This window comes from Persicobacter sp. CCB-QB2 (genome assembly GCF_001274635.1).
Classification (GTDB): Bacteria; Bacteroidota; Bacteroidia; order Cytophagales; family Cyclobacteriaceae; genus Persicobacter; species Persicobacter diffluens.
Map to the genome: position 1 here is coordinate 2479876 of NZ_LBGV01000001.1, position 57671 is coordinate 2537546.

54 protein-coding genes and 1 tRNA gene (2 of these 55 only partly in view) are annotated in these 57671 nt (G+C 42.4%); 20 read left to right on the forward strand and 35 right to left on the reverse strand.

The window, feature by feature from the left end; translation table 11 throughout:
- Both NG22_RS11000 and NG22_RS11005 read left to right on the forward strand, forming a co-directional pair.
- Positions 1-559 carry the 3' end of a sodium ion-translocating decarboxylase subunit beta gene (locus tag NG22_RS11000; RefSeq protein WP_053405772.1) on the forward strand. The gene continues 638 nt to the left of window position 1, outside the view, so only the last 559 of its 1197 coding nucleotides appear in the window; its start codon lies off the left edge, out of view; the stop codon is at positions 557-559.
- A gap of 733 nt (positions 560-1292) precedes the next feature.
- Positions 1293-1727 (forward strand): hypothetical protein, encoded by a 435-nt coding sequence (locus NG22_RS11005; RefSeq protein WP_157601016.1) that lies wholly within the window; start codon positions 1293-1295, stop codon positions 1725-1727.
- 317 nt (positions 1728-2044) lie between these two features.
- Here the strand turns inward: NG22_RS11005 and NG22_RS11010 are convergent, their stop codons facing one another.
- The 4 genes from NG22_RS11010 to NG22_RS17825 form a co-directional block, all read right to left on the reverse strand.
- Positions 2045-3634, reverse strand: coding sequence for a GAF domain-containing protein (locus tag NG22_RS11010; protein WP_082305061.1), 1590 nt, complete (start codon positions 3632-3634; stop codon positions 2045-2047).
- 249 nt (positions 3635-3883) lie between these two features.
- Positions 3884-4759, reverse strand: a complete 876-nt coding sequence (locus tag NG22_RS11015) for a hypothetical protein (protein WP_053405775.1) — start codon at positions 4757-4759, stop codon at positions 3884-3886.
- Between the two features lie 213 nt (positions 4760-4972).
- Positions 4973-5046, reverse strand: a tRNA-Ala gene (locus NG22_RS11020).
- An 840-nt stretch (positions 5047-5886) separates the two neighbouring features.
- Positions 5887-6078, reverse strand: a complete 192-nt coding sequence (locus NG22_RS17825; protein WP_157601018.1) for a hypothetical protein — start codon at positions 6076-6078, stop codon at positions 5887-5889.
- A 1188-nt stretch (positions 6079-7266) separates the two neighbouring features.
- On the opposite strand from NG22_RS17825, the gene NG22_RS11030 reads away from it, so the two are divergent.
- Positions 7267-8145 carry an RDD family protein gene (locus NG22_RS11030; RefSeq protein ID WP_053405777.1) on the forward strand — a complete coding sequence of 293 codons (879 nt, stop codon included), beginning with the start codon at positions 7267-7269 and terminating at the stop codon, positions 8143-8145.
- Positions 8146-8320: 175 nt separating this feature from the next.
- On the opposite strand, the gene NG22_RS11035 is transcribed toward NG22_RS11030, so the two are convergent.
- The 13 genes from NG22_RS11035 to NG22_RS11095 all read right to left on the reverse strand — a co-directional run bounded on the left by NG22_RS11035 (position 8321) and on the right by NG22_RS11095 (position 17941).
- On the reverse strand, positions 8321-9592 hold the full coding sequence (locus tag NG22_RS11035) for a HAMP domain-containing sensor histidine kinase (protein WP_053405778.1): 1272 nt from the start codon (positions 9590-9592) through the stop codon (positions 8321-8323).
- Positions 9589-10266, reverse strand: coding sequence for a response regulator transcription factor (locus NG22_RS11040; RefSeq protein ID WP_053405779.1), 678 nt, complete (start codon positions 10264-10266; stop codon positions 9589-9591). Before NG22_RS11040 ends, NG22_RS11035 begins: the two co-directional genes overlap by 4 nt.
- 1409 nt (positions 10267-11675) lie before the next feature.
- Positions 11676-11990, reverse strand: a complete 315-nt coding sequence (locus tag NG22_RS11045) for a co-chaperone YbbN (RefSeq protein WP_053405780.1) — start codon at positions 11988-11990, stop codon at positions 11676-11678.
- A gap of 90 nt (positions 11991-12080) precedes the next feature.
- On the reverse strand, positions 12081-12719 hold the full coding sequence (locus NG22_RS11050; protein ID WP_053405781.1) for a peroxiredoxin: 639 nt from the start codon (positions 12717-12719) through the stop codon (positions 12081-12083).
- 457 nt (positions 12720-13176) lie between these two features.
- A complete protein-coding gene (locus NG22_RS11055) occupies positions 13177-13431 on the reverse strand; it encodes a hypothetical protein (protein ID WP_053405782.1) in 255 nt (84 codons plus the stop codon).
- Entirely contained in the window at positions 13412-13726 is a 315-nt protein-coding gene (locus NG22_RS11060; protein WP_053405783.1) for a co-chaperone YbbN, read from the reverse strand. Before NG22_RS11060 ends, NG22_RS11055 begins: the two co-directional genes overlap by 20 nt.
- 90 nt (positions 13727-13816) lie before the next feature.
- The gene (locus NG22_RS11065) at positions 13817-14455 is read right to left on the reverse strand and encodes a peroxiredoxin (protein ID WP_053405784.1); all 639 of its coding nucleotides are present in this window, start codon (positions 14453-14455) and stop codon (positions 13817-13819) included.
- Positions 14456-14912: 457 nt separating this feature from the next.
- Positions 14913-15167 (reverse strand): hypothetical protein, encoded by a 255-nt coding sequence (locus NG22_RS11070; RefSeq protein ID WP_053405782.1) that lies wholly within the window; start codon positions 15165-15167, stop codon positions 14913-14915.
- Positions 15148-15462, reverse strand: coding sequence for a co-chaperone YbbN (locus tag NG22_RS11075; protein ID WP_053405783.1), 315 nt, complete (start codon positions 15460-15462; stop codon positions 15148-15150). The genes NG22_RS11070 and NG22_RS11075 overlap by 20 nt, the downstream gene beginning before the upstream one ends.
- Positions 15463-15552: 90 nt before the next feature.
- Positions 15553-16191 (reverse strand): peroxiredoxin, encoded by a 639-nt coding sequence (locus NG22_RS11080; RefSeq protein ID WP_053405785.1) that lies wholly within the window; start codon positions 16189-16191, stop codon positions 15553-15555.
- Positions 16192-16662: 471 nt separating this feature from the next.
- Positions 16663-16917 carry a hypothetical protein gene (locus NG22_RS11085; protein WP_053405786.1) on the reverse strand — a complete coding sequence of 85 codons (255 nt, stop codon included), beginning with the start codon at positions 16915-16917 and terminating at the stop codon, positions 16663-16665.
- On the reverse strand, positions 16898-17212 hold the full coding sequence (locus NG22_RS11090; RefSeq protein WP_053405787.1) for a co-chaperone YbbN: 315 nt from the start codon (positions 17210-17212) through the stop codon (positions 16898-16900). Before NG22_RS11090 ends, NG22_RS11085 begins: the two co-directional genes overlap by 20 nt.
- 90 nt (positions 17213-17302) lie before the next feature.
- Positions 17303-17941 carry a peroxiredoxin gene (locus tag NG22_RS11095; protein ID WP_053405788.1) on the reverse strand — a complete coding sequence of 213 codons (639 nt, stop codon included), beginning with the start codon at positions 17939-17941 and terminating at the stop codon, positions 17303-17305.
- A 191-nt stretch (positions 17942-18132) separates the two neighbouring features.
- Between NG22_RS11095 and NG22_RS11100 the strand changes: the two genes are divergently transcribed.
- The 3 genes from NG22_RS11100 (at position 18133) to NG22_RS11110 (ending at position 22161) form a co-directional block, all read left to right on the forward strand.
- The gene (locus NG22_RS11100; protein ID WP_053405789.1) at positions 18133-19071 is read left to right on the forward strand and encodes a hydrogen peroxide-inducible genes activator; all 939 of its coding nucleotides are present in this window, start codon (positions 18133-18135) and stop codon (positions 19069-19071) included.
- A gap of 479 nt (positions 19072-19550) precedes the next feature.
- Positions 19551-19766 carry a hypothetical protein gene (locus tag NG22_RS11105; RefSeq protein ID WP_053405790.1) on the forward strand — a complete coding sequence of 72 codons (216 nt, stop codon included), beginning with the start codon at positions 19551-19553 and terminating at the stop codon, positions 19764-19766.
- An 868-nt stretch (positions 19767-20634) separates the two neighbouring features.
- Positions 20635-22161 carry a Dabb family protein gene (locus NG22_RS11110; RefSeq protein WP_082305062.1) on the forward strand — a complete coding sequence of 509 codons (1527 nt, stop codon included), beginning with the start codon at positions 20635-20637 and terminating at the stop codon, positions 22159-22161.
- A 427-nt stretch (positions 22162-22588) separates the two neighbouring features.
- Here NG22_RS11110 and NG22_RS11115 read toward each other — a convergent pair whose 3' ends face one another.
- The 3 genes from NG22_RS11115 to NG22_RS11130 form a co-directional block, all read right to left on the reverse strand.
- Positions 22589-23026 (reverse strand): Hsp20 family protein, encoded by a 438-nt coding sequence (locus tag NG22_RS11115; protein WP_053405792.1) that lies wholly within the window; start codon positions 23024-23026, stop codon positions 22589-22591.
- Positions 23027-23067: 41 nt separating this feature from the next.
- Complete coding sequence (locus tag NG22_RS11120) at positions 23068-23502, reverse strand: Hsp20/alpha crystallin family protein (protein ID WP_053405793.1); 435 nt, start codon at positions 23500-23502, stop codon at positions 23068-23070.
- A 631-nt stretch (positions 23503-24133) separates the two neighbouring features.
- A complete protein-coding gene (locus NG22_RS11130) occupies positions 24134-24505 on the reverse strand; it encodes a DUF805 domain-containing protein (RefSeq protein WP_053405795.1) in 372 nt (123 codons plus the stop codon).
- 224 nt (positions 24506-24729) lie between these two features.
- Here NG22_RS11130 and NG22_RS11135 point away from each other — a divergent pair, with 224 nt between their 5' ends.
- Positions 24730-25344, forward strand: coding sequence for a fumarylacetoacetate hydrolase family protein (locus NG22_RS11135; protein WP_053405796.1), 615 nt, complete (start codon positions 24730-24732; stop codon positions 25342-25344).
- 296 nt (positions 25345-25640) lie between these two features.
- On the opposite strand, the gene NG22_RS18045 is transcribed toward NG22_RS11135, so the two are convergent.
- The gene (locus tag NG22_RS18045; protein WP_216597621.1) at positions 25641-26171 is read right to left on the reverse strand and encodes an AraC family transcriptional regulator; all 531 of its coding nucleotides are present in this window, start codon (positions 26169-26171) and stop codon (positions 25641-25643) included.
- Positions 26172-26204: 33 nt separating this feature from the next.
- Positions 26205-26372 (reverse strand): hypothetical protein, encoded by a 168-nt coding sequence (locus NG22_RS18340; protein WP_216597644.1) that lies wholly within the window; start codon positions 26370-26372, stop codon positions 26205-26207.
- 317 nt (positions 26373-26689) lie between these two features.
- Here NG22_RS18340 and NG22_RS11145 point away from each other — a divergent pair, with 317 nt between their 5' ends.
- A complete protein-coding gene (locus tag NG22_RS11145; RefSeq protein ID WP_053405797.1) occupies positions 26690-26989 on the forward strand; it encodes a putative quinol monooxygenase in 300 nt (99 codons plus the stop codon).
- 406 nt (positions 26990-27395) lie between these two features.
- Complete coding sequence (locus NG22_RS11150; protein ID WP_053405798.1) at positions 27396-28217, forward strand: SDR family NAD(P)-dependent oxidoreductase; 822 nt, start codon at positions 27396-27398, stop codon at positions 28215-28217.
- 8 nt (positions 28218-28225) lie between these two features.
- On the opposite strand, the gene NG22_RS11155 is transcribed toward NG22_RS11150, so the two are convergent.
- The 13 genes from NG22_RS11155 to NG22_RS11210 form a co-directional block, all read right to left on the reverse strand.
- Positions 28226-29032: a hypothetical protein gene (locus NG22_RS11155; protein ID WP_053405799.1), complete on the reverse strand. Its 807-nt coding sequence runs from the start codon at positions 29030-29032 to the stop codon at positions 28226-28228.
- A gap of 82 nt (positions 29033-29114) precedes the next feature.
- Positions 29115-30065, reverse strand: coding sequence for a DUF4249 family protein (locus NG22_RS11160; RefSeq protein ID WP_053405800.1), 951 nt, complete (start codon positions 30063-30065; stop codon positions 29115-29117).
- Between the two features lie 2 nt (positions 30066-30067).
- On the reverse strand, positions 30068-32380 hold the full coding sequence (locus NG22_RS11165) for a TonB-dependent receptor (protein ID WP_053405801.1): 2313 nt from the start codon (positions 32378-32380) through the stop codon (positions 30068-30070).
- A gap of 1026 nt (positions 32381-33406) precedes the next feature.
- Positions 33407-34891: an ISNCY family transposase gene (locus tag NG22_RS17635; protein ID WP_053405802.1), complete on the reverse strand. Its 1485-nt coding sequence runs from the start codon at positions 34889-34891 to the stop codon at positions 33407-33409.
- Positions 34892-35255: 364 nt separating this feature from the next.
- Positions 35256-36122: an RnfABCDGE type electron transport complex subunit B gene (locus NG22_RS11175; RefSeq protein WP_053405803.1), complete on the reverse strand. Its 867-nt coding sequence runs from the start codon at positions 36120-36122 to the stop codon at positions 35256-35258.
- Between the two features lie 67 nt (positions 36123-36189).
- Positions 36190-37047, reverse strand: coding sequence for a ferredoxin--NADP(+) reductase (locus tag NG22_RS11180; protein WP_053405804.1), 858 nt, complete (start codon positions 37045-37047; stop codon positions 36190-36192).
- A 12-nt stretch (positions 37048-37059) separates the two neighbouring features.
- Positions 37060-37254 (reverse strand): hypothetical protein, encoded by a 195-nt coding sequence (locus tag NG22_RS17830; protein WP_157601020.1) that lies wholly within the window; start codon positions 37252-37254, stop codon positions 37060-37062.
- A 12-nt stretch (positions 37255-37266) separates the two neighbouring features.
- A complete protein-coding gene (locus NG22_RS11185) occupies positions 37267-37839 on the reverse strand; it encodes an electron transport complex protein RnfA (RefSeq protein WP_053405805.1) in 573 nt (190 codons plus the stop codon).
- The gene (gene rsxE / locus NG22_RS11190; protein WP_157601022.1) at positions 37836-38489 is read right to left on the reverse strand and encodes an electron transport complex subunit RsxE; all 654 of its coding nucleotides are present in this window, start codon (positions 38487-38489) and stop codon (positions 37836-37838) included. The genes NG22_RS11185 and rsxE overlap by 4 nt, the downstream gene beginning before the upstream one ends.
- Positions 38490-38498: 9 nt before the next feature.
- Complete coding sequence (locus tag NG22_RS11195; protein ID WP_082305064.1) at positions 38499-39212, reverse strand: FMN-binding protein; 714 nt, start codon at positions 39210-39212, stop codon at positions 38499-38501.
- A gap of 8 nt (positions 39213-39220) precedes the next feature.
- Complete coding sequence (locus NG22_RS11200) at positions 39221-40234, reverse strand: RnfABCDGE type electron transport complex subunit D (protein WP_053405806.1); 1014 nt, start codon at positions 40232-40234, stop codon at positions 39221-39223.
- The gene (gene rsxC, locus NG22_RS11205; RefSeq protein WP_053405807.1) at positions 40224-41585 is read right to left on the reverse strand and encodes an electron transport complex subunit RsxC; all 1362 of its coding nucleotides are present in this window, start codon (positions 41583-41585) and stop codon (positions 40224-40226) included. The genes NG22_RS11200 and rsxC overlap by 11 nt, the downstream gene beginning before the upstream one ends.
- A gap of 10 nt (positions 41586-41595) precedes the next feature.
- Positions 41596-46482 carry a 2-oxoacid:acceptor oxidoreductase family protein gene (locus NG22_RS11210; protein ID WP_053405808.1) on the reverse strand — a complete coding sequence of 1629 codons (4887 nt, stop codon included), beginning with the start codon at positions 46480-46482 and terminating at the stop codon, positions 41596-41598.
- A 971-nt stretch (positions 46483-47453) separates the two neighbouring features.
- Here NG22_RS11210 and NG22_RS11215 point away from each other — a divergent pair.
- From NG22_RS11215 to NG22_RS11265, 11 genes are all read left to right on the forward strand, one after another.
- Positions 47454-47795 carry a hypothetical protein gene (locus NG22_RS11215; RefSeq protein WP_053405809.1) on the forward strand — a complete coding sequence of 114 codons (342 nt, stop codon included), beginning with the start codon at positions 47454-47456 and terminating at the stop codon, positions 47793-47795.
- Between the two features lie 4 nt (positions 47796-47799).
- Positions 47800-48300, forward strand: a complete 501-nt coding sequence (locus NG22_RS11220; protein WP_053405810.1) for a hypothetical protein — start codon at positions 47800-47802, stop codon at positions 48298-48300.
- Between the two features lie 234 nt (positions 48301-48534).
- The gene (locus NG22_RS11225; RefSeq protein WP_157601023.1) at positions 48535-48783 is read left to right on the forward strand and encodes a hypothetical protein; all 249 of its coding nucleotides are present in this window, start codon (positions 48535-48537) and stop codon (positions 48781-48783) included.
- Positions 48784-49294: 511 nt separating this feature from the next.
- Entirely contained in the window at positions 49295-49843 is a 549-nt protein-coding gene (locus tag NG22_RS11230) for a GNAT family N-acetyltransferase (protein WP_053405812.1), read from the forward strand.
- Between the two features lie 147 nt (positions 49844-49990).
- Positions 49991-50851 carry an AraC family transcriptional regulator gene (locus NG22_RS11235; RefSeq protein WP_053405813.1) on the forward strand — a complete coding sequence of 287 codons (861 nt, stop codon included), beginning with the start codon at positions 49991-49993 and terminating at the stop codon, positions 50849-50851.
- Between the two features lie 86 nt (positions 50852-50937).
- Positions 50938-51135: a hypothetical protein gene (locus tag NG22_RS11240; protein ID WP_053405814.1), complete on the forward strand. Its 198-nt coding sequence runs from the start codon at positions 50938-50940 to the stop codon at positions 51133-51135.
- Between the two features lies 1 nt (position 51136).
- The gene (locus NG22_RS11245; protein WP_053405815.1) at positions 51137-51775 is read left to right on the forward strand and encodes a ferric reductase; all 639 of its coding nucleotides are present in this window, start codon (positions 51137-51139) and stop codon (positions 51773-51775) included.
- A gap of 6 nt (positions 51776-51781) precedes the next feature.
- The gene (locus tag NG22_RS11250) at positions 51782-52630 is read left to right on the forward strand and encodes an SDR family oxidoreductase (protein ID WP_053405816.1); all 849 of its coding nucleotides are present in this window, start codon (positions 51782-51784) and stop codon (positions 52628-52630) included.
- A gap of 243 nt (positions 52631-52873) precedes the next feature.
- Positions 52874-53668 carry a cation transporter gene (locus NG22_RS11255; RefSeq protein ID WP_053405817.1) on the forward strand — a complete coding sequence of 265 codons (795 nt, stop codon included), beginning with the start codon at positions 52874-52876 and terminating at the stop codon, positions 53666-53668.
- A gap of 429 nt (positions 53669-54097) precedes the next feature.
- Complete coding sequence (locus tag NG22_RS11260; protein WP_053405818.1) at positions 54098-56521, forward strand: T9SS type A sorting domain-containing protein; 2424 nt, start codon at positions 54098-54100, stop codon at positions 56519-56521.
- Positions 56522-57505: 984 nt separating this feature from the next.
- A protein-coding gene (locus NG22_RS11265) for a right-handed parallel beta-helix repeat-containing protein (protein ID WP_157601025.1) crosses the window boundary here: on the forward strand, positions 57506-57671 show its 5' end (the start). 1844 nt of this gene lie beyond the right edge of the window; the window shows 166 of its 2010 coding nt (coding positions 1-166); it begins with the start codon at positions 57506-57508; its stop codon lies beyond the right edge, outside the window.

Below are 57671 nucleotides of genomic sequence, written 5' to 3' on the forward strand. Positions count from 1 at the left end.
GATGGACAAACGCTTCCCTCCCAAGCATGAAATAAAAAACATGCGGTTGATGAAAATCCTTTTCCCACTATTTGTGGGTGGATTAGTGGCCTTTTTCGTGCCTTCGTCTGTGCCCCTGGTGGGCATGTTGCTCTTTGGTAATTTGGTGAAAGAAATTGGCGCCAATACGCTTCGGTTAAAGGAAGCGGCTTCCGGCCCGATCATGAATGCCGCCACCATTTTTCTTGGCCTTACCGTGGGCGCTACCATGACGGCCCAAACATTCCTGAATATCAAAACCCTTTCTATTGTGGGGGGCGGATTTTTGGCTTTCGCGATTTCCATTGCCGTGGGAATAATGGCCGTAAAAACCTATAACCTCTTCGCGGAGAAGAAGATCAATCCGCTGATCGGAGCCACCGGCTTATCGGCTGTACCCATGGCCTCTCGGGTGGCCAATGAAATCAGTCTCCGTTATGATTCTCGGAATCACATTTTGCAATATTGTATGGCCTCCAATATTTCAGGCGTGATTGGTTCCGCTGTGGCGGCGGGCGTCTTGATTTCATTCTTGAACTAAGCTGAATGAGGCCCCACTTTATTTACGCTCCTGAAAATTAACCACCTTAAAAAAACACTATTAAGCCGGATTGCGCTTGCTTAAATTCTCGTTTAGCTGCAAGGCGGAGAATATGAAGGAATTTTTCCTATTTCTAGTTTTTCCCTGGAAGAAGTTGAACGAGGAGAAAGCAAGCGCTCCCCTATTTTGGAACTATTAAAAAAATCAGAAAAACCACCTATCACGAACTGTCCCTCTGGACCTATTCGCAAAACCCGACAGAAAATAATTCTGGTTAAAAATGTCTGCATAAAAAGAACAAGCCCCCAGCTCATTCCTACCCGCTCGACAAGGACTCTCCAAAATTATGCTTTTTGATCACGAAAACTGCTTATTGGATAAGTCAACCTCCTGGAACTAAAAACGCAACAACCGCTATAAACTTACACGCAATTCCAACCTCCCCATTTTCTTTCATCCATTTTTTCTCTTCAAAAACGAACATCCCTCACCCCATAGTACAATCAAACGCAAACAGCAGCAAATCAAGCGAATACACAAATAATTCGAAAAATTGGACTGAAAAATTCAATGAAAATCAGATAAAGTTTAAAAAATAATTGAATTAGGTAATTGCTTCATATGGAAAATAGTCATACTTTAGTTCAAAACTTACACGATTATTACATCCATCAAATAATCAAGACTTCTAAAAATTATTCACTTAGTCAAATAAACTTACATCAATATACGAATGAAAATATTACAGAAACTATTCCTCCTCCTCTTCTTTTTTGCCCTTTCCCATATGGCTGAAGCCCAAACTTTCTTCGGTTATACTATAGGCAATAAATTAAAAGAAGACCTCAACAAAACTACCGAAATCGGAGGATTACCGGCCAAATTGGTAGTGAAGCAGTATCAGGGCAAAATCATTTACATCGGCGCCCATTTTGATGTAACTAATAAGAATGATGCCCGCCTAAAAGATGTGAAAAGAGCCTTTATTGACAAGTTCCACCTCACATTGAAGGATTATGGCCACCGCGAACTTCAAACCATCAAAGGCATTACTTTCGCTATTGATAACAAGCCCGCCAGATTCTCGGTTTCCAACCAGGAAGGGTTTAAGCAGAAAGCCAATGCTGAAAAGAATGCACAAAAGAACAGCATTCAAAATATGATGTAGTAATCCGTAGTTCGTATTTATAAGTGTAGAAAGGAGGCTAAGACCTCCTTTTTTTTATGCAAAAAAAGGAGCCGAAGCTCCTGATTAATATTTATTCTTTTTCTTATCCTAAAGCACCCCTTCTAAACTCAACCCCCTCCATACAAAATTAAGTTTTGGGGCTTAAGGAACGCTGCTCCTGATATTTTAAATACCAAAATTGAGGCAAGCCTGCTTGCTTATCATTCATCTGAGTTCTTGAAAAGACTTGAAACAGGGAAATTTTCGTCATTTCCCAGCTTGCGGCAAAACGAAGATTTAAGCAGGCACAATACGGGTTATGAGGTTGCAGCAAACTCCTTCTCCACATCTACCAGGATTTTCAGATCCGGGTATTGCTCCTGCAAAAGGGCTATATAGCCGGGAGATGTTTTCACGATATCAGTAATTTCTCTCTGAATCCCCAGCAATCCGGTTGTTCCTATCGAAGGTATCGACATTGGACGCTTAGCGATCAACCAATACTTCACATTCCCATTCACTTCCACGCGCTCAATGGTCCTCACCGGCAGTTTATTCTTTATAATTTCCAGCTCGGCATCCCAATATCCCTTGGCCACTTCATAGTCGAAAAAGTGGTAATCATCTTTTCCTTTCAGCTCATCACGTTTCACCCCATAATCATTCACTACCGCCTGATTGTACAAATGAAATTTCCCTTCATGATCCTTCAAATACACCTTACCTTCTACCTCATCCAGTATTTTTTCCATCATATCATTCTGCTTACTCAAGCGCTTCATCATCGCCTTCTGAGTCGCCGCTTCCTCTCTTTTCAATCGCTCCATTTCCTCCTGCGTCGCCTGCATCTCTTCCATATTCTGACGAAGCTCCTCTTCACTGGCCTCCAATTCCTGCTTTTGCTTTAAAGATTCCGACAATAATTGCTGCGTGCGCTCCCCGACTTGCTGACTATCAATCATGGCAGCAACATCTTCTCCCAATTTATTGATAAATTCCAATTCATGCGCTTCGAAAATATCAAAAGCAGCAATCTCTAACACCCCCCGAACTTGTTCGTTATACATCAGCGGCAGGATATACACATTCTTGGGCAATGCCTGCCCTAAACCTGAAGTTATGCGATAATAATCCTGCGGAACATCCTTTAAATATATGGGCATTTTCTCTAAATACGCCTGCCCTACCAAGCCCTCACCAGGACTTACCTGATGGTCAATGAACTTCTTACGATTAAAAGCATAGCAACCTTTCATCGTTAACCTCACCTGCGCTTCCTCATTCTCTTCCACCACATACATCGCCACTTGATTAGCATTCACATATTTGGAGAGTTCTGAAACCAGTTGTTCACAAAAAGCATGAATATTCTGGCTATCAGTCCTCCGGAATAAAGCGGAGAAATCCGCCAACCCTTTACTCACCCATTGCTTTTTGCGCTCCTCCTGAGAAGCTTCCTGCAATTGTCGCCCCATTTTTTGTAAGGCCAGCCCTAATTTATCCTCTTGCTCCACTTCCCGCGTTTGGAAATCCAGTCGCCCCAGGGCTTCGGCATGCGCCACCTGCTCATCCAGATAATTAGAGACCTTGAATAACTGCCGATGAACATAACTAAACTCCCAAGTGGCATATTCACTATTTTTCCAATCTTCCGCCTTTCTGGTGAAATCCCTCAAATCGGCATGTAAGCGCACAAAACCCTCTTTCACTTTCCATAGGATAACAGATAATCCTACCACTAACACTACGCCAAGAATGACCGAAAGTAAAATACCTTTGCCAAAAATCAGATTTACGACCAAAGACACCAACAAGAGAATAGCAACTCCCAAGGCCATCACCAAAAAAGACTGTAATGACTTACCACCTTTACTTTCCAGCGGCCCTTTTTCCATTATTGTTTCCATCTCTAAAAAATAAATTAAAAAATACGGTTCTATACTTCCACTTCTAACGAAAATATAAAATTAATTCTTCCTTAGCGTATCGGGATTCAATTAATCCATTATAAAATAAAATTATCCATCCTTGAAAATCAAATCACGCAAACCTACCTCTGCTCAACATTCAAGAAGCTGGCAAACAAAAACATAAGACAAAAAAAATACCCCGGACCAAAAAAGGTCAGGGGTACCCATAAATATAAAGCGAATATTTTAATCTTCACTGGATTTTTCCTCCGAGGAGCCTCCTATCGGACGACGAGGAGGTAAATCGGTTCTTCTTTCTCTAGGCGGGAGATCATTTCTCCTGGACTGATAACCTCCCTCACGACGCTGATAACCTCCTTCATTAGAACGCTCACGTGGTGGAAAATTTCGACGGTTGTTATCATAACCTCCTTCGCGACGATTATCATAGCCCCCTTCACGGCGGTCATTATTATAATTACGTTGATAACCTCCCTCACGACGCTCACCACCGTTGTTGTTATAGGGGCGACGTTCGCGGTCTTGATTATATGGACGACGCTGCTGGTAACCTCCTTCGCGACGCTCACCGGAACCCTGCCCATAGCTTCTTTGCTGATAACCACCTTCGCGATTACCATAACTTCTTCTTTCACCAGACTGCTGATAGCCTCCTTCACGGTTTCCATAGCTTCTGCGCTCACCGGATTGCTGACCTCCGTCTCTATCTCTGGATTGGTAATTAGGGCGATAACCACCTCCTTGTGGCCTACCGGAATTCTGGTATCCACCTCGGCCACCACCCTGGCGATATCCACCACCTGGTCTTTGTGGTCGCTGTGGCTTTACTGGTCTTGGCTTTTTCTTGGACTCGGGGAATTCGTCTTGCAGTCGTTTTAATACAGAGTCAATGGTGTCACTCATCTCAATCGGATAGGCAAAAACCTCCATCATTTGCCCGCGCACCTCTCTTTTTATTTTTTCCGGATCACGACCAAAAACCTGACGATACATGCTGATCACCTGCATGCCGGCACGCTGTTGGCCCCACCCCCATTTACCCATACCTAAAGCAAAGGCACGCTGGTCAATGGTAGTGTACTTCTTTTCGTTCTCTGACATCTGTCTATTCGCTTTATTTTATTACTCAATATAATAACATTCGGCAAGTTCTTCCAAGCAGATCACTAAAAAGCACTCATTTACAAGGTAATTCTGCTAACCGCCGAACAAAAAATCCCCCTTCGGTTATATCCAAAAACAACTACCAAAGGACCATAAACAAGAAATTTCAATACCTCCACCTGATGGTTTCAATATTGAAATTTTTAAGAGTGGAGCATATCGGATTCGAACCGATGACCTCTACGCTGCCAGCGTAGCGCTCTAGCCAACTGAGCTAATGCCCCTTGATTAATTTGAGAGCTCAAATGTAGCAAACTTTTTTAGGGAACAAAATAATATTCCAATTTTTTTATAATTTATTACATCCAAAATTATACTACTTCAGGCATCTCAGACTCCCAAAAACCATATAACACCCTCACTAACAAATCAAAATAGAAATTCACAGACATTTCTAAAACATCACCATCTCTCACCCGAGTAAGGATACTTAAATCCTCATTTTTCCACCAGAAGGGAAAAATAGAGGAAATTTTCCTTTTTCAAATTTTTCCAAGAAAGCAGAGGAAGGAGGAGCCAACGCCCTTCACTCAAAGCAGGCGATTAAACTAAACCAGAGAAACCACCTACAATTTACTGAAAATAAAAACCCTCGGCCAGCCTCACTAAATATGGCAGTAGCTAGTTTGTGTAAAGCAAGCTTTAGTAATCCAAAATTAGATTACCCTAGAATTTGTATATCATTATTTTTAAGTAAATCTATAGTATTATAAGATATTCACCCTAAATAGCCGTGAATAGCTTGAAATCTATTCGAATGATATGGTTTATCCTGAATTGCACATGCTTTTATCTGCCTTTAGTCCCCAGACGGGAAATAGGAAAGAAATTTCCCTTTTTCAGATTTTTTCCAAGAAAGCAGTTTAATGAGTAGAAAGCAAGCATACCATAATTCGGGCTAATAAAAAATCAGCAAAACCAACACTAACGACCTGAAAGAAAACTACTTGAACCAGCCAAACAAATATAAGGGTGAATAATTCTGACTAAATCTAGCGGTGTCAGTGCCAACGAAAAGGATCCCACCGTCTAATTGCAAAAGCCCTTTCCTCATGCTAATCAATTCAAAACATGAATTTCATCATCAGATTTTCAACCCGCTCCCTACAGCCATCCACACTATAAGTCAACAACCTTAACAGCAAGCTATAAGTCTTTAAAATCAGGAGGGAGTGATCATCCATAATATATGACAACTTCTTTATGCATTTAGGGAGTAAATACCCCCCAATAACGGAGATAAGATTACTTTCCATGAACAAGGGAAATTGTGTTAATTCCCGGTTTCAATGACCTATTGCATTTCAATTTTAACTTCTTTTTAAATCCTCCGTTACACCTTCCCTAAATCCTATTACAGAGAGCAGGACGAGCCCTGCTCTCTTTTTTGATCAATTACATCATAAATTCAACAAGCGGGAAACCTTAGCTTTGTCTTCAGATTATAATAATAACCTGCAAGAATCCAGGCATGCCCTAGCTTACGACCAAATGAAATCACTTCCGCTACTTTGTCTATCCATCCTCTTCCTGGCTGCCTGCAATTCCACCCCTAAGCAGCCAGAACACAGTCTCCTGCTAGGTCAGAGCCAACAGCTCAAAGGAACTTTTAAGTTAAATAATCCGGGAGCCCCTACCCTATTGTTCCACTTTTACAGTGAAAATCAACTCGCGCAAATCATGATAACGCCAACGGAAAGGGACACCCTGTATAAAAGGTATAAGATAATTGGAAACAAACTATTTATACAGCATGATATGGAACATATTAACTCGGCGATCAGACAAGAAAGGGAAATGGGCAACGAAATTAATGCCTTATGGGCTGAAAAGTTAACCTCGAAAAATCAGACTTCGGATGTCTATGAAGTCATATCCCTCCAAAATGACTCAATTATTCTTAAAAAAAAGAACCGACCTTACATCTTTTTCAAAACCCACAAATCAGCAAAAAATCAACCCAATCTCTAATAATAATTAATGACTTTCTCAAAGCCCTATAAAACCCTCGCTTGGCTACAAAACGGACAAAATGAAGGAATATCCCAATCTTGGGCCATTTTTTAAGGAAGTAGAAGAATGAAAAGAAAACAAGTCTAGCCCCATTTGGGCAATTAGAAAATCAGCTAAATTAACCTCATTGATCTGCCCCCATAGTGAATCAAAATAAATCTAGCGGGAATAAATTCGTGCTATATTTGGGTTATTTAAAACGCTGAAACAACCTAATAACAAACCCCTTGCTTGGACATATTGAAGCTGACAGGCCATCATTCGGCTGTTATAAAAGCAGAAAGGTTTTCCCTTTTCTCTTGTGATTTAGGTACAATCCTATTATTTATGTACCACCAAAATAGACCACAAAACTTACATACTATACTTTCACAAGCAGAGCAACCCCTATCCATATTTTGGATAATTGTTTTTTTTGTTCCTTGATAATTATGGGAAAGGTTATTTCACTTCTTAATAAAAGGCTTAGCTGGAAACTTGAGGAAATCAGTGGCATTCCGGTCCCTACTGCCGACAAATGGCTCAGACTCATCAACTTTGGCATTGACGCCTTTGTTGTACAGTCTTCTTTATCCCTTTTCAGTTATTTTTATAAACTAGAAACCGGTTGGTTTTTAAACATCACGCTTTTCCTGTTTTATTACATCTTCTTTGAATACCATTTTCAATGGACCCTCGGCAAATTCATTACCGAAACCAGAGTAGTGGACCAACATGGAGACGCTCCTAGCTTGGAAATGATAACCATTAGAAACCTGGCACGATGGATCCCCATTGGCTGGCTTCGAATTTTTCAAAAAGACAATCGCTGTTGGCATGACACCAAAAGCCAAACCTACATTGTTAAGAAAGTAGATGCCCTGAAGCTCAAAGCTCAACATCAAAACAGTATGGAGGATGAATCCTACATTTCCTTCGGTTGGCCCGGCAGTCTGATGATCCTTTTCTTATTTCTTTCCTACGAAATGGATTATTTGGTACGGGCGCATTTCATCCCAAAACCTGAGGCCCCATTGAGTGAAAAAGTTATTCAAAATGACTTACTCATCCAGAATACCCTGATCGGTGACTGGCGATTTGATCAGGAGGGAACACCAATCCTTTTTACCTTTGAAAATGATTCCATTGCCAAACAGCATTCCGAAGCAGGACAGGTGCAGGAATTTAAATATGTGGTCAGAGACGGGAATTTAAAGCTCCGGAACGCGAACCGTCCCGAAACGAAATATCAGGTTTTATACCGCTCTGATTCCATTTTAAAGCTATATTCCTTTCAAAAGGGCAAAACCATCCGGGCAAGGAAATATTAAAAAAAGCCTCTTGAAGTTTATTATCAGGAGGCTTTTTTCTGATTCAGTCCTTATATCCATAAATTAGCAAAGGATGGTTCCATAAGCCCCTGAAGATTAAAAAAACGAAGAAAGCCATCTGCTCTTATATTGCTTACTTTTGTTAGGCAGCCTCCCTTAAGAGATAAATGGACGCTTACTTCCTCCCAATAAAAAATCCATGCAATCCGCACTCATAGCGGTACTCAATTCTTAATTGATTCAAAGCACAAATACGCTTTACCAAAGCCAAACCTAAGCCCAAAGAATTCTTGGTCTGATTACCGGAAGCAAAACGCTTGAAAATATTCTCCGGGCTCACCTTTGGCGCAGGGCCGGCATTTCGAATACCAAAGCTATTCTCCGTGGTTTCAATTTCGATAATGGTCCCCTTGGAGGCATAGGAAATGGCATTCCGAAAAAGGTTTTTCAGAATAATCTCAAACAGGAAAGGGTCCATCATCAGATAATGTGTTTCCGATAAAACTGCGTTTATCTGAAGGTCTTTCAGGCCTGCCAGCTCGGATACACTGTCAATATGGTTTTCAATAAATGGCTTAGTAAATAACTTTTCTGTATTGCGGTATTCGTGGTTTTCAATCTTAGTCAAAAGATTGAGGGTTGATCCCAGACGTGTTAAATGGTTGGTCTCATCAAAGATCGTTTTCACTACCTCGGCCTGCGCTTCCAGTACTCTTTCATCAGCAATCAGTCGTTCGGTTTTATTGCGGATAATAGCCAGAGGCGTCTTAATTTCATGAGACATATTTTCCGTATACTCCTTTAGATTGCGATAATCTTCCTCAATCCGGTCCACCATGGCGATGAATAATTCCTGCATACGGGCAAACTCCTGAGTGGATGTCTTCACCGGCTTGATCTCCGCTTTATCCCCCAGCTTAAAATCCTCCATCTTCCGCATAATGGAATAAAAAGGACGAAAGACCACCCCCGAAAGGAAAATACTGAATATTAGCACAATACCTGCCAGCAAAATAAAGGAAGGTATCAGCGTATTCCGCACATCGGCTTTCAAGCTGGCAAAATCATCAATATTCCGATTCAGTACCAGATGATATTGCACACTATCCACCCAAATATTGGTTTCCTTTATCCGGAAAAGATAAATTTCATCAAAATATTTAGAGAACATCAGCGTATCGTAAGTGGCCTCCCGCAAGCCGGATTCCGGCAAACTATCCGCATAAGCCACCCAGGCTCCCCGCACCAGTGCCGGATCCTTCCCCTCTTTCAGGTGCTCAATGATTTGTTTTTCGCGCAATTTAAAGGCATAACTCACATTACCTTCAATATGCTTTTTGGTCTGATTAATCAGATACTGTCCATTGATAAAAAACGCAATCACGACGAAAAACAAAAAAAGCACCGCTATTTTGGGCATCAGGTGCATGGACCGCTTTTTACTCATCCCTCCGTCAGTTTATACCCCATGCCGTAGACCGATTTGATGGAGTTTTCCCCTCCGGCTGCGGTGATCTTCTTGCGAACGTTTTTGATGTGATTATAAATGAAATCGAAGTTTTCGGCCTGATCAATATGATCTCCCCAAAGGTGTTCTGCTATCCCTTCCTTGGTCAGTACGCGATTTTTATTGTACATGAAATACAGGAGCAATTCATACTCCTTACGGGTAAGGTCCAAAGTTTTCCCGCCCACCTTTACCTCTCCGGCAACGGTATTCACCATCAAATCACCTACACGTAATTCATTATTGCCCTGGGCATTTTTTCTCCGGATTAAGGATTTGATACGGGCATTCAATTCTGCCTGATGGAAAGGTTTGGTAATATAATCATCTGCGCCCAACTCCAGACCTTTCACCTTATCCTCAACAGTGTCATTGGCCGTTACGATCAGAATACCGGTCTTACTTTCCTTCTCCTTCAATACTCGGATTACATCCAGGCCATTACCATCCGGCAATCCCAAATCCAGAATAATGACCTCATAACTATAAACCCCAATTTTCTCTTTGGCGTCCGCTACAGTGGCAGCCCTTTCAATCAGGTATCCATTTTCCATGAGATGGTCTTGCATGTCTGCAGCCAAAAGGTCATTATCCTCTACAATTAATAACTTCATAAAAATATCTTTATTGAGATTCCTTTTTGGGATATCGGATTTAATTCCAATTCAAAGATTGTTCCGTTGATTCAAAAATCCACCACCAAAGCTCAATTCTAATTCAATTCTCATTTCAGGGATGATCTCAAAACCTTTAGCCGGTGAGGAATTTCTCCCTGCCGAGCCATAAACCTGCAAAATGCTTATCAAATCTGTTTAAAATCTGTAGGCATTCCCCATAAACATAAAGCCTCCAATAAAAGAACGGAAAGCCCCTAAAACCACCCTCTTCCTCTATGAAAACCAACCACTTTCAAAAAAAGTAAATTTTCAAATGACGATATGACAAAAAACCACTTTAAAATCAGCTTTACACTATCCGTCATAGTGGCCATAGGTGGCTGACCAACCTTTCCGCACTGGATTGTATACCTGCAGGCACACTAAAAGGTGATTCATTTTTATTATACGCTTTCAAATCCCCACCTTATGGACTTACACGAAGCAAATTCATACTTAAATCCTCGTTTTGCTGCCAGGCGGGAAACAGAAAGGAATGTTTCCATTTGGAGTTTTCTACAAGGAAGCAGATGAATGAGGAAAAAGCAAGCTTACCAAATTTGGGCCATTAAAAAATCAGCCAACCAGCATGTAATGCTATGATAATAATTCAGTTATAGTAAATCACTTAACCTGACTGTGAATAATTTGGGCTAAGCGGATAACTTCAATCCGGTTCTCCTCGCAAAAAAAGCACCGCCATCTTATCATAAGGAATGATCATAAACAAAAAAAACCGAAGTGATGGGTTTCACTTCGGCCTCCAATTTATTGATTGTTGATTATTATATCAGGCATTGCAGCCTTGGGTTTTAGTCTAGCGACAAAATTTTCCGGTTATTGTCTGCTATTGTTTGTTTTGGGTACTGTTGATTTAGGGTTCCGGTTATGGTTTGGTATTGATTTGTTTGATTTAGCTGATGGATTCCATCACGCGTTTCATAAATTCATTCAGGGCTTCCTTTTCAGTCTTCCCCTCATCGGTTAACTTTTTAACGGCTAAAGCACCTGACATGTTACTGATTAATTCCCCAATAACATCCAGTTCTTCATCTTTTAACCCTAATTATTCACCGGTAGATTTAGTAATTTGCTATAAGCGTTTAGTTTTCAGAACTTTCCAGTTAGTTTTATCGAATTATCAAAAGCTCAAATTCGGGTATGCTTGCTTTCTCCTCATTCATCTGCTTCGTTGAGAAAAACTCGAAATAGGAAAAATTCCTTCATTTTTCCCGCCTAGCAGCTAAACGAGGATTTAAGCATGAATAGTCCGGGGTAAATTTTAACTCTCGGTAAGGTGTTCTAAACCCCCCAATGCTTCTAAGACAAAGTCCTGATCCTTCTCCTTGATAAAGGAGTGAATGTGCTTAATTATTGGTAATCTCATGGATGAAGGATTGTAAAGATTCTGCTTTATTCGTCTGAATTTGGTTCACCAGGGCGCCATTTTTAAAAGCGGCGAAAGTAGGCAGGTTATTCACATTGGCCAGCTTTCTGGACTCCGGGAATTTTTCCGCATCTACCATCACGAAAGGGGTACCCTCATGCTCTCCGGCGAACCTTTTAAATTTTGGCTTCATAATGCGGCAGTTACCACACCAACCGGCAGAGAATTGAACAAATACGGTATCATTAGTGGATACTACTTCAGCTAATCTATCTTCTTTTAATTCTTCAAACATGATCTTTCTAATTAAGGGAATATATAAAAATGGTGAATACACAGGGGAATCTATTGGAGCTCCGACTCCCCGGTGGAAAGCTTAGGAGAATTAGTGAGCGGCTAAATATTCTGCTACGCCATCACGGTTAGCAGACATCGCTTCTTTTCCTTCTTCCCAGTTCGCAGGGCAAACTTCACCATGCTGCTGAACGTGCGCATAAGCATCGATCATTCTTAGGAACTCTTGTACATTACGCCCCAATGGCATGTGGTTGATGCCTTCATGGAATACAGTACCTTCCTCATCGATCAGGTAAGTGGCACGGTAGGTCACATTGTCTCCTACTAATAAGTCCACACCTAACTCTTCATGGTGTACGGTTTCCTGGGCATCCAAAATCCCTAATACGGAAGAAAGATTACGATTACTATCTGCTAAGATATTGTAAGTCACACCTTCAATACCTCCTTGATCTTTTGGCGTATTCAACCAGGCGAAGTGAACTTCAGCAGTATCTACGGATGCACCAATAACCACGGTATTACGTTTTTCAAACTCTGCTAAAGCTTCCTGAAAAGCATGTAGCTCTGTTGGGCACACAAAGGTGAAATCCTTAGGGTACCAGAACAACAACACTTTCTTATTATTCTTTACTGCTTCCTCCAAAACGTTGATCTGAATCGTCTCGCCCATTTCGTTCATGGCGTTAACAGCAATAGAAGGGAATTTTTTACCAGTGAATGACATATCGTATAATTTTTTATTGTTTCTGATTGATTACATGACAAAAGTAGGGGGGATTTTTGTTAGATGAAAACTGATTAATTCTATCGTTGTGTTAGATAAAATCTATCAAATAAAACCCACTAATAATCAACAACTTACCGCAAGCCAACCCAAAAACGATGAAACGACTCTCTTCTTTATTTTCAACAAGTACGTTTTAGCACTACCTCCGCAGCAAGCAAAGGGTGAAAAATAAGGGGTATTCCTAGACGCCCAAACCAAATACTTTAGCGCCGCCTCTTCAAACAAAAAAACCGAAGCGATGGGTTTCGCTTCGGTCTCTAAAAGATGTTTGATTATTCAATTGGGATGGTCATCCCTGGTTTTAGTTTGACGGCAACATTTTTCAGGTATTGCCCGGTATTGTTTGTTTAGGTATTCTGAGGTCAGGTTTGATTTTTGCTCTTGCTTTGTTTGATTAGTTGATGGATCCCATCACGCGTTTCATAAATTCATTCAGGGCTTCCTTCTCCGTTTTCCCTTCCTGAACCATATCTCTCACGGCTAATGCACCGGACATATTACTAATTAATTCTCCAATGACATCCAGTTCTTCATCCTTCAGGTTTTCACTTTCTGTCAAATGCTCCAGCACTTCCATTGCTTCAATGACAAAGTCCTGATCATTCTCCTTGATAAAGGAGTGAATGTGCTTAATTATTGGTAATCTCATGGATGAAGGATTGTAAAGATTCTGCTTTGTTCGTCTGAATTTGGTTCACCAGGGCGCCATTTCTAAAAGCGGCGAAAGTTGGTAAGTTATTTACATTGGCCAGCTTTCTGGACTCCGGGAATTTTTCCGCATCTACCATCACGAAAGGGGTACCCTCATGCTCTCCGGCGAACCTTTTAAATTTTGGCTTCATAATGCGGCAGTTACCACACCAACCGGCAGAGAATTGAACAAATACGGTATCATTAGTGGAGACTACTTCAGCTAATCTATCTTCTTTTAATTCTTCAAACATGATCTTTCTAATTAAGGAAATATATAAAAATGGTGAATACACAGGGGAATCTATTGGAGCACCGACTCCCCGGTGGAAAACTTAGGAGGATTAGTGAGCGGCTAAATATTCTGCTACGCCATCACGGTTAGCTGACATCGCTTCTTTTCCTTCTTCCCAGTTCGCAGGGCAAACTTCACCATGCTGCTGAACGTGCGCATAAGCATCGATCATTCTTAGGAATTCCTGTACGTTACGTCCCAATGGCATGTGGTTGATGCCTTCGTGGAATACAGTACCTTCCTCATCGATCAGGTAAGTGGCACGGTAAGTCACATTGTCTCCTACTAACAAGTCCACACCTAACTCCTCATGGTGTACGGTTTCCTGTGCATCCAAAATTCCCAATACGGAGGAAAGATTACGATTACTATCTGCCAGGATATTGTAAGTAACACCTTCGATACCACCCTGATCTTTTGGCGTATTCAACCAGGCGAAGTGAACTTCAGCGGTATCTACGGATGCGCCGATTACGATCGTATTACGTTTTTCAAACTCCGCTAAAGCTTCCTGAAAAGCATGTAGCTCTGTTGGGCACACAAAGGTGAAATCCTTAGGGTACCAGAACAACAACACTTTCTTATTATTCTTTACTGCTTCTTCCAAAACGTTGATCTGAATGGTCTCGCCCATTTCGTTCATAGCGTTAACAGCAATAGAAGGGAATTTTTTACCAGTGAATGACATATCGTATAATTTTTTATTGTTTCTGATTGATTACATGACAAAAGTAGGGGGGATTTTCGTTAGATGAAAACTGATTAATTCTATCGTTGTGTTAGATAAAATCTATCAAATAAAACCCACTAATAATCAACAACTTACCGCAAGCCAACCCAAAAACGATGAAACGACTCTCTTCTTTATTTTCAACAAGTACGTTTTAGCACTACCTCCGCAGCAAGCAAAGGGTGAAAAATAAGGGGTATTCCTAGACGCCCAAACCAAATACTTTAGCGCCGCCTCTTCAAACAAAAAAACCGAAGCGATGGGTTTCGCTTCGGTCTCTAAAAGATGTTTGATTATTCAATTGGGATGGTCATCCCTGGTTTTAGTTTGACGGCAACATTTTTCAGGTATTGCCCGGTATTGTTTGTTTAGGTATTCTGAGGTCAGGTTTGATTTTTGCTCTTGCTTTGTTTGATTAGTTGATGGATCCCATCACGCGTTTCATAAATTCATTCAGGGCTTCCTTCTCCGTTTTCCCTTCCTGAACCATATCTCTCACGGCTAATGCACCGGACATATTACTAATTAATTCTCCAATGACATCCAGTTCTTCATCCTTCAGGTTTTCACTTTCTGTCAAATGCTCCAGCACTTCCATTGCTTCAATGACAAAGTCCTGATCATTCTCCTTGATAAAGGAGTGAATGTGCTTAATTATTGGTAATCTCATGGATGAAGGATTGTAAAGATTCTGCTTTGTTCGTCTGAATTTGGTTCACCAGGGCGCCATTTCTAAAAGCGGCGAAAGTTGGTAAGTTATTTACATTGGCCAGCTTTCTGGACTCCGGGAATTTTTCCGCATCTACCATCACGAAAGGGGTACCCTCATGCTCTCCGGCGAACCTTTTAAATTTTGGCTTCATAATGCGGCAGTTACCACACCAACCGGCAGAGAATTGAACAAATACGGTATCATTAGTGGAGACTACTTCAGCTAATCTATCTTCTTTTAATTCTTCAAACATGATCTTTCTAATTAAGGAAATATATAAAAATGGTGAATACACAGGGGAATCTATTGGAGCACCGACTCCCCGGTGGAAAACTTAGGAGGATTAGTGAGCGGCTAAATATTCTGCTACGCCATCACGGTTAGCTGACATCGCTTCTTTTCCTTCTTCCCAGTTCGCAGGGCAAACTTCACCATGCTGCTGAACGTGTGCATAAGCATCGATCATTCTTAGGAACTCCTGTACGTTACGCCCCAATGGCATGTGGTTGATCCCTTCATGGAATACAGTACCTTCCTCATCGATCAAATAAGTGGCACGGTAAGTCACATTGTCTCCTACTAACAAGTCCACACCTAACTCCTCATGGTGTATGGTTTCCTGTGCATCCAAAATTCCCAATACGGAGGAAAGATTACGATTACTATCTGCTAAGATATTGTAAGTCACACCTTCAATACCACCTTGATCTTTTGGCGTATTCAACCAGGCGAAGTGAACTTCAGCGGTATCTACGGATGCACCGATAACCACGGTATTACGTTTTTCAAACTCTGCTAAAGCTTCCTGAAAAGCATGTAGCTCTGTTGGGCACACAAAGGTGAAATCCTTAGGGTACCAGAACAACAACACTTTCTTATTATTCTTTACCGCTTCCTCCAAAACGTTGATCTGAATCGTCTCGCCCATTTCGTTCATGGCGTTAACAGCAATAGAAGGGAATTTTTTACCAGTGAATGACATATCGTATAATTTTTTATTGTTTCTGATTGATTACATGACAAAAGTAGGGGGGATTTTTGTTAGATGGAAACTGATTAATTCTATCGTTGTGTTAGATAAAATCTATCGAATTACAAAACACTAACACACAGGGGCTTATGTTTATTTCTAGGATTTAACTCCGGAAAAATCGCCATTTCTTTCTTCCACATCGCAATCAATACTTCCGATTCTCTTTCTGAAACGAAAGCAAAAACCCTTAGCTCCTCAGAAAAAAAAAGCTAAAAATGAAAGAAACAAAAAAAACCGAAGTGATGATCCTCACTTCGGCCTCTAATCGTTGATTGATGATAACTTCTGAAGGAATCATTTTCCTTCGCTAATGCAGCAGTTATAATTTCCGGTTATAGCCTGCTAGGGTTCGTCGGTTATTGTTACTTTAGGTTTGATTTTTTATCGAATGTTTGATGTTTCGGAGCCGTTTACTGCCCCTTAGTTGATGGATCCCATCACGCGTTTCATAAATTCATTCAGGGCTTCCTTCTCACTTTTCCCTTCCTGAACCATATCCCTCACGGCTAATGCACCGGACATATTACTGATTAATTCCCCAATAACATCCAGTTCTTCATCCTTCAGGTTTTCACTTTCTGTCAAATGCTCCAGCACTTCCATTGCTTCAATGACAAAGTCCTGATCATTCTCCTTGATAAAGGAGTGAATATGCTTAATTATTGGTAATCTCATGAATGAAGAATTGTAAAGATTCTGCTTTGTTGGTTTGAATTTGATTTACCAGGGCGCCATTTCTAAAAGCGGCGAAAGTTGGTAAGTTATTCACCTTGGCCAGCTTTCTGGACTCCGGGAATTTTTCCGCATCTACCATCACGAAAGGGGTACCCTCATGCTCTCCGGCGAACCTTTTAAATTTTGGCTTCATAATGCGGCAGTTACCACACCAACCGGCGGAGAATTGAACAAATACGGTATCATTAGTGGAGACTACTTCAGCTAATCTATCTTCTTTTAATTCTTCAAACATGATCTTTCTAATTAAGGGAATATATAAAAATGGTGAATACACAGGGGAATCTATTGGAGCACCGACTCCCCGGTGGAAAGCTTAGGAGAATTAGTGAGCGGCCAAATATTCTGCTACGCCATCACGGTTAGCAGACATCGCTTCTTTTCCTTCTTCCCAGTTCGCAGGGCAAACTTCACCATGCTGCTGAACGTGCGCATAAGCATCGATCATTCTTAGGAATTCCTGTACGTTACGTCCCAATGGCATGTGGTTGATGCCTTCGTGGAATACAGTACCTTCCTCATCGATCAAATAAGTGGCACGATAAGTCACATTATCCCCTACTAATAAGTCCACACCTAACTCTTCGTGGTGTACGGTTTCCTGTGCATCCAAAATTCCCAATACGGAGGAAAGATTACGATTACTATCTGCCAGGATATTGTAAGTAACACCTTCGATACCACCCTGATCTTTTGGCATATTCAACCAGGCGAAGTGAACTTCAGCGGTATCTACGGATGCGCCGATTACGATCGTATTACGTTTTTCAAACTCCGCTAAAGCTTCCTGAAAAGCATGTAGCTCTGTTGGGCACACAAAGGTGAAATCCTTAGGGTACCAGAACAACAACACTTTCTTATTATTCTTTACTGCTTCTTCCAAAACGTTGATCTGAATGGTCTCGCCCATTTCGTTCATAGCGTTAACAGCAATAGAAGGGAATTTTTTACCAGTGAATGACATATCGTATAATTTTTTATTGTTTCTGATTGATTACATGACAAAAGTAGGGGGGATTTTTGTTAGATGAAAACTGATTAATTCTATCTTTGCATTAGATAAAATCTATCATTAACTTTACCGACTGATTATCAAGAATAAAAGTGAGCGACAGCCGACAATTCCGGCCTGATCTCCCCCCTAAAATATTTTCAATGAACTTTCAACAACTGGAATATATCATTGCCATTGACCAATTGGGCAACTTTGGAAAGGCTGCGGAAAGCTGCCATATTACCCAAGCCACCTTAAGTGCAATGGTCAAAAAGCTGGAAAACGAATTAAATACGGTATTATTTGATCGAAGCCGGCAGCCGGTACAAACCACCGATAGTGGCAAGGCGATTATTAAAGTTGCCAAAAGAATCCTTAAAGACCGCAGAGAGATTGTTGAACTGTGCGATCAGCAATCGGAAGAAGTAAAAGGAAAAATACGACTAGGCATTATTCCGACCATTGCCAGCTCTTTGCTACCCGTCATGCTTCCCCACTTTATGAAAGACTTTCCGGAACTGGAACTGGAGATTCATGAGATTACCACGGAAAACATCATCAAGCAATTGCATGAAGAAAAAATTGACATGGGCATTATGGCCACGCCGGTAGAGGGAGCGGTGCTGGAAGAAAACCTACTCTATTATGAAGCGATGATGGTTTATGGTATAGAGGGCAACAACAAGCAATATATTTCCCCACAAGAAATGCTCAATCAGAAAATCTGGTTATTAGAGGAGGGAAATTGCTTTCGCAATCAAACCATCACCCTTTGTGATTTAAAAGAGAAACCTTTGGAATCTGAAAGCCTTCAGTTTGAAGCCACCTCATTTGATACCTTACTCCATTTAACCGATCAATTTGGCGGCATCACCCTGGTTCCCGAATTATACCATCAACTGATGACTAAAGACCGACAGGTAAAAACCAAACGCTTCGAATCGCCTTTTCCGGTTAGAGAAGTTAGCATGGTTTACCTGCGTCCTTTTTTGAAAAAGCGCGCAATTGATCTGCTTTCGCAACGCATCAGTGACTTAGTACAGCCGCAATTAACCACCTCCAACTTCAAGGCATCCGATATGCAGATCATCGGAATATAAACGACCTCCAACGATAAGTCAATAACAGCTGAGCAGTCCATCAATACTCGACTTTCCATGGTTTTCTCCAGTACCCCTCTACTGAGGGAAAACCATGGAAACTTCACCGCCTTCCACTATTAGCCCCCATAAATTTATTCTCCAAATAATACAAATAAACCCATCTAACAGGTCTTTACCTCCTATGGGTAATCCATCATTAAACATCCGAATGCAACTTTCAAGCTATCGCTAAATTAAAGCGCTCCTTTCGCAAGAAAACAATGCCTGCGCTGCAATCTTATTTTAAGCCCCTGATCAAAATTGAATTATTCAATTCTTAATTAAAACATGAAAAAGAAAGTAGTGAATAATTCAGACTTTTGAATAAAATTGAGCTTAAAATCCTCTAAAAACAGCCATATTTGAGCAAATCAAAAGCCATATCAATATTAGCCAAAGCAAGGTAATTTTTAGACACTCTTTACGCTCTCAGTAGTATGACTAAAGCATCAGATCAAAAAGACAAGCTTTTTAACAGTCTTAACTCAACACTTTTACTTTCCATTTTGGAAGAAAATCAAAATCTGCATTATGAAAAACGTAAGCTGATCAAAGAGATTCAATTCCTTAGCCATCAGAATGAACAACTACAAGAATCCATTAAAATAATACAAAAAGAAAAGAAGCAAACCACCGGTAGTAACAGTGTCTAAAATCGCAATCGGAAAACAATGGCCAATCCATTGATTTAGAAAAACATCTATTATTGTTTTAATTATAAAGGTGTAGTAGAAGTTCAAAAAAACGACGAATAAGCATATCAGGTGGTAAATTCCCTCCTTTGCTTATACACAATATAAAGCTGGTCTTAACGGGCATCCCACCAAGTTGAGCGGTCTTTACTTTAAGGCCCCATACTTTCCTCAATACACTCCACTCCACCACGTCTTTTGTATCGGCTCCACCCTCTGCGCTCCATATTAACCGTGATTACTTGGCTTAGCATAAATTTTAGAGAGTATTATTACGGCTCATAGCTATGCCCCTCCTTCCAAAGCTTGAAAGACTTTTGAACGAAGTCCGGAACATTATTTAGTCATTGCAATCTATACCCATTAATCAGAAGTGAATTATATAATTTCACTCAAAACAATCTTTTTGTTAATTATAGTTTTCAATATTCTAATTTCAAGCCCATTCCTTTACCTGAAAAGGCCGTATTTCCCTAAAAATACGGTTGATTCATCAACAAAGAAAATCAACCCAATACCCCCTTCCCTCCTTCACTCAGATTAGTTTCACTTGCTTCCCATTTCCAGCTTGAAAATACTCGATGGATATTGTTGATCGAAATGAATACTCAATGATTAAAAACCACACGAAAAATGTTTTTATCATCTTACGATTTAATGACTATTTCGGAAAGTATAAATTACATTTCGAATATGAACTAAATGCAATTGCCTAACAGATAAAACGATTACGAATTGGTAGCACTCCAACAATCATCTTATTTTGCGTATCTTTCCAAGACCGAGGCAATAGTCCTATTTTTTATTCATCTGCTTACGATTCATCAACATGAAAAACTACTTTTTTTTGATCTTATTATGCCTGTGCTTTTCCAGCATGGCGCAGACGCCCGATCAAATTTCCCTTTACCGAACAGACACCAAAGACATCTCCGGAAAGAACACCGTTTCTATCACCAGCTATGAAAAGAATGGAGCACACTATGTCTATGCGGGCGGATTTGAGGACATTGATGTATTCCGGCTTGATGCCCAAGGAAAGCTGACACATATTGAAAAGCAGGAGCAATACAAAAAGAAAGGCCCCGCCCGAGGGATGGTCGCGGATAATATCAAGGGCACTGATTTCTTGTTTGTGGCCAATAAATTTGGGGATGCGATTGAGGTGTATAAAATCCTCGACGACGGCGCATTAGAATCGGTATTTATTATTCACGACACCGAAGAAACACATATCGGCATCGGCATTACCCTGCAGGTGATTCATATGAAAAATGATGCCTACCTTTTCGCCGGAGGACTAGAAGAGACCCCAGGCTTGAGCTGTTTTAAAATCCATGCCGATGGCCAACTCAGCCACGTGCAGTCCATGAAAGATACGGAGGAAATCCACACCGATGGTATCATCGGCATGTTCGTGCATCAAATAAAAGGAAAGACTTATTTGTTCACCGGTGGCTTTCAGGACAATGGCATCAGCGGATTTCGGGTATATGAAAATGGTCATTTCAAACATGTCAACAGCATCAGCGACAATACCACCGACCGCTACCTGACCGGTACCTATCCGGTGACTGGTGCCAGCTTCGGGGATCAGCACTACCTGATCGTCGGACACCGACACCATCAGTATTATAAAAGAAAAGGCTTTATCAAAAACACTGATTTTGTCTATCATGGAGATGCCGTTTCCATCTTTAAGATCAATAAGAAAGGTGAGCTTGCCCCTCACAGCGTTTTCAAAGACAATGAAAACACCAAACTCCAAGGACAAACCAAAATTGAATTCGTTTCGGTCAATGAACAGGAAGCCATTATTGCGGTAGGGACGCGTGATGATGCGGCCATTCAATTATGCCGTTTGGATGCACAAGGGCAGCTCAGCGCCATCAATTATTTGGAGACCGGTTTTCCGGTGTATTACGGACTTAATGCATTGGAGATTGACGGCAAGTCCTTTCTCATTGCTGGTTCATTTGATTTCAATACCCGAAAAATCGCCGCCTACCGAATAGGTCCCGAAACTCCCGAAATGCGAGGTAGTAGCCTCAAGCAAGTGATCCATTTGAAGTTCAAAAAAGAAGCGGATCCCCACCGCATTCAGGAAGCTTTGGCCGAATTTTCCCGACAAGAGGAAGTCATCCCGCAGATCAGTGAATTGCAGTGGGGAAAGAATAGCAGTACAGAAGGTTTGGACAAGGGCTTTGAATATTGTTTTACCCTTTCTTTTGAGGATGTGCATGCGCGGGAAATCTACCAGTTCCACAAGGTCCATCTCGCTGCAATGCGGAAAATATCCCCTTTATTGGAAGATCAGTTGGTAATGGATTATTGGGTGCAGGGTAAAATTCAATAATGCTGATGAGCACTAAAAAACACGGCCTGCATTCTTCATCAATCAGAAGAGGAAGGGCCTGTTTCCTATTGCTCAACTAAAAACATCTACTTCAATCCGAAATGATTGATCAACCCGTTTGCTTTGCCCAGAATTTTATCTTGTCCTGCCGCAATGGCCTCATGTTTTTACTTCCCCTTCTACATATACTTGGAATATTACAAAAATAAGCAAAGGCATTGCGCTCAAAAGATCCCTCCACCTTATATTCTGAAAAACAAAAAAGGGTCCGTCTCAAAAGTAAAACCCAGCCTCGAAGAATCGCATATTTGAAAACGCTCCTGTGGGAGGGTACTTGCATTTTTGAAAAAAAGAGGCTATCTCAAATTATGAGACAGCCTCTTTTTCATTTTGTAAATCCCCCTGACAGAAAAAAGGAAGTATCCAATCAGGCGATTTCTACCTTTTCTGCTTTGGACTGCGTCAAAGACTTAGCACCCACGGCAACCTTTAAAATACCATTTTTAAGCTTGGCCTTCACCTTATCGGAATCTGCATTTTCCGGCAAAGCAAATCGCTGCTGAAAGGCGGCATAAGAAGCATGATGTACTTGCCACACGCCCTCATTCTTTTGGGAAGCGATGCGCTTCATTGCCTTTACGACTAAATCATTCCCTTCTACCAACACCTCAATTTCGTCTCGCTTCAAATCTCCAACAGCCAATTCAATCTTAAATGCTGCCGGCACCAAAGCCTCCCGTACCCGGTTTGTGAATAAGGGAACCTCACGGTTCAAGGCACTTAGATCAATATCAGAAGTCCAAAAATCACGAACAGATTTTCCCACAACCTTCAGGAAACCTTTTATTTTTTCAAGCCATTTCATGGATACCTCCTTTCTTTAAGGGTACACCCCTCTACTTCATTTTACGAAATTTCAATTCGCTTCGCTTCAGGATTTTCGCCTTTATTTTTTTTGGGAAGCATTATTTTCAAAATACCATCTACATAATTGGCCTGAACCTCTTCCGCCAACACATTAGGATCTAATCGGAAGGTTCTGGTAAAGGAATGATAAGAATATTCCTTCCGGTGCACTTTTTCATTTTCCTCCTGCTTTTCTTCCTTTTCGGCGTGAACAGTTAACAGACCATTCTCCAATTTGAGGTTAAAATCCTCCTTGTCTAATCCCGGAGCAGCAAACTCCAGATGATAGGCCTCATCGGTTTCTTTAATGTTGACATGAGGCATTTGCTGAGTGTTTGCAGGGAAACGCCCAAAGAAATCATTTTGGAAGAAATCATCCATCCAATTTCCAAAAATGGATGGGAAAGCGGTTTGATTTGATTTTACAAGTGTCATCTTTCCATTGATTTAGGTGAAACCATCCATACACTAAAAAATGATCAAATCCCGTTCCGTTTCGGTTTTCAGACGAAATGACTTATAAATCCATCACACCTCCAAAAAACACAGACTATTTGACACATTACCAGTAACTTAACATCAAAAACAAGAAAAAACGACATCTTTTATGTGTCAAAATTTCAGCTGATTCGCCTGCCATTTACCCTCTCTTTCTATTCTTCCTAACCCCGGATTATTCACCAGCCCATAACGACGCTACAATTCAATTCATTACTGGTGATTTCTTCAGTTTTTAATTCCCCAAATTTGGGCAAATTGCCGTCTCCTCATTCACTTGCCTCCTAAGGAAAAGCTTGGAGCGGGGAACTAATCCTTCATTTTTCCTGCCTGGCAGCTAAACGGGGATTTAAGCAGGAATATTCTGGCTTAATTTTAAATACCCTATAAAGCCATATAAAAAAAACCGACTTATGGTCGGTTTTTCTTTTAGATCGAGAATGATGCAGAACATCATCATATAAATTCAAATTACTGGAAACCAAACAGGCTAATGCCAATAAAAGCAACCTAAATCTCGGCTGTAATAGTCAAATTTTCATAAGGATTCCAGCTTTTATACACAGACTTATTCTGCGGAGAAGGCTTCGATCTCATTTCTCAAATTCATTTCCGGATTTTTTGGATCATCTCCATAGTCATTCGGTCCTTTATCCCCCTCCTTACACAATAGGTATAAGTTATAAAATGGAACAAATATAAATGCACCACTTTTGCCTACATCATGCATTCTACGAAAGCCAACCGCAAAGGTAGGCACTAAAACTAATAGCCCGTAAACCAAGCTAAGGCCTGATTCTAGGTTCAAAACCGCCACATCAAAAACATTAAGTAGGATTCTAATGACCATATTAATCAGGAAAAACATCCAATATTCCTGTCGCCTTGCGCGTCCCTCAAAAACCGCATACTTTTTAAGTACCTCTAAATACCAATTCATCCACAATAAATTTAAATAAAAACAAGTTTAAATATAAAAAACAATTTAAATAATACTAGGCCTTCAAGGTGAAATAATTGTACCTTACTCATGGAAAGCCCTCATGCTAATGACAAAAAGTAATGTGGCTTCAATTTGCCCCCCTGTTTTCACAATGAAAATCGCTATGGATGCATCTGCATTCTAATATTTTTGACTCATTAAAACATTAAACAGAAATCAAGATGAAGATTTTAGCAATTGGTAAAAATTACGTTAACAAAGCGGAAGAGAAACAAGCGGTTAAAACAGGTAAGCAGGTCATTTTCTCTAAACCCTCCTCAAGTTTAGTAAAAGAAAATCAGGATGTTGTATTCCCGGCATTTACGCAAGACTTACGCTATGAAGTGGAGTTGGTCATCAAAATAGGGAAAAGTGGAAAAGATATTTCTTTAGATGATGCTCCTGCTCATATTGAGGCTTTAGCGGTGGGCATTGACTATACTGCCAAAGACATTCTGGATGATTGCCGTGCGGGAAAAGGGCCATGGGATTTGGCCAAGGGATTTGATGGTGCAGCCCCGATCTCTTCCTTTAAGCCTATTGCCAATTTCCCGGACTTGAATGATATTAACTTCAGTCTGAAAATCAATGGAGAGGAAAAGCAAACCGGCAACACCGCGTTGATGATTTACAATATGGCGGAAATTATCGCTTATACTTCTCGTTTTATGACCCTGGAAGAAGGCGATATCATTTTCACCGGAACTCCGGCCTCTGGCGCCGGACAGATTCACCAAGGCGACCAACTACAAGCCTATGTGGAGGGGGAACTTTGGCTGGATTTTAAAATGGTATAAATAATTCCATGAACAGGCTACCCGATCAAGAAGAACAAGGATGAGCGGGTAGCCCGTTTTCCTACAAAAGTCAAAGCACTTGAACCCAAATGAGGCATACTCAAATCCTTATTTAACTGCAAGTGGCGAAAAATGAAAGAATTTTCCCTATTTCCAGTGTTTTCCAACGAAACAGATGAATGAGGAGAAAGCAGGCTTATCCAAATCTGAGTAAATAAAGCCTACAAAAACGACTCAAAAAGCTAAAAATAACCAGATTAAAGAAAACCAATCCCTAAAGCGGCACTTCATTTGGGTTAAAATTCTTCGCAATTCACTTTGCCGGCTCCCCTCACTTCCATAATGGTTTTTCCATAAGCTTTCTTGAATGCTTTGGACAAATGAATACTATCCGTAAAATTCAGCTGCCAGGCCACCTCCTTTACGGATAAGTTCGTATGAATGGCTTTCATCTGCACGATTCTCAACTTCGCCCGCATGATATATTCTGCCAAAGTTAGGCCTGTATGCTTTTTAAAATATTCGGAAAAATAGGTTTTCGAAATCCCGAAACGATCCGGTATCAAGGTTAATTTCAACTGGCCATTATCGTGAAGGTGAGCATTAATATACCGCAATATTTCCCAAAATTTTTCCTCTCGGTCATTCGCTGAATCTACATATTTTTTCTCAATACTCCGGGCCATCACATTCAAAACCGAGGCCAGTGCTCCGGATATAATCGCATCAGAAAAACCATCATTTTCAATGGCCTCCTGGTAAATAGACTTAATATTCTGAATAATAAATTCGCGTTCCCATACTGTTGGGATAAAATCTCCCGGCACCTATTATAATTCGCTTCAATATAGGCAATTCGGTCAAACCACGCTTTGTAACCTGGCAGTACACCTTCCTTTAAAAAAATAATGATCGATGAACCAGACAAAGTAAAAACAACTGGGCTCCATTACCTTAAAAAAATGGTAATCCCTCGGGGGCAATAAAAATACATTCCCTTCCCGATAATCAAACTCACGCTCATTGATACATTGCCGCCCTCTTCCCCTTGCTACCTACACAATTTCAAAAAATTATGCTGATGAGATCTTTTCTCTCAGCTGCTGAGTTCCTCCCTGTGGATTTCAAATAACTACCCTGTTGATTCTCTAAGCATGGTATTTTTATTGGCTTATCCCCTGTAATTTAAGCAAAAGGAGTAAAAATCATCCGGATTACAAAGGGGCATTCTGGTAATCGATGGCATCTTATCTTTCCTATTCCATCAAACCTTTTTTCATACCGCAGGCCTGACTAGGAGTTCACTTTGTGATCAACAATACACTGATAAAATGAGCAATTAAAAATTAACTATTGTAGTGCGAATCCGAGTAAAAGGGGGCAAAGAGCATTTGTAAAGAAAGAGCTATTAAAATTAATTGAGGTGACCAGAGCTGAAAAAGCTTGTATCAATTACAACCTCCATCAGGACAATGAAAATCCGGATTTATTCCTCTTTTTTGAAAAATGGGAAAATAGGGAACTATGGCAGACGCATATGCAAAACGAACATCTTAAAAGATATATGGAAGTTACTGAAGGTGCCGTGGAAGAGTTTGTTTTGCATGAAATGATGCACATAGCACAGACAAAATCTTTACTTTAATAGGATGCTCAAATCCCAAATCCTTTTGGCGATGTTTAATTATTCGGCATTGGATATTTCCTCATCAAGGAAGACTGGCTTCCTACCGGTTTTCCTCCTTCTAAAAAATTAGTGACTAAATATGAAGAAAAGCAGGTATCAGGGACAGCAGTCACGAACAAAGTGATGGAAATTCTGAAGATATGGGCTTATGAATCATCATTTTGAGGCCTTCCATACAAACAGCCCTTGATTTCAGGAATAATCGGGACAATGATCCCTCATTGAAAAAAATGACTTGGCAGCAGCGATCACGGTTTTATTGAAGTCAAAAGTGAATAGGCTAAGCAAAATTTAAGGACAACCGAATACTTTATGAAAGATATTTGGTTATGTTTTTAATCAATACCTAAAAGGTGAAAAATTAATGAGCAAGACGATATTCATTACAGGAAGTACAGATGGCATTGGTAAAATGACGGCGGAACAATTGGCCAAAAAAGGGCATGAAATAATTATTCACGGGCGCAATGACCAAAAAGTGCAGGCTACGGTTGAATCCATTAAAACGACTAGCGGAAATGAAAATATCCACGGTATTGTTGGAGATTTATCTGAATTTTCTACTATTCAAAACCTGATTTCAGATATCAAAAGTCGCTTTTCCAAAATAGATATTCTGATCAATAATGCCGGGGTTTTTAAGTCAATCAATCCGACCAATCACACGGGACAGGAATTACGCTTTATGGTAAATTATCTGGCTCCATATGCTTTAACCTATGGCCTGATGCCCTTACTGAAAAACGGAGAAGATGCCCGAATTATTAACCTCAGTTCTGCCGCTCAGGCACCGGTATCGCTGAAGGCGCTGGAGGGAAAAAGCCATCTTTCCCAACAAGAAACTTATGCGCAAAGTAAATTAGCGCTGACCATGTGGAGTTTTTATCTGGCGCAACAGGAACCGGAACTCAATATAATTGCCGTAAATCCTGGTTCTTTGTTGAATACCAGAATGGCACGGGAAGCTTATGGAACCTTCTGGTCCCCGGCAAATAAAGGAGCCGACATCCTTTATCAGCTTGCGCTTTCTACGGAAGTGAATGGTGCCAGTGGTCAGTATTTTGATAATGATATGGGAAATTTCAATCGAGCGCATGGAGATGCTTATGCCTCAGAAAAAATCCGATTGCTTATAGACAGTACTCAAAAAATCATCAAGGAGTATATTCCATCTCTTTCCTATTAGCAAGAATTTTACTGAATCTTTGGTTCAAGCAAAACATGTAAAACATGAACATAAGCATTCTGCCTCCCCGATAAATTGGCTTCATTAATTCTTAATAAATGATAAGCCCCCTGATGTTGAAAAAAATGCGTCATGCGATTGTCCACATGAAATAAATCTTTGGAGAAGTGATCAGAGTCAAAAATTACTTCTCCCTTATTTTCATTACGGATGATGTACTTTGTGCCTCCTTTATCATCCATAATCTCCAGCTTGAAAGGGGATAAATATTGTCCCTTGTAGGTCCATGAGTCCTCACTTTTTCCTTTTTGCCATTTAATATATTGATGATGGCGGAAGGAAGATATCTGTTCTTCGTTTTTTATCACATTAAACAAGCCCAAATCCTCCAGCTCTGCTGCCGAAAAACTCGCCAGAATTTCCCCTTTAATATTTTTCACCTTTAAACTCCCCTGCTCTAAACCCAACACCAGCCCTTTAAAAGCCTGCAACTGTTCATTCCCCAGGGTCTCCCGATATTCTGTTTCCTCAAACTTGACACTCACTTCCGGCTGCACCAAACCTCCTTTTTCATCCAAGGCCACCCAATTCTCCACCGAGCAATTTAATATTGGCTTTGCCGGAGATTCGCCTGTGAAATTATTTTTAAACAGCAATAAAATTACAGCGACTACCTCCAGTATTAGCGCCGTAAAAATGCGCTTCCGGTACCATTCGTCCATTTTGGGCACCCAGCCCACAATGCTTAGCAAGCCAATAACGGCAGTCAGAAAAAAGATGACTAAAAATCCATATTGAAGAATAAGCAGGAACATCACAATTGGTTAAATCAATATCAAAAAACTTCACTAATGTAGTAATAATATTCATAAGCTCCATTTCCTGAATCACTTCTCATTATTCCCAATAATCAGGTCCCCAGTAGTCCGGTTCTTCAGGATATTCCGGGGCTTCAGGAAGATTTTCAATTTCATAAATATCAATGACCGATCCTGTGAGAATTCCCGCCCCGCCCGGTATATTCGAATAAACATTCACAGGCTCTGCCAGGATATTATCTTTAGAGAAACTATAATTACGGAAAGACAAATCATAACGATAATGCGCTTCAGTGGTGGTGCGCAAAGCCAGATGGGTTTCTTCCTTAAAATGAGCCCCGGAGATCAATTGTTTAATCTCCAGGGTCACGATATCCTCCTCCCACATTTCCCGGGAAAAAACCGTGGCATGGTCCCGGTAGTCGTCCACTCCAAACTCAAAGCCTGCCTGCCAATAAGCCGCCTTTGTCGTATATTTTCTTCTGGAACAAAATGGGATTTCCCAATCTAGCTTTTCATCGGAACTCAAATTATGAAGAATTATTTCAAAATAAGCCGAGGTCTGGGGCAGCTGCATTTTAACGAAAAGGGAGCGCTCATTAGTTTCGGGAAATTCCTCTACCCATGCCCTTAAAACTTCCAGGTTCCGCTCCGGCAACTCAAAAGGAATACGCAAAGGCTTAAAACCCTCCGCTGACACCTCTGCCTCATACCTTTCGCCTTCCTTTAGCAAGCTTTCTTCCAAACCTAAAAAAGAATAATCATTATAATATCCATCGGAATGACACCGGTCGCCCATTGGCAATGCCTTGCCTTCATGAAATATCCGAACCTGCGGATTTTTCAAGTCCGGATAATCATTTTCCTGGGGGCGTTTAGATCCACTCACATTGATGACAAAAGGGTCACGATCCGACAAAACCCCGTTCACCACCAAAAGTGGCTCCATGGAGGAAATATCAATATGAATGACGGATTCACAGGCGACCATCATCACAGCCCCAAGTATAAAAAACAATATCTTTTTCATGATCAGAACTTAAAGTTATAGGAAATGGACGGAATGATTGGAAAAAGAGTCACGGCATCATATCCACCGGACCAGCTACTGTAAAAAGGGTCCACGAAAAATACATTTTTCCTATTGTAAACATTATAGACAGAGATCACCCAGGAGCGCTCTCCCCACCTCTTCTGTTTGGTATGAGTCAAGGATAAATCCATTCGGTGGTAAGCCGGCATCCTAAAACTGTTTCTACCCCCATATTCATTTATTTCACCACCGTAACCGGCATCTGCCGGAGGTTGCAACTGCCGAACGGGCAATGAAATCGCATTGCCGGTACCATAAACAAAGGTCCCGCTCAGGCTCCATTTCTTCCCCAGCTCATGATTTACCACCAGGGAAATATCGTGCCTGCGGTCATATTTATAAGGAAAAGCATCTCCGAGATTAATATCATCAAACTGCCGCATAGATTTGGACCAGGTATAGCCCAACCAGCCTGTCGTTTTTCCTACCTTCTTCTGAATTAAAAGCTCTAAACCGTAACTCCAAGCCTGACCGGAGGTCACTAAATCTTCCCAATTGCCATTAAAATTAAAAAAAGAAGCGCCCTCTCTGTACTCCACCACATTGTTCATTTTTTTATAATATCCTTCCAGAGAATATTCAAGCTTTCCCTTGGAAAAGGCGGTACCCAAGGCCCATTGGTGCCCCTCCTGTGGCTTTACCCGCTGGGTAACCGGCACCCACAAATCAGTAGGCAGGCCAAATGCTGAAGAGGTTAATAAATGAAGATTTTGATTCATTTGCGCATAGGAAGCCTTCCAGGACCAATCACGATTCACCAAATAGCGCACAGAGACACGGGGCTGAATACTTGGGTACCAATGATCCTGTACATAATTGAAGGTGGCGTTTACTCCAATATTTGCTGAAAATCGCTCATGAATCTTCCATTCGTCTTCCACATAAGCCGTATATTCCATGGAATTGACCTGATCACTGCCCTTAATATTAATTTCAGCAAGATCCTCATCCCCATCCAGATCAAACACGCCCGGACGAAACCGATGAAAGACAGACTGCATCCCAAAGCGGATGTAATGCTGAGGGGAAGGAATAAAATCAAAATCATATCGTAAAGTATAATCCTGAATTCCGGATAAATAAACCAAATTCATTTCTTGCTCTTCCCCACCATAACGGTCTTTGAGGAAAAAGCCCACCCGGAATTGATAGTCACTGACATTAAAAGATAAATTACTAAACAATCGATCATTGAACAGGTGATTCCAGCGCACCGTCCCTAAAACATTTCCCCAATAAAGTCCTAGATCAAAATCTTCATAGTCTGATTTCGTCCCTCCAAATCCTTTATCACGACCAAAATAACCGGAAAAGTAAAGTCGATCTTTATCGCCCAGTTTAAAATTAAACTTCGCATTGGTATCGTAGAAATAATAACCCGCCTTATTATTCTTAGGCATAAAAGGTCTGGCAACCAGATCCAAATAAGTTCTCCGACCGGAAATAATAAAACTGGATTGTTCTTTTTTGAGCGGGCCTTCCAAAGAGAATTTGGAGGAGATCAAGCCTACCGCTCCGGCTCCCTGAAACTCCTGGTCATTCCCTTCTTTCATTTTCACATCAATCACCGAAGAAATCCGACCTCCGTATCTTGCCGGAAAACCGCCTTTAATCAGGTCCACCTTATTGATCGCATCAGCATTGAAAACGCTGAAAAAGCCCAGCAAGTGAGAGGCATTATACAACGGAACACCATCCAGCAATATCAGATTCTGGTCCGGCCCGCCGCCCCGAACATACAATCCCGAAGTCCCCTCCGTTCCGGATTGCACCCCGGGTAACAACTGAATCACTTTTAAAACATCCACCTCTCCGAAAAGCGCCGGCACCTGTTTGATATCCGCCAATGGTAATTCAATCGTACTCATTTGTACCTGACTGGGTAAATCTTCCCTTGGTGCTTCCACCGTTATCTCTTTCAATAATAAATCGCTGGATAGCCTTAAATTTAGGCGTTTACTTTCATTCGCAAGAAATTGCCTACGCTCATTCTGATAGCCCACATAGGAGAAATACAGATCTACAGAGTCAGGAGCGATGGTCAGGCTGTAAAAGCCATAGGCGTTCGTTACGGCGCCTTTTCCTGATTTCTGATCGTAGACGGAAGCCCCAATCAAATGTTCCCCGGTACGGGCATCTGACAGGTAACCACTAATCGTAATTTTAGATTGCGCAAAAACTCCCTTAAAAAGGATAAAAAACGCAATAATAAAAACAAAAGAAAATCGAGCTATTAGAGGTGGTCTTAACATTATAAATTGCAGTAGGTAGATAGGAATCCCTGCTAAAATAACTCAAAATAACATAAATAATACCATCAAAAATATAGTTTAACTAAAATTAACGACCAATACGCAATAAATGCTATTCCAAACAAAAGACATTGAAACCACTATAACAAAACCAATACAAGGCTTAAGATTATAAAAAACATAATCAACCGGTTAAAACAAAAAATCCCCACTTGGTTAAAGTGAGGATTCTTATGAAAAGTATTTTTAAAATTCTAATCGAGAATTAGACTATTGCAGAAGTGATCCAGTATTAACCCGAATTATTCACCGCTAAATTCAGTAACTTAAATTAACTGATTCACTATCCAATCATTACATTCACGCCTACAGTTTTTTTATAGCCCAAATTCGGGCAAGCTTGTTTTCTCCTCATTCATCTCCTTCGTTGGAAAAAAATCGAAATAGGAGACTATCCCTTCATTTTTCCAGCCTTGCAGCTAAAAGAGGATTGAAGCATGAATCATCCGGGTCAAAAAGCATCACCATCATTTAGAACATTGCTGCCATTACCCCTATTACTTCAAATCTATAGCCAGAGGGACTAAATTAAACCGAATATGGCACCACCAGATGCTCTACCTTAAGAGCATGTTTAGAAGCGCACCACAGGCTGCAAATTCGAATTATTGAAAACGATTTTGGATAATTTCTCCACAATAGCGCTGCTATTCGCTCAAAATAATCGGGTATCGTTTCTGCAATAATCAAATTTTCCCTTCGAATTTCGGTTTTTGAACGCACTCTTAATTAGTGGCTGTAAGAAAATGAAACACAATATTTTAAAATATAACAGAAACAATATTGTTGTGCACTATTGGTATGGCTTGATTATTGGATATTTATCCTTTGATTGCTAAAATCTATCATTTTTGACAGAAGAAGACATTGAAGGTTATTTTACGACAATTATTTGAAAATTAAGACATACAGAATTTAGCCTTTAGTAAATCTAGAGGCTTTATTCCATTCTAAAAGGCAGCTTCTTTAAGCGGCAGATATAATTTTTTTATATCGTGTTTTTTCCTTTTTAATTTTTATTTCATTTAATCGTTTTCCTATTTTATGCAAATTATATGCTGTAATTCCCAGGGCTACATAATTTCGAAATTGCTCAGGAGATCTATTTGGACACCTATCTAACCCTCTATTCTCCAATTCATTGATGTTAGATTCTATAGCAGAGTGCGCATTTTTTAATAATTTAAAGGGTTTACTCTTTTCTTCAGCCTCTTCCGTTTTATTTCGTTTACCTAGTTTAGGCATTATCAACTGCAAATCAGGGAAAACTTCCTGAATTAACGCTTTATTTTCTTTTGAAGAAAATCCTTTATCTGTACTCCAAGATGATACTAATTGATATTTTTCTAGTACTCGATCAATAATATCCATAATCGAATCTCTGTCTGATAAATTATCCCCAAGACAATGATCAACAATAAGCCCAAATTGATCTGTTGTGACAAATAACTTTTTCCCTATTTCAATTGGGGGGCGTTTCTTTCCCTTTTTTATCCATTCTGTGAAAGGAAGATAGAGGGAATAGACTTTTTCTGATGCTGGGATTTTCTCTTGGCCAATTATTCTTCGCTCCAACAAGTTTATATGTTTTTCAAACATCAACTTAAACCACTCAACTTTAATAAGAACCAACAGTGTCTTTTGGTCAATAAGCAATGCCGGCATATCTTTTTCCCAAAAATCAGCAACCTTTTTGTATAGTGATTTTGCTTTATTCAAATATGCCTGGCAAGCTTCAATTTCATTTTTAGCTTTATTTTTCCCACCTGCTGAGGTAGCTCTCCCAAAAGATCTACAGAGTGATTTTAATTTACTTGATTCGCTTTTTACTTCTCTCCAACCTTTTACTTTATGCTGTTTTGCTATTTCACCGATCATATTTAGGCATTTGCGACCAGCTTCAAAAAGTAATACATAATCCGATGGAAAAGTCGTATTTGTTTCAACAACAAAACTATCTGTTTTTAAGGATAATGGATCCGAGTCTTTTTTTTTAAATATACCATGTCCAAATTCAACAATAACAGCATTAATTTTTTTTAGTGTTTCATCATCAACCAAGCTAACATTATCATAAATATTTTGAAAGGTATATTCATCCACTGATTCACCAGCAAGACCAAGATTAATTTGTTTTCCCAGCATCCTTCGAACCAAAACGTTATAATTTGCCAAATTTAGAAGATCATCGTATGATAAATTCTGACACAATCGTAATTGAGCCAAAACAAAAACTTCCCATAATCCCATCCCTTTCCTTCCTGAAGTCTGACTAGTCCCAATGGCCTCTTGCAAAAGTTTTTCTATGCGAACACTAATTTCCTTATTCATGTAGATCGCTTGAAGAGCCCGTAATAAATTAACAATATGATCTCGTGTGTTGCTAGGAAATTGAACCTCACTTATAGGTATTGTGTTAATTTTGAGTTGTTGGGTGAATCCGCTGCGCATAGTTAAAAAAAGTATGAGTTTTGAGCCTTAAATGAGTGTTATCCGTGTATTACGATTAAATAAAAGCATTTTCTTTGACTTTTTCGAAAAAACTCATTTTCAATTATCACTAAAAATCGATGATATTAGGCCTATATAAACGATTTTAGAGTTTTCGGACAAGCACTAATTAAAGACAAACTGATTTGAAGGGTCTCTTCCAAATACCGGGCGAAAGCGGACCGAAGCATTCGAGAAGCTCGCACTACCTGAAGCTTTTCTCTGTGAAGAATACGGCCCTTTTCTATTTTTCAGGCTTGTAATATGATCCCATAAAAAATCCCCGACCACAATGGCAGGGGATTTTTCATTATGAAATTTTTGCTTAACTCAAACCTACTCTCTTCTCTCCCTTTCGGATAATCTTCCGACTCTCCTTCCCTCTCTGCGGACCTTTGTCCTTATCCCACCAGACGATGGCTCCGGATGCACAGCGGTCAATCGCTTCCCGGTTTTGAACCGCCTTGCCATATTGGATCACCGGCAACTGATGCTCCATGGCAATTAAACCATCACTGGCATCAACAGCACATTTACCACAAGCGGTACAGCCTACCTCGCAATCCTCCAACACCTGATCGCCAAATTCCAGATTCTTGCAGGCCACCCATAAATGGTGACTTAGCGGCTGAATACTTAGCAGTGCTTTCGGACAAGCCTCCACGCAATCCCCACAGGCCGTACATTTATCCACATCAATGACCGGTAAGCCATGTTCATTCAGGTGAATCGCATCAAAATCACAGACGACTTTACAATCTCCATGTCCCAGACATCCATAAAAACAACCCTTCTCTCCTCCAGAGATTAAAGCCGCTCCACGGCAGCTGTCCAAGCCATGATAATTTGCCCGATTGATGGCCACATTTTTCCCTCCGGCACAAGCCAGTCGGGCTACCTGCTTCTCCTCTGCCCCCAAACTAACGCCAAGATATTCTGCAATGGCGACTTGCCCTTCCTCCGAATTCACCGAACATTTACCTGGAAGGAGTTCTCCTGATACCAAAGCCTCTGCGAAGGGCCGACAACCCGGTTTCCCACAGGCCCCGCAATTGGCTTGCGGCAGTAAATCATTCACCACATCGATCCGTGGGTCTTCAAAAACATATAGCTTTTTATTGGCGACAATCAACATGATCACCAACAACAGCGTCAGGCCTCCCAATGCCGATAAAGCAATTATTATAGACATAAAAAAATGATTTTCTTTTCAAAAGATAGAAAGGCCGTGGACTGCTCCCGACCTTTCATGAATTGAGCTAGTAAATGACTTCAGCCCACTTGCCACCAGCCACCAGCTCGGCTTTTCTTGACTCCCAGGCTTCTTTACTGCCCAAAATTTCCGCAAAAGCTCTATTAAGATTATCCCTTACCTTCTCAAATCCCGCCACATATACATAAGTATTGTTCATCGAAAGCATCTCCAGAATTTCTTCCGCCTGCTCCACCATGGCCGCATCTAAGGCTACGGGATCAGCCCAATGTGGGCGTGGACTAATGGCCTGAAAAGCTTTGAAGGTTTCCTCATCATAATAGTTTTTCAAGTCCCCGTTCTCCTCATTCATATAAGGCATTTCCAAGCCGGTTTTTGCCCCATAGAATAATCTTACTTTTCCTCTCCATCCCGTACGGGTATTGTAAATATGCTTAATAAACGCACGGAAAGGGGCTATTCCGGTTCCCATTCCAATGAGAATCATATTGGCACTATTGTCTTTGGGCACATTGAAAGCCAAATCAAATGGGCCGGTAATGGTAATTACTTCACCTTCCTTACGGTCGCAAAGGTAATTGGAACAAATCCCATTATACTCCTCACCACTGAACTCATCTAAGAATTTACAACGCTTCACCAACATGGTAATTCTCGTTTTGCCATTTTCCTTGGAAGGTAAATCCGAGACCGAATATAAACGGTGATGAAAAGTGTTACCGAACATACCGGCACTGTTGACCAGCACTCCAAAGCTATTGTTAATGGCGCAGGTAAAATCATCATCCAAAACTTCGAGAATCAACTCCCGAATTTCATCCGTTCCTTCCGGAGTTAAACGCTGGCTGCTGATCACTTCAGCCTGATATTTCTGATCGGTGGGATAGTCTATAATATGTGTCATGCTTGTATGATTTTAGATTGATAAAAGGTTTTCATTTTTCTTCTTGCAAACTTTCTTACATCGGCAGCCAGCACATCGCCCTCTGGCTTCCAGCGCATCGGCCGTCTCCGGAGTGGCGAAAAATCGCTTCCAAAAATGCTGAATGGCGAGCCAGCAAAACATCATCCCAATGATGGCAGCACTGCTAATGATAAATGAAGTGAACATATTGACGTTTACTTAAAGTCCTGAAAATCCCATAAATGACAGGGACAATATCCCTGCAATAAAAAGCGTGAGTACAGTGCCTTTGACCACCTTGGGCACATCGGCAAAGTCCAGTTGCTCCCGTAATCCGGCCATCAGCATCAGTGCGATGGTAAATCCGGCTCCTGCGCCTAAGGCATATACCAAGCTCTGCACAAAACTGTAATTCTTGGCAGTTTGGAAGAGCACCAAACCCAGAATCGCACAGTTGGTCGTGATCAGCGGCAGGAAAATCCCCAGGGCCTGAAAGAGGGCCGGGCTCATTTTCTTGATGAACATTTCCACCAATTGTACGGTGGAAGCTATCACCACAATAAAGCTGATCAGCTGCAGATAAGGCGCATTCAGCGCCGTGAGCAACATATTGATACCAAAGCCACAGGCCGAGGCGATCAACATCACGAAGGTCACCGCCGCCCCCATCTTGGAGGCGGTCTCCAGCTTACCTGAAACCCCTAAAAACGGACAAATTCCGAGAAAGTAAGCCAACACAAAGTTGTTGATCAGGCAGGCGTTGATGAATATATTCCAAAGTGATTCATTCATGATTTCGCACGTTTTTCTTTAAAAATATTAAAGACCAAAAGCCAAAGCGCCAGGGTGAAGAATCCGCCTGCAGGCAAGATCATCACAATCCAGTTCTCAAAACCTTCCGGGAAGAGGGCATAACCAAATACGCCGCCGTCGCCCAGAATTTCTCTCACTACTCCCAGGCACAGCAGCGCAAAGGTGAAGCCTATTCCCATTCCCAGCGCATCCATGATGGATTTACCGAGATTGTTCTTAGAGGCAAAAGCTTCTGCCCGGCTCAATATCAAACAGTTCACCACGATCAGGGAAATAAATGCCCCCAGGCTTTTGTGTAATTCTACACTAATGGCCTGAATGGTGTAGTCCGTCACCGTAACAAAGGTGGCTATGATCAGAATGTAGGAAGATATCCGCACCTGCTTGGGAATAAAATTCCGCAACAGAGAAATCAGGATATTGGACATCAGCAATACAAATGCAGTCGCCAGCCCCATGGCCAGGGCATTTCCCGCCGTATTGGTCACCGCCAGTACCGGGCACATCCCGAGCACCTGCACAAATACCGGATTCTCCCGCCAGAGTCCTTTAATGAACTCATCGGTGGTCGGTGTTTCCTTTTTTGGAATGACCGCCTTTTCCTCTTTTTTAGCTATCGTTGTTTCCATTCCAATGTATTAAGGTTGTGCCTGCTGACTGAATACCTGCTGATGCTTCACCAGCTGTGGTGCTAAAGTCGCGGTGCTTTTTGCTAATATATCTCCTATGGCTCTGGAGGAAATGGTGGCACCGGTGATGCCATCAATCTCCCAGGCATTTACTTTCTCCCCACTTTTCACAGTCAAGATGGGGTTGGTGACTGCAAGCCCGTCTGCAGTCAAACCAACCTCCAGTGCCTCGAAATTGGCAACAAAGTTTTCATCCTTCTCGATTTTATCTCCCAGTCCCGGTGTCTCCTTACTTTCCAGCACGTACATGCCGACGATCTTGGAGTCCGCCAGTCGGTAGCCATACAAAATCCGGATGATGTCCGCATAGCCCTGGCCAGCAGCTTCCACCGCCACACCAACCAGCTTTCCGGCATCATCATATCCGGCATAGACGACTGACTTCCCTTTGGCATCCCCTTCCAGTAGCTGAAAGCCACCGTCGGCCAATTGCTCAAAAGTTTTCGTCTGAGAAATGCCCGGCAACACTTTGAATATCGCCTGTTGCAAGGCTTCCGCCTTCAATCGCTCAATTCTGGGTGCTGTTCCTTCATAGACCGAAACAATCAGTAAGGCACAGGCCAGGCCGATGCCTACCATGGCGATCAACATTTTAGTGCTGCTCGCCTCATTGGCTTGTTCGGGAGCTGTCGCTTTCGCCTTTGGTTGTGCTATCTTTTCCATCGTCTCCATTAGCTTTTGCGTTTTACAGTTCCGTACACTCGGTTTTTAAAGATGCGATCCAGCTGTGGTGCCAAAGCATTGGCCAGTAGAATTGCATACATCACCCCTTCGGGCAATCCACCCCAAATCCGGACCACGACAACCATAATTCCAATAAAGGCGCCATACACCCAAATCGCTTTAGGATTGAGCGGAGAACCGACCATGTCCGTGGCCATAAAGAAAGCACCGAGCATCAGTCCGCCTGAAAGCAGCATGAATACCGGTGATGGATAGTTGGTCGCATCTAGCAGGTAGAGGGCGCCACTGAACAAGAATACAGTCCCCAGTATGGATACCGGAATTCGCCAGTTAATCATCCGGCGTGCGTACAAATACAGTCCTCCAAGGATAATCAGTATCGCGCAGGTTTCACCCGCTGAGCCACTCACCTGCCCGAAGGCCAGTTCTGCAGCAGGAGCTGTGATATGGTCGAACTTAAATGCGGAAAGCGGAGTGGCTCCGGAGACGCCATCAAATACCGGTGACATAAAAGGCATGGCTTTTAATGAGGTCGGGATGGTGGTAAACCGGTCCGGACGGAAAGCTTCCTGCCAGGTGGTAATGGCCACCGGGAAGGCGGCCTGCAAAACGGCACGTCCTACCAATGCAGGGTTGAAAACATTCATCCCCAAACCACCAAACACAAATTTTCCCAGCGCAATGGCAATTACCCCTCCACAGAAAGTCATCCATAAAGGAAATATCGGTGGGAGCGTCAAGCCCAAGAGCAAACCGGTAATCACTGCGGACCAATCCGAAAGGCTACTTTCCTTTCCGGAGAGTTTACAGAGCACATATTCGGTCAAAAGACAGGACACCAGTGCGGTGAAAATCACCCAAAAGGCAGCCGTCCCGAAAGCGTAAATCGAAAAGAGGACCATTGGCATAATGGCATACACCACATTGCGCATGATCACCTCCGTACTCATGCCCCGCTGAATATGCGGCGAAGTACTAATATCTAAAGTCTTAGTTAGCATGGGCCTTGGATTTACGTTTTCTCACCATTGATTTCGCAATGCGGAATTGCTGCACCAGTGGAATGTGCGATGGACATTCGTAGGAACAGGAACCGCATTCAAAGCAATCCATCAGATTATGATGATCTGCCATTTCCTGATAGGCTTCATTTTTGGCTAAAATGCCCAGCTGACTCGGGTTCAAAAACATCGGACAAGCCTCCACACAAGCACCGCATTTGATGCAAGGGTATACTTTCTGTTGTTTTTTCACTTCCTTATCCGTGAAAACCAGAATCCCGGAAGTCCCCTTGGTAATGGAAATATCCAGATTGGATACCGCCATCCCCATCATCGGGCCACCCAGATAAACTTCGGAAATATTATCCTCCACCCCGACTTCCTCCAGTACATAGCGTAATGGTGTGCCGATTGGAATCAAATAATTACCTTTCTTTTTCACGCCAGGGCCCGTAATGGTCACTACCCTTTCCTGAATCCCCTGCCCATGGGGCAACAAACGGCCTATTTCGGCGGTGGTGGCCACATTGACCACCACTACGCCTACATCAATAGGTAATCCGCCTGAGGGAACCTCCAGACCTAAAGTCGAAGTGATCAACATCTTCTCTGAACCTTGCGGGTATTTCACCGGCACCACCTTGACTTCCAAAGGTAAATCCTTCGGCAGGTGGGCGTTCAGGTGATCCGCCGCATTTTGCTTATTCGCCTCAATGCCGATGATGGCACGCTTCGCTCCTGTCGCTTTCAACAGATAGCGGACGCCCATATAAATATCCTCGGCCTGCTCGAGCATTACCCGATGGTCGGTGGTGAGAAAAGGCTCACATTCCACCCCATTGAGGAGTAATACCTCACAGTGTTTATCGTCTGGCACCTTCAACTTGACATGGGTGGGAAAGGCGGCTCCGCCCAATCCCACGATTCCTGCATCCTGCACGCCCTTCAGAATTTCTTCCGGGCTGGCGGTATCCAAATCCACCGGAGTACCTTCCATCACCTCCTGACCGGAGAAAGGAAAGGCTTCCAGGAAAATGCCGGGTACCATTTTGCCCGAGGCAGAGGGTACATTGGCAATTTTCCGAATGGTACCGGAAACCGGTGCATGCACTGGTACGGAAACATAGCCGCCGGCCGTTGCAAGCAACTGACCACGGCTCACTTCCTGACCTTCCCGTACTACTGCCTGAGAAGGCGCACCAATGTGCTGCACTAGTGGCAGGACAACCACCGGAGCAAAGGAAAATTGCCGAATGGCCATATCCCTTGTATCCTCCTTATGCTCCGGCGGATGAATCCCATGTTGAAAGGTGTCATGATGTCGGTTAAATAATAAATTCAACAACTGCATAACGCCTCCTTTAATTTAGTCTTTCACCACGCTCAATCCATTTATCAATATCCTTATCGGAGCGGTCAGATGGCAGTCCCGGGTGAATCACCCCGGCGGTACATTTTTCCGCGGCCTTCACCAAGTCCTTGTAAGAACCGGCTTTGGCCTCCTTGATAAAGGCTTTCTTATCTGCGTTATATTCAAAAAGTTTATTATTGATTTTAATGCATTCGTCGCAACCGGAGCAGTCTTCGGTTTCGATCCATGGGGCAATGTATTCTCCGCTGGCGGCTACTTCATCCGTCGCTTCCACCGCTTCGCCATTGGCCATGGCTGAAATGTCCAGACTACCGCCACCGGCCAGTTTCATCAGGCCTTGTGCGATGTTCCCCACCACTTCCTGACGGATGCGGTCTTCCATATTTTCCTCAGGGGTAGGCTCCCATCCGGCGATGTCTCTCAACATCATCCAGAAGTCACGACGCTCCTCGCAGGACAATACAATGGGCTCCGCCACCAATACTCTGCTCAGGCGATCTTTATGATCCACTGCCCAGATGTATGGGAATTTGCCTTCGCGATCATCGGCATCCATTTCCAGGAATTCCGTCAACAAGACCATATTATCATTCCAGGCATCACGCGGTACTTTGCGGAAATGCTTACGGAAACGGCCTTCGGTCACGGCGAAGTCAGCGAAAGTCATATCGATGTCCATCACTTTCTCTTCCCCATTCTCTTTATATCTCAACTTATAGCTTGGCCAGATTTTGTCCATATCCGGATTACCGTCCAGGTCAAAGTTTTCCTTGGCCGTAGTTCCCATATCCGGATTGTATTTGAAGACCGGATAAGTACGGGACTCTACTGCAAGCTTTGCCTGATGTGCTCCCAAATCATCTGCCACACCGTGCTCCGGCTGACAAGTCGTATAAATATTGAACAAGGCCGGACGTTTGGTCATCAGACCGTCGATAAATCCTTCCAGTACATGAGAGGTATTCGACAGCGTACCCTGCAACACATAAGTATTGCGGTGCGCCATAGCGATCAAGCCCATTTCCTTACGTGGCTCACTCTTACCTTTCCACACTTTACCGTACTGCGCCATATCTGATACCTGACCGATAAAGCCGGAAGTACAAGCCTGACCACCAGTGTTGGAATAAACTTGCGTATCTACCACCACTACTTTGATCGGCTTACCGGAAGCCATCATACGGCTCAGGTTCTGGAATCCGATGTCATACATGGAACCATCACCACCCAGCGCCACTACCGGAGGACACAAGTGCCACTCTTCATCAGTAAACTGCTCCCAGGTAAAGTAGGTGAAGAAATCTTTGTGCTCAGCGGCATTGTATTTACCTTCCAGCTCCAGCTCTGCACGGCGAATTAATTTAAAGCCATCCGCCATCTTAGCCATATGCCCTTCAAAGATACCCATTGCCAGGGAAGTAGAATCCTGGAACAGGTGGTTCGCCCATGGGAACGGATAAGGGTTAAACGGATAGGTGGATCCCCAAACGGAGGTACAGCCTGTCGCATTGGTCATCCCCATTCTGGAGCGTCCTTTGCCGGTAGTACCGTTGGTATATTTCCATTTCAGATTTTTCAGCTTCGCAATCAGCTGGGTCATTTCTCTTAACCAGTCCTGATCAATCGGCTCACCGCCTTTTTCCTGCTCAATCTTAGCCGTGATATCAGCCATAGTCAGGTCGCTATCCTTCATTTCTTCCAACACACGGGACATCATGGCCGGATCCGTCATATCCACGGTATCCATCAATTTATCCTGCATATGTTTTTCCAGCTTGGCGATCAGCTCCTCAATATAGGTGACATGCTTTTTCACGCGTGGAATCATCAGTGACTCCACCGTAGCGGTGAACAAATGCATCACTGTTTTTTCAGAACAACCCAGGCAGGCACCGTCTCCGGAAGCAAAATTCAGATAAGCATCCTTATTCAACAATAAAGTCTCCAAAGGACCGATCTTCTCTTCCAGGTCATCAATGCGGTTGTATTTCTCCGGGGTTGTTGGTAAGTCAGACCACAGATCCCACTCATCGCGCAATTTCGCGACACTATCTTCGGTTTGGGTTACAATCTTCAGCGCATCATCATCACACACCTTCACACACTCCATACAACCTTTACAGGTTACCGGATTCAATGTGATACTGAACAAGCCACCGCTACCTTTTTCTTTCTTCTCTTTCAGATCATAATATGGACGGGTCAAAGCAAATTTGAAATCGCCCAGCTCATTACGGAACCACTCCAGCTCCTGAATCAATTCCGGATGCGTACCCTCGGTATTGATGGTTTCCTGAATGATGGCTTTGATATGTTCGTTAACGGCGGTCTCGCGATCTTCCTCAAAACGCTGGCGAATCTTGCCAGCCATCTGACGCACTGCTTTTGGTAAATGATCGATCTTGCCATAATTCTTGCGTACACGTCTGACTACCGTATCCAAAACGTCGGTCAACTCACTCACCAAACCAGGCAATGCGGTGTCCGGACATACGGTATAGCAGTTACCACAGGCCGTACAATTTTCGGGTACCCACTCCGGATGCTCGAAACGAATGCCCGTCATATCACGGAATAGGGAAGAACCTGCCGGCATCACAGAAAGTCCAATAAATGGATCCGTCAGGTTATCATTTCCCATTCCGCGTAGGTAAAAGTTGCCCGTTTGCTCCCAGAAGCGATGAATATCACTCAATGCTGATTCGCTTTTAGGAGTCTCCTTCAACATGGTAGGGATTGCTGGAAGGGCTTGGGTATTTTTCTTGGCCTGAGCGCCAGTGGTGACTTCCATGCGAGGCAATTCATACACCTCATCGAAACCACGTTTCACCACGCGCATGTTATCATCTACTACGCGCTGGCCTTTGCTACCAAATTTATATTGAAGCTGATCATTGATCGCTTTCAGTAAAGTCTCATCGGTAAGCCCTGTTTTCTCCATTAAAGGAGAGGCATTAAAGAAGGCGCCCTGGAAGGCGATACCCTGCATTCTCAACTGCAATTCCGGATCGGTCGCTTCTTCACGCGCGATCTTGAAACCATCGATATAGAACACGCGGATTTCCTGATCAACGATCATTTTCTGATAATGCGTTGGGATGTCGGCCCAAACTTCCTCCGCTGTAGTTTTATCGGACTGGATGATGAAGCTTCCGCCTTTTTTCAAACCAGCCAAAGCGTTGGTGTGCTTGAATACATTCGGGTCGGGCGACAATACCACATCCACAAAATAGTATTCACAATTGATGCGGATAGGTTCTGGCGCCGCTGCCAGATAATAGGTAGTCGGCTGACCTTTTTTCTCCGATCCGTATTTTGGATTGGCTTTAATATCATAGCCCAGCAAATCGAATAGCGTCATCGCCAGGTTTTTACCGGTAGTGATCGCACCCCAGCCACCCACAGAGTGGAAACGAACGGTTACCGCTCCTTTTGGCATCAGATTCGGGTTCTCTGAACCACGTACCGACAATTCTTTTACTTTCGGATAACCTTCTTCGATGCTTTCCTGATAAGCGCGTTGCTTAGGCGTGAAGGCATTCTCACGAATGAAGTCTATCGACAAATAGAACAATTTCTTATTGGCGCCAGTCGGCAACATGTTCTCTACCGCACCAATGATACCTTCCGGCTGCAAATCGCGACTACCTAAACCGAAAGCACCGGAATAAAGCGCTGGAAGATCTTTAGCGGAATAAGCAGGCAGGTGATCATATACCTTTTGCTTATTGGCGCCATTTTCCAGACACTTACTCAATACGGCACGAAGCTCTCGCATGATCGGAGAATCCTCGGCCAATGGCTGATCCAAGCGTTCCAGAACGGTAACGCCCTTCTTGCCTTTTAATATATGTCCTAACAGATCAGCAGGGAACGGACGGAACATGACCAAATCCACTACCCCCACTTTCAATCCTCGGGTTTCTCTTAAATAATCCGCGACTACTTCTGCACTGGAAACCACAGATCCCTGACCTAAGATCAAGTAATCCGCATCTTCCACTTTATAAGTCATCACACGCTTATACTGACGGCCGGTGAGTTTATAAAACTCATCAAATGCCTGATCGGTCAGCTCCTGAATATGGTCAAAGAAGAAAGGACGCTGCGCTGCCACAGACTGCATATAGGAGTCCTGATTCTGTACAATACCGGCCATCAGTGGATTATCCACATCCCAAATCTCCGGGATACGACGACGGGTATCACCATAAATCAACTTCTGCGCATGGGTCGGCGTTTCGATGATATCATCCGGTAAGCCCAGATATTCTTTGATTAATTCACGTTCCGGCAACTTCAATGACTCGATCAGGTGAGTGGTCAGGAATCCATCCTGGGCAATCACCCCCGGCGTCAAGGAAAGCTCGGCGATACGGTGAGAGATGATATTCAGATCGGCCACAAACTGCGCCTTTTTGGCAAACAGCTGAAAGAAGCCGGTATCATCAATGGCATGGTAGTCATCATGACCCGCGTGTACGTTCAGCGTACTTTTGGTCATAGCGCGCGCGCCGATGTTCAATACATAGGTCAGGCGCTTACCTACCGCAGCATAAAGGGATTCGTGCATATAGGCAATCCCCTGCCCGGAACTAAAGTTGGCAGCCCGTTGTCCGGTCATTGAAAGACCAGCGGTAACAGCGGCGGCAGCATGCTCGCCCTCGGGCTCTATAAAAATTAAAGGTCGGTCTGATATATTAAGGTGTCCTTTGGCGGCCTCTTCCGCCCAGTATTCCCCCATTTGCGTACTCGGCGTAATGGGATACGCACCAGCGGCATCTGAAGATTCTCTTTCGCACATGATGGCGGCAGTGTTACCGTCCATCGCTACCCGAACGCCCGGGTACTTAAATTCGGATTTTTTAGGGTCCATAAAACCGGTTGCTTTTGCTTATAAGTAAAAATTATTTTCTGCTTTGGCTTTTTAAGCGAAAAGTCCACCGAATAAATCCACCGTTAAGAATGAAAAGGGTATAGCATTCCCGGGATGATCATTTAACTCTTTAAAAAAGAGGGTATAATCTTCCTTATCGAATAATATTACCCGATCAATTCAATCTTGAAAGTTTAGTCGTGCCCTATGGTTCGGGGGGAGTCTGGTTAAAGTATTAGGGACCTTTGGGTATATGTTATTTGACTAAACGGAAAATATGATTTTAATCATCGGTTGGTTTTAAATTGGTGTTCTTCTCAAAAATTTCCTTCTCAACCTGAAGGGTTCCAAATTATCTTCATCTCAAAAAAATGATTAGCGTAAAAAATCGCCACTCACCAACTCCTTCATATCCTTAAGGTACCCAATTCCCCTCAAGACAAGACTGACAATTATCAGTTCACTGAATGAACATTATCAAACACAACTCAAAAATCACCTTTTAAAGCCCGTAAACATAAAAAATGATGAAGATCATGATTGATTAAACTCAACCATCCGGGTAATTGTATTTAAATTGAATAAAAATAATGTGATTAACGCATACTCACGCAGCAATAATCTGAAACTTCCATAATGTGATCAAACTATATCTTCCTCCTATTTATTAAATACTTTCAGCTGCTTTACATGCCCCTTTTACCACTCCTCACGACAGGACGAAAGCTTCTGGCTGAAATTATCCTTTGCCACCCTGGATCCAATCGCTGCGGATCATAACCTGGTTGTATTAGGAGAACCCTTTCATGCTAGTGAAACGGTAATTCACGCAAAACCAAAAATTATTCAATACCAGCATAAACATCACCAGTTCGATATTATTCTTTTCGAAAGCGATTTTATTACCCCCTGTTTAAAGGGGACGGTTGCAGCTTAACGACATAACTAGCACCAGGGGCGATATTGCAGAAATGGAATCCTTTTTTCGATATCCGGCACAAAGACAACAAACCGGACAATGCCTGTATTTTAGTATAGACCCGCAAATCACTTTTGGAGATAATTCCCCTCTGTTTGAATATTTAAACCAAAATGCCCAAGTAGATTTCGATCCCTACCTACCCGCTCTCAATAAACGCAGAGCTCATCAATTTGAGGTCAGCCGGGAAGATTCCTGCTATCTGGACTTTCTCGGGCATTTTCAAAGCAATCCCCTGGCAAAAGAAGACCTCATTTACCAAAACCTAAATTTCAGTTATCCCTTAAAAAAAAACAAAGACCGACTGGTTTTCAAAATGGAACCTCAGGGATAAAATAATGGCTCAAAATATCGGGGCCATTCAACAAAAATATCCCGACAAAAAAATGGTACTATACTCCGCAGCTATCCATAATGCCAAAAACCTCCTGCTTCTCAAAGCTGATTCAGGTACCGATTATCAACACTTTGTTACCATGGGCCAAAATTTAGCGGAAGCCCGAATTAAACATTGTCACATTGCCATTACCGTCTTAAAAGGAGAAAGCCGATATATTGGAATCGGGGAAGCCATCCCCTTTGATCTCAGCCTGAATTTGACGCGTTTTGAGCACAAAATAAAGGAGACCTGCCTGATGGCGGCCGAAGGGATCGGGAAATTCAAACTTGGCGTTTTTGGTCACGAACACCATTCCTCCAACAATTGGAAACAGCATTTAGATTACGTTTTATTTCTACCCGAAACCAAAGGCGTGAATGCCTTCCCCTGGCCGGAACAGCAACAATCGTTTTTACGCCTGCATCTGCCCCAAAAATATCTCCCCATAATCCATCAATAAACAACTCGTAAAGCCCCCAATGATCAAAAAAGACTCCTCCTCCCAGAAGATCCTCCAGTATTTTTGTATCTCAAAATTTCTCTCACCATCTTATCGGACCAACATCGTTCCTCTATTTTTTTCTCATTAATAAACATTCTTTTTATGAAAAAAATTATTCAATTCCCCCTATTCGCATTACTGTTTATTAGTACGGTAGCCTTTGCTGACATCAAACCCAAAAAATTACAGCAATTGGAAAAAGAAGTGGCGACCATGACGGAAGTAATGGGTTTAAATGCCAATCAGCAAGCGAAAGTTTTAGAAGCTAAAAAAACTGTTTTTCTGGAAAACCAGGACGTGCTGAAAAATCACGAAAAAGGTTCTGAGGAATTTAAAGCAGCAAAAAAAGCCAACAACCAAAAATACAGCAAAGCGCTTCGTTCTATCGCCAGCAAAGATCAAATGAAGGCTTGGCAAGAGTATCGAAAAAACAATAAATAATGATCAAAGGCCTGTCCTCTTCCAGGACAGGCTTATCCGGAACTTTTCACCGTAAGATCCACCGGAAATCAGGCTCTAAAAAGTTGTTACGGTCAGATCTACCTATTTTTCAGCAGCCCAAATTTGGGCAAAATTGCTTTCTCCTCCCTTTTCTATTTCCTTGGAAAAAACTCGAAATAAGAAACTATTCCTTCTATTTTCCCCGCCCTGCAGCTAATCGTGGATCTATTATCCACACGACAATTAAATGACACAAACCTGACTAGTATAGCGCTAGGTATTAGCTTTTTATTAATTTTATTCCTGTGAAAAACTTTGCCGCCGGATTAATAAGCATAATAATCCGGCTTCTGTATTTCCAGCTTTCTTCCGGCCAATCAAGTTGTATTACGTTAATACATATCACCTTACTATACCGTATGCAGGGTAAGGGCTGATCGATCGGGGCTTACCAAAACAAATCCCTGCATAAATATTTTTTAACAGGTAACAGCACTAAAGAAAAAAGTCAATGCCTTCTGAAGCCCTGGAATCGAATTGCCATTTCAACACCCTCCACCTTTCTGTTCACCATTGGAAAGAACTGGTGCATAGCCCGAAAGAGGAAGAGGCATTAGCCCGAACGATCATAGAGATTTTGTCTCCGGAAGTAACCAAAACCCTGCCTCCGGGCTGGCAGGAAATCAACACCTTATCGGAAGCCCGGAATTGGATGAAAGAAAGAGCTTCGGAAAGCCTGTTCCTGACGGTCCACCTGAAGGACAGCAAAAAAATCATCGGCTTTATTTTTCTTTACGAATCTTCAGCAGAAAAAAAGCAGTACGAACTACGGTTTGGCTATTTACTGGCCAAAGAAGTATGGGGAAAAGGGTTCGGTACAGAACTAATTTCCGGATTAATTGCGTGGTGCAAGGCCATGGGTAACATCAAAAGCCTGTCTGGTGGTGTGGAAAAAAGCAATCTTGGTTCCGTTCGGGTGATGGAAAAAAACGGTTTCCACATTTCTGAAAGCGAGGGACCTACAGAAGAAGTGGTGTTTTATGAATATGTCTTTAGGTAAAAAAGGGCCTGCAGCGCTTAACAGTTTTCATAGATTTATCAAAGCAGGCACCGTTTACAGCATATACCCGACCGCTATTTTCTCTTGATTTCATGCTTTAATGATCAAGACAATAAATATATTTAGCATGGCATCAATAGCAGACTCTTGGAAAACATCCCCAACATATCCTTCAAAAGCGAGCAAGAGACTTCCGATATCGAAATCATTCCATTAAAGGAATTATTTGCAAAGATAAGACTCGTCTCCGATCACAATCCCCGCAAACTGCACCGGCTGAATTTTTTCGCCCTTATGATCATATCGGAGGGAGAAGGCGTCCATCAGGTAGACCTGAATCGCTATCCTATTCAAAAAGGGGATGTGGTCAAAATTGCCAAAGGACAAGTACATGCCTTTCAGGAGCCGTTTACTTATAAAGGCTATATGGTCATCTTCAAGGAAGATTTGGTATTGAAATATTTTTCAAAATCCTCTGTTAACTATATCTCCCACCTCTACAATTACCATATTTCTGCACCGGTAGTTAAAGGAAACCTGTACAATGATTTCTTTATTAACCAACTCAAAAAGGAATTTCAAAATGAAAATCGCTATGTAAAAAAAGAGATCATGGCCAAAATGCTGGAGCTCTATCTACTCCGCCTGGAGCAACAGGCCCACCACGAGCGCAAGCCGGATCTGAACCACAGCCACCAGCAACTATTCTTTGCCTTTAAGCACTTAGTGGAACAACATTTTCATGAAAACAGAAATGTGAACTACTATGCAGATCTACTGTCCATCTCGCCAAAGCACCTCAATGTGATTGTCCGATCCATTACCTTAAATACGGCCAAAAATTTTATTGATCAGTTCATAATTCTGGAAATCAAGCGTTCCATCCTCAGTAGTGATAAAAGACTCAAGACCATTGCCTATGAGATGGGCTTTGATGAGGTGACCAATTTCACTAAATTTTTCAAGAAACACACGGGCCAAACCCCCAAAACCTTCCAAGCCTCCTAATAAACCCCAGTTCCACATTTACCATTTTTTACAAGAAATTAACCTTTATCTGAAAGAGGAGGTAAGCGATCTTTGTAAGAAAAAAAATGAGCGAAATAGCAAAATGCCCGACTTGTGGCAGTACCTCCCGAATAAAAACGACCCATGGCGAAATACACTATCAGGCCGTGCAGGATGACGATGCCCTGAAAAAAATCGGTCAGATGAAAAAAACCCTCGAAAAGTACAAGAGCAGAATTGAAGAACTGGAAGCGGAGGTCGCGACCCTAAAATCAGAGCATTAAAATGTGTTTTTTAAAAAGAAATTATGGTTGGATGATCGTGGCGATATTGGCCGTATTGCCCTTGATTCCACTGAGCAAAATGATACAGGCAGACTTCAGCAACGGCCTCCAACTGTCATTGGTAGAAAATATTGGTGCCCGCGGTAAAACCACACTGGAAATGATGTACCATGTTTCAGGAGAATTTGCCATTCGCTGGCTCACCGCCGTATTAACTTGCACGCCCTTCTACATTCTATTTGGGGTTCGCAATTTATTCGTCCGGCAAGCCATGGGGATTGCCTCCGCAATATGGAGCATATTGCATTTTATCATTTTCATTTGGGCAGAAGGGCTGATAACAACTTTTAGCCAGTTCAATTATGTTGCAGGTTTACTTGCGGCCCTGATCATGATTCCTTTAATGCTGACTTCTAATCGCAAGTCCATGAGCTGGCTCAAGCAAAAGTGGAAAACCTTACAGCAATTCGCCTGGGCTGCCATAGTGCTAAGCCTCTTACATGTGGCCATATTGGAAAAAACCTGGCTGATCTATGCCATCGTGGTGGGAATTGGGTTAATCCTTAGAATTCCGACCATCAAAGACCGGATCATCTCGCTCCGCAAGAAGAAAAAACAAATTACAACAGTCAAAATCTAAATCAATTTGAAAGTAGCCGTCACCCTTGCTAGTGGACAATTAGGTTCCGCTATCATCAAAGCCCTTATTGCCAAAATCGGAAAAAATCAGGTGTTGGGTATCGCCCGCACTCCGGAAAAAGCCGAACACTTAGGCATTGAAATCCGAAAAGGAGATTATAATAATCGAAGTGATTTCGATGTCGCACTTCAGGGAGTAGATCAGCTCGTGATCGTCTCCGGTATGGACGAGCCACAAAAAAGAATTCAGCAGCACCGCAATGTCATTGAAGCCGCAAAAAAGAATGCTGTCCAAAAAATCGTGTATACCAGCATTATCGGAGCCGAAGAAGGCACGGCATTTAGTCCGGTGGTAAAAAGTAACCGGCAGACCGAAGAAGACATCAAAACCTCCGGACTTGAGTACGTCATTGGCCGGAATGGTATTTATATTGAACCGGATCTGGAATATTTAGATAATTATATTCAGGCAGGTGAAATCAGTAACTGTGCCGGAAATGGAAAAGTGGGCTATACCAGCAGAGCGGAACTCGCTATGGCCTATGCCAATATGTTGCTGGAAGAAAAGCATAACGGCCAAACCTATAATTTAAATGGACAAGCCATTACACAAAGCCAATTGGCCGACTATATCAATCAGGCTTTCAGAACCAACCTGACCTTTAAGGATTTGAGTGTTACGGATTATCAAAAAGAACGGCAGGCTGCCTTGGGAGATTTCCTGGGCACCATCATCGCCGGTATTTACGAAGGCATCCGAAAAGGCGTTAATGAGGTGCCCTCTGATTTCGAAAAAGCCGCGGGAAGGCCTCACCTTAGTCCTCTGGAAATGATGAAGCATTTTCAGCAAAATTGATTGGAATGATGAGCAAAAGAGCATGAGCGTAATTGAAAACAAGTCATTTAAGACAAACCATTAAATCTAGCGGTGAATAATTTGGGGTGAACCCTTCTGGAATCCGGAAAAGCGGGGTCTGGAATAATCCGGGCCCCGATTTTTCGCTTGATTCCTGAATGCTGCTTATTTCATTTGAATTTGGTAATGGTTGAGGGCTGAAGTATTTTAAGCTTAGAACGTGATTAAAACCTCAGATCCGAAATGCAAAAATCGACATTTATCATCAGCAAAATGGATTGTCCTTCGGAAGAAAACCTGATTCGGATGAAACTCGCCGAAATTGAAGATATTCAACATTTGGATTTCGATATTCAGGAACGGAAGCTGACCGTCTTTCATCTCGGAGCAAGCTCTCGCATTGATGATGCTATTGCCTCCTTAAAACTGGGGGAAAGCCGGATATCCACCGAAGCCACGGATCAGGAAGTATTTGATGAAAATACCCGGCAACGAAAATTACTATGGTCGGTGCTGATCATCAACTTTTCCTTTTTCGTGATCGAAATGGCCACCGGGTGGTTCTCCCAATCCATGGGGCTCGTGGCCGATAGCCTGGATATGCTGGCGGATGCTTTTGTTTATGGCATCAGCCTTTTTGCTGTGGGGGGCACCCTCATTCGAAAGAAACAAATCGCTCGTCTGGCAGGGTATTTCCAGATCTTGTTGGCGGTGATCGGCTTTGGGGAAGTCATTCGCAGATTTATCAATATGGAGGCATTGCCAAATTTCTCGACGATGATGATCGTTTCAACTCTGGCCTTGCTGGCCAATGGCATCTGTCTTTATCTTTTGCAACAATCCAAAAGCAAAGGGGAAGCACATATGCAGGCGAGCATGATTTTCACCTCCAATGATGTCATTATCAATCTGGGAGTTATCCTCGCCGGTGCTTTAGTGCATGGGTTACAATCCAACAAGCCGGATTTGATTATTGGTAGCATCGTTTTCATTTTAGTAATACAGGGAGCCATCCGGATTTTAAAACTGGGAAGATAATCCCATACCCAGCCTGCTGATTCTTGGTTACGTTCCACCACTAGCTTGCTGGCCTTTTCCTTCCAGCACGCTCCACTGGCGGAGTGCTGAAGCAGGTTGGTCTGAGCTCATTTTGCAGCGTAAAAGCGCAGCCACTCGCTAAAAATAGCTTCGAAAAACGGCTCCGCCTCCATCCCTTCGCCGGAACCCCCAACACGAGCCACATCCTGTTGAACTGCAAAATGCCGGGAAAAATACACCAAATCCCCCCCTGTACCCCTTTTTCAAAATTATTCAGTATGCTTCGGCCCCGCTCAAATAATGATCAGCAGCTTGCAGCGCAACGGGTAATTAACCTCCTTAAACCAACCTCCTTTATCCCTCATTTTCTCCCCCTGCAGATCCCGCATTGATTGTAATTTCAATCACTGATTTTTTAATTTATAGAAAATGATACAAAGAATTTCAATCAACCTGCTATTCCTGCTGTGCAGCCTGCCCTTATGGGCACAGCAGACTATTGACGTTTATTCCTCCGAAATTCCCTGGAGTGAAGAAGAAGTCACCACTGATCCGGACAAAATTTACAGCATTAATGAGGCCATCGCAATGGCCAATGCCGGAGACCTCATCCTAGTGCATGAGGGAATTTACCGGGAAAAAATTACCGTCAACAAAAATAATATTGAAATAAGAAACCATGAGGACGACTATGTACTGGTAAGTGGAAATGAATTGGTTTCCGGCTGGACCAAAGCGAATAATATGGCTGCCGGAATTATGGAAGCTGATATTTCACAATACCCCATCGAAACGGATTTCACCCAGCTTTTTGCGGAAGGTCGGGCGCAAATGATGGCCCGCCACCCCAACAACACTACGGGTGATATGATGGAACCGCTGGACCTCAACAGCGGATATGCCTTGTTGTCCAATGTCTATAAAGATGCCGGCGCCAATGCGAATGGCTATGCGACGCTGGAAGGCACCACCCTCCCAAAAGTAGATTTAACCGGAGGAATATTCCGTGGGCTGACCGGTAAAATGCGGAATTATGTTTATGGCAACATCACGGCCTCTTCCGGAAATTCGGTTACCTTCAAAGCCATCAATAAAGGGGTTTGGCAAAACGAGGGCGCGATCAAAAACACCCAGCATAAATTCAGCTGGGGATTTGTGATGCATAAAAATCTAATTGACATTCCGGGAGAATGGTTTGCCGAAGAAGGTAAACTCTGGTATATGCCGGAAGCAGATACAGACCTGGAAAATGCCCGCATTGAAATTCAGGTGCGCGAGCGTGTATTAGTGCTGAATAATACCACCGGCGTAAGGATCCGTGGCATTCATTTTATCGGGGGAAATGTGGACATGCAAAAAACGACGGACGCCGTAATTGAAGGTTGCAGTATGCGTTATCTTTACCCCTTCTGGACACCGATCAATTACGGACAGAATGAAACCGAGAAGAAAGGCATTTATCTGTCTAACAGCTCCAATAATCTTTTCAAAGACACCTATATCGCCCATAGCTGGGGAAATATGGTGGCCATGAAAGAGGGACAACATAACCGCTTTGAAAACTGTGTGATCAAAGACTTTGGCTGGATCGGGGTGTTCACCTCCGCCATTTACAATGTCCGCAGTGATAACGCCAGCGTAAAGGAATGTACCTTTGGGGATGGTGGCCGTTTCCATATTCGCGTCAGTGGAGGAGATGCTAAAATGGACATCCTGGATTCCGACTTTTACGGGGCCATGAAAATGGGAGAAGATGCCGGCCCGATCGAAGCCACCAGTACCGGAAGTATTGGTGCTTTGGATATGAAAGGAAGCGAGATTGCTTACAACAAAGTAAGGGATACCCATGGACTACCCGTATCAGATGGTGGTTATAACAAGCAAAAAATTGTGGCTTTCTATATGGAGGACACCGAGAATTATACCGCCCACCATAACCTGATTTACAATATCCGGGCAAATAATTATAAAGGAGGGCAGCCCAATCAGGAATACGGAGAATTTTTGTACCTCGGCCCCCGTTACAATGCCATGAGAAAACCTGTCCACTATTATAACAATACAGTATGGGATGTAGATGCCGGCATCAGTATCTGGAATATCGAAATTGATAATTGGGAAGCATTAGGCATAGCTCCCGAAGACTCCACTGGCATGATGACCGAGGGGCATTTTGCCAATAACATTTTTATGCAGGGAGCTGACTATAAGTTAAGTTATGTCCGCCAAAAACTCACGCCCACGGGTGGAAACCTGGGGTATGTGCCTTTAAATCCAAGTCCGAGCTTTGGCACCCTCGATTTTGATGCTTTTACCAATTACTGTTCCGATTATGGCTATCAGTTCAATCCGGAAGCCAACCATTCCTTTGAATTGGAGGAGGCCTCCATTCATTTCACCGATGCCTCAAAAGGTAATTTTTCTTTATTGTCTGCTTCTCCGGCCAAAGGGCAGGGTGTGGTACTGGAAGGAATTACCAGTAGTGAGCAGCCGGACTGTGGCGCATTTGAAGGAGGGAACAGGGTGATGAATGCCGGAGCAAAAATATCCACCCCGGATTTTAAAGAGGTAAAACCAAAGCCAGAAGAACCTGATGTTAAACCACCTCTTACCGTTTCACCGAAAACTGGTGAATTAACCATTTATCCAAACCCGGCAAACAACACCTTATTTTTCGATAATTATCCAAATGAACCAAAGAAAATCATTATCTATTCGCTGTCGGGAAAAAAAATAATACAAGAAACAATTACTGAGAATAAAATAAGTGTTCAAAAGCTTCCGGTTGGCGTCTATTTGATCAAAATCATCAAAGGCTCAGAAGTTTCAGTTAGCCGTTTTGTCAAACAATAGGCTGTACTAAAACAGCCCTCCTTGGCTGTAGTCTTCGCAGGGCATTAGCCGCAAATTCGGTAGTGAAGACTATGGTCCCGGATGAGGGGGGCAATTGGTTTTTCCAATTATTGTTGTTTGGAAAGCCGGATGGTATTTTTTTTGCCACAAATGACACAAATTTCCTCAAATGATTTTTGGTGGGGGCACGAAAATTCATGCAACTGCACTAAATTAACAACATTCCTCTATCGCCCCTGGTCGTAGTGTTACAGCGAGCCGTGCGAGCATCACTACGACCAACCAATGATTTTTTAATCACACAACTGGTAAAAAGGCGCAGACGCCTCATAATTTGGGCGCATAGCAGCAAGGCTACGACCAGTTTAGCATCAGGATCCGTGGACTCGGTCGTAGTCGCCGCTTGAATTCCCGCACTAATCCGATAAATTCAGTGCACTAAGACTACAACCAGTGTCTATCTTGCCCAGCTGAAAAAGGTCCCCGGCCGAAGTATTACAGCGAGCTGGGCGAGCATCACTACGACCAATAACTGTATTTTTAAATCCCACCACTGGGCTTGGGAGTGGACGTTTCAAAATTTGGAGTCGTAGCACCATGCTACGACCAGTGTTAGACGTTATGCAGAAACGAAAAAATCCTATAAAGGAGTATCTAGCCAAGGAACTACGTTCCTCAAAATTTTAATCTCTACATCTTCCAAAAAAGAGGGCGCTCCCCACCTCCGCATTTCACCATTCTATATTTAACTACTAGAATTTTCCTGTCCTTATTATTTTTTCGGATTTACCACCCCTTTTCAAATCACTCTATGGCGGTTTCTGCACTTGAAAAGTCTTAACTTTCATCTATTAAATCCTTATTCCATAGCTATAGTTGATCTAAAAATTCACCTTAAGCTGAATCATTTTTTCATTTTAGAGAAACCACATGAAAGCAATTTTCCTCAAAATAAGCCTATTGCTCTGTTGCTTACCGTTCAGCTTGCAAGCACAGGTACAATTAGAGAGCGCCCTCAAAGAAGCCGCCTCTGCACCGATATATGATGAAATTCCGGTTGCACCAAATGGTTTCGTTTTTGAAAAGCCGGTGACGAATAATAAAATCAATTATCAGTCGAAAGAAAAATTCAAACGCACCATTTACATAG

Coding starts and splice junctions, on each gene's coding strand:
- NG22_RS11085 (WP_053405786.1), bottom strand. CDS start 16,917: ATGAGATTACCAATAATTAAGCATATTCACTCCTTTATCAAGGAGAAT.
- NG22_RS11095 (WP_053405788.1), bottom strand. CDS start 17,941: ATGTCATTCACTGGTAAAAAATTCCCTTCTATTGCTGTTAACGCTATG.
- NG22_RS11180 (WP_053405804.1), bottom strand. CDS start 37,047: ATGACACATATTATAGACTATCCCACCGATCAGAAATATCAGGCTGAA.
- NG22_RS11135 (WP_053405796.1), top strand. CDS start 24,730: ATGAAGATTTTAGCAATTGGTAAAAATTACGTTAACAAAGCGGAAGAG.
- NG22_RS11150 (WP_053405798.1), top strand. CDS start 27,396: ATGAGCAAGACGATATTCATTACAGGAAGTACAGATGGCATTGGTAAA.
- NG22_RS11165 (WP_053405801.1), bottom strand. CDS start 32,380: ATGTTAAGACCACCTCTAATAGCTCGATTTTCTTTTGTTTTTATTATT.
- NG22_RS11120 (WP_053405793.1), bottom strand. CDS start 23,502: ATGACACTTGTAAAATCAAATCAAACCGCTTTCCCATCCATTTTTGGA.
- NG22_RS11175 (WP_053405803.1), bottom strand. CDS start 36,122: ATGTCTATAATAATTGCTTTATCGGCATTGGGAGGCCTGACGCTGTTG.
- NG22_RS11035 (WP_053405778.1), bottom strand. CDS start 9,592: ATGAGTAAAAAGCGGTCCATGCACCTGATGCCCAAAATAGCGGTGCTT.
- NG22_RS11210 (WP_053405808.1), bottom strand. CDS start 46,482: ATGGACCCTAAAAAATCCGAATTTAAGTACCCGGGCGTTCGGGTAGCG.
- NG22_RS11220 (WP_053405810.1), top strand. CDS start 47,800: ATGGCTCAAAATATCGGGGCCATTCAACAAAAATATCCCGACAAAAAA.
- NG22_RS11130 (WP_053405795.1), bottom strand. CDS start 24,505: ATGAATTGGTATTTAGAGGTACTTAAAAAGTATGCGGTTTTTGAGGGA.
- NG22_RS11160 (WP_053405800.1), bottom strand. CDS start 30,065: ATGAAAAAGATATTGTTTTTTATACTTGGGGCTGTGATGATGGTCGCC.
- NG22_RS17635 (WP_053405802.1), bottom strand. CDS start 34,891: ATGCGCAGCGGATTCACCCAACAACTCAAAATTAACACAATACCTATA.
- NG22_RS11105 (WP_053405790.1), top strand. CDS start 19,551: ATGACTAAAGCATCAGATCAAAAAGACAAGCTTTTTAACAGTCTTAAC.
- NG22_RS11200 (WP_053405806.1), bottom strand. CDS start 40,234: ATGCTAACTAAGACTTTAGATATTAGTACTTCGCCGCATATTCAGCGG.
- NG22_RS11005 (WP_157601016.1), top strand. CDS start 1,293: ATGAAAATATTACAGAAACTATTCCTCCTCCTCTTCTTTTTTGCCCTT.
- NG22_RS11040 (WP_053405779.1), bottom strand. CDS start 10,266: ATGAAGTTATTAATTGTAGAGGATAATGACCTTTTGGCTGCAGACATG.
- NG22_RS11060 (WP_053405783.1), bottom strand. CDS start 13,726: ATGTTTGAAGAATTAAAAGAAGATAGATTAGCTGAAGTAGTCTCCACT.
- NG22_RS11065 (WP_053405784.1), bottom strand. CDS start 14,455: ATGTCATTCACTGGTAAAAAATTCCCTTCTATTGCTGTTAACGCTATG.
- NG22_RS11090 (WP_053405787.1), bottom strand. CDS start 17,212: ATGTTTGAAGAATTAAAAGAAGATAGATTAGCTGAAGTAGTCTCCACT.
- NG22_RS11215 (WP_053405809.1), top strand. CDS start 47,454: ATGGAATCCTTTTTTCGATATCCGGCACAAAGACAACAAACCGGACAA.
- NG22_RS11010 (WP_082305061.1), bottom strand. CDS start 3,634: ATGGAAACAATAATGGAAAAAGGGCCGCTGGAAAGTAAAGGTGGTAAG.
- NG22_RS11075 (WP_053405783.1), bottom strand. CDS start 15,462: ATGTTTGAAGAATTAAAAGAAGATAGATTAGCTGAAGTAGTCTCCACT.
- NG22_RS11080 (WP_053405785.1), bottom strand. CDS start 16,191: ATGTCATTCACTGGTAAAAAATTCCCTTCTATTGCTGTTAACGCCATG.
- NG22_RS11050 (WP_053405781.1), bottom strand. CDS start 12,719: ATGTCATTCACTGGTAAAAAATTCCCTTCTATTGCTGTTAACGCCATG.
- NG22_RS11155 (WP_053405799.1), bottom strand. CDS start 29,032: ATGTTCCTGCTTATTCTTCAATATGGATTTTTAGTCATCTTTTTTCTG.
- NG22_RS17825 (WP_157601018.1), bottom strand. CDS start 6,078: ATGGAAAGTAATCTTATCTCCGTTATTGGGGGGTATTTACTCCCTAAA.
- NG22_RS11185 (WP_053405805.1), bottom strand. CDS start 37,839: ATGAATGAATCACTTTGGAATATATTCATCAACGCCTGCCTGATCAAC.
- NG22_RS11100 (WP_053405789.1), top strand. CDS start 18,133: ATGAACTTTCAACAACTGGAATATATCATTGCCATTGACCAATTGGGC.
- NG22_RS11115 (WP_053405792.1), bottom strand. CDS start 23,026: ATGAAATGGCTTGAAAAAATAAAAGGTTTCCTGAAGGTTGTGGGAAAA.
- NG22_RS11260 (WP_053405818.1), top strand. CDS start 54,098: ATGATACAAAGAATTTCAATCAACCTGCTATTCCTGCTGTGCAGCCTG.
- NG22_RS11055 (WP_053405782.1), bottom strand. CDS start 13,431: ATGAGATTACCAATAATTAAGCACATTCACTCCTTTATCAAGGAGAAT.
- NG22_RS11030 (WP_053405777.1), top strand. CDS start 7,267: ATGGGAAAGGTTATTTCACTTCTTAATAAAAGGCTTAGCTGGAAACTT.
- NG22_RS11245 (WP_053405815.1), top strand. CDS start 51,137: ATGTGTTTTTTAAAAAGAAATTATGGTTGGATGATCGTGGCGATATTG.
- rsxE (WP_157601022.1), bottom strand. CDS start 38,489: ATGGAAACAACGATAGCTAAAAAAGAGGAAAAGGCGGTCATTCCAAAA.
- NG22_RS17830 (WP_157601020.1), bottom strand. CDS start 37,254: ATGTTCACTTCATTTATCATTAGCAGTGCTGCCATCATTGGGATGATG.
- NG22_RS11110 (WP_082305062.1), top strand. CDS start 20,635: ATGAAAAACTACTTTTTTTTGATCTTATTATGCCTGTGCTTTTCCAGC.
- NG22_RS11015 (WP_053405775.1), bottom strand. CDS start 4,759: ATGTCAGAGAACGAAAAGAAGTACACTACCATTGACCAGCGTGCCTTT.
- NG22_RS11045 (WP_053405780.1), bottom strand. CDS start 11,990: ATGTTTGAAGAATTAAAAGAAGATAGATTAGCTGAAGTAGTATCCACT.
- NG22_RS11070 (WP_053405782.1), bottom strand. CDS start 15,167: ATGAGATTACCAATAATTAAGCACATTCACTCCTTTATCAAGGAGAAT.
- rsxC (WP_053405807.1), bottom strand. CDS start 41,585: ATGCAGTTGTTGAATTTATTATTTAACCGACATCATGACACCTTTCAA.
- NG22_RS11240 (WP_053405814.1), top strand. CDS start 50,938: ATGAGCGAAATAGCAAAATGCCCGACTTGTGGCAGTACCTCCCGAATA.
- NG22_RS11255 (WP_053405817.1), top strand. CDS start 52,874: ATGCAAAAATCGACATTTATCATCAGCAAAATGGATTGTCCTTCGGAA.
- NG22_RS11230 (WP_053405812.1), top strand. CDS start 49,295: ATGCCTTCTGAAGCCCTGGAATCGAATTGCCATTTCAACACCCTCCAC.
- NG22_RS11195 (WP_082305064.1), bottom strand. CDS start 39,212: ATGGAAAAGATAGCACAACCAAAGGCGAAAGCGACAGCTCCCGAACAA.